The following is a 55,731-nucleotide window of genomic DNA, read 5'->3' as shown; positions in this document are numbered from 1 at the left end:
CCGCACTCGAAGCCCGTGGCCACTTCCTTGACGTCGTCCTTATTGCGGCGCAGGGAGTCGAGGTCGCCCTCGTAGACCTTTTCCTTGCCCCGGAAGACGCGCACCTTGCAGTTGCGCTGCAGTTTGCCACTGGTGACATAACAGCCAGCCACGGCGCTTTTGCCGATCGTGAACACAGCGCGCACTTCGGCTTCGCCCAGGCTTTCTTCCACCAACTCTGGCTCCAGCAGACCTTCCATGGCCATCTGGATGTCTTCCAGCAGTTTGTAAATCACCTCGTAGTCGCGCACATCGACGCCGGTGGCATCGGCGGCCCGCTTGGCCCCTGGGGCCATGGAGGTGTTGAAGCCCACGATCACGGCGCCAGAGGCTGCCGCTAGGTCTACATCGGTTTCGGTGATTTCGCCCGGCGCCGAAAGCAGTACCCGCACCTGCACCTCGCCCTGGGGCAGCTGCTCGAGGGAGCCAAGGATGGCCTCCACGGAACCCTGCACGTCGGCCTTGAGGATCAGGTTCAGTTCCTTGAGGTCGCCTTCGCTTGCCTGACCAGACATCGAGGCGAGTGAAACCCGACGGGAGGCCATTTGCTGGGCCAGGCGGGTGGCGCGGGCTTCGTTGGCCCGGTCTCCGACCACGGCCCGAGCTGTTTTCTCATCGGGATAGACCTCGAACTCATCACCGGCGGTGGGCACTTCGCTGAAGCCCAGGGCCTCCACCGCGTAGGAGGGCCCAGCCTCCTTGACCCGTTTGCCGGTGTCGTCGACCATGGCGCGCACCTTGCCCAGCACGGGGCCTGCCGCCAGCACATTGCCGGCCCGCAGGGTGCCGTTTTGGATCAGCAGAGTTGCAACCGGGCCCTTTGCCTTGTCGAGGTGGGCTTCGATCACAGTGCCCTTGGCCATCCGCTCGGGGTTGGCCTGCAGGTCTTCCACTTCGGTGACCAGCAGGATCATCTCCAGCAACTTGTCGACGTTTTCGCCCTTGATGGCACTGACGGGCACCATCACGGTGTTGCCGCCCCAGTCTTCCGCCACCAATTCGAGGGCAGAAAGTTCCTGTTTGACCCGATCTGGCGAAGCCCCCTCCTTGTCGATCTTGTTGATCGCCACCACGATCGGCACCTCGGCGGCCCGAGCGTGGCTGATCGCCTCCAGGGTCTGGGGGCGAACGCCGTCGTCGGCTGCCACCACCAGCACGGCCACGTCTGTGACCTTGGTGCCGCGGGCACGCATGGCCGTAAAGGCTTCGTGGCCAGGGGTGTCGAGGAAGGTGATCTTGCGCTCTTCTCCACCGTGGGGAACGGTCACCTGGTAAGCACCGATGTGCTGGGTAATGCCTCCGGCTTCGCCGGCGGCCACCCTGGTTTTGCGGATCGCATCCAGCAGGCTGGTTTTGCCGTGGTCCACGTGGCCCATCACGGTGACCACGGGCGGGCGACGGATCAGGTAGGCGAGGTCGCTCTCCTCGATCATCTCCACCGTCTTCTTGGCCGCCTCTTGGACGTCGTCCTCGAGGACAGGCACACCAAATTCTTCGGCTACCGCCTCGATTGTGGAGAGGTCGAGGGTCTGGGTGACCGTGGCAATTACGCCACGGAAGAAGAGGCTCTTGATGATTTCAGAGCTCTCGACGCTGAGTTTGTCGGCCAGCTCCTGCACCGTGAGGTTCCCCTCCGGCACGATCAGCATTTCTGGCCGCACCTGCTTGGCCTCGCGGGAGGCGCGCAGCTCCATGGCCCGGCGACGCTGGCGCTGGCGGGTGGTTTCCTTCTTGCGCTTGCGCATCGCCGCCATCGGTTTGGCGGCAGCTCCACCGGCGCTGCGGGGCTTGGCGGGCCTGGCCAGGCTGGCTTGCAGCACCACTGCTTCCTGTTCGCCGGCAAATCCGCCGGTCTCAGCAGTCAGGGCATCATCGTTTTCACCAATGATGTGCACCTTGGTGCGCTGTTTTTGCGGCGTACGGCTGCGCAGTGCCTCCAGCTTGGCGCTGTCATCCCAGTCGGGCCTGCGGGGGCGGCCGGCAGCTCCCGCAGGGGTGGCCGCGCGGAAACCGGGGCGCCTGGGGGCCGAAGGGGGAGTGGCCGCGGGGCGCACCAGATCGGGAGTGCCAGTACCACCGCCAGGACCCGCCGCACCAGCTTCGCTGCGCTCACCGGCGCGGCGCGGCGGTGGTGCTATTGACCTGCCTGGGCCTGGTTTCTGCAGCTGCATCAGCTCGCCAGGGGCCACCGGCTTGCGCATTCCCGTGGGCATGCCAGGCCTGCCTGGAGCGGCAGGGCGATTGCCGCCGGCTCCACCAGGGCCTTCGCTGTCGCGGCGAATTGGTTTGCCCACCAGCTCAAGGGGGCTGGGGGCGGGGCGGCCAGGGGCACTGCCGGCGGCCCGACCTTCCTGGCCTGGGCGGATGGGGGCTGGGGCCCCCGAGCGCTGGGGGGCCGGGGGGCGCTGGCTCAGGGGTGCCCTGCCCGCCGGTGGCGCCGGGCGACTGCTGGTGGGGCCTGCGCCTTTAGGTCCGCCGGGGGGGGTGCTTATGGGTCTGCCAACGAGCTGGGGTTTGGCTGCCACGGGCCGTGCGGGGGCGTCGCCCTTGCGGGCCTGGGCAGGTGCTGGTGCAGAAGGACGGGCTGGCGGTTTAGAGGCGATCACCACCGGTTTATTGGGCACCGGCGGCTTGCCGGTGAGGGGCGGCTTGCCAGCTAGGGGGGGCTTTCCCGGGAGGGGAGGTTTCCCAGCTAGGGGGTGCTTGCTGGCAATTATGACCGGAGGCTTTGCGGCTGGCGCAGCTGGTTTGGCTGCCGGAGCAGCAGGCTTTGCGGCTGGCGCAGCAGGCTGGCCAGGGGCTGCGGCGCTTGGCCGGGCAGGTGGTTGCTGGGGGGCCGGTTGTTTGGGGGCCGGTTGTTTGGGGGCTGGGGGTTTAACGGCAGCCGGGGGTTTGGCAGTGGCTGGTTGGGCAGCGGGGGGCCGGGCCGGGGCTGCTGCGGCCATCGAGGGAGTTGCGGGCTTCGCCGCAGGAGCGGCCAGTGCTGCGGGCTTTGCGGCTGGCGCTGCGGGCTTCGCAGCTGCAGGCGCAGGGGCCACTACCGCAGGGGCGGCTTTTTTCACCGAGAGAATGGCCTTGCCTGGAGCGGCGGCAGCTGCGCTGCTTTGGGCGCCCTTGTTGATCAGCGAGCGGATTTTTGTTGCCTCGTCGTCGCTAATCGAGCTGCTGTGGCTTTTTGCAGCAACACCCAGCGAAATGGCGGCGTCGAGCACGTCCTTGTTGTCCAGGCCCATGTCCTTAGACAACTCATAAATTCTGACTTTGCCGCTGCTGGTCATTCAGGTCTCCAGTGGACGGTTCCCAGGGGCCGCCGAATCGGGGGCCAACGGGATCCAGGCCGCTTGCACGGGGCGGCCAATGTTCATATTGCCTTAGAGGCGCGATCAACGCTGGTATTCAGTCGTTGTTCGAGGGTTTCGACGATTGTTTCTGCAACTTGGCAGCGCAAGGCCCGTTGCAAACGTTTTCGTCGTTTCGCCTCCTCAAAACACTCCTGGTTGGGACAGAGGTAAGCCGATCGGCCCATGCCCTGATCCAACCCGATTCCCCCTTCGGCGAGCCTGATGATCCGCCACAACTGCTGACGATCCAGCAATTCGCGACAGCTCACACAGCGCCGAAGCACAGGCCGAGAACTCACCGGGCTCCTTCCTCTTCGGGTGCTTCTTCTTCTGGAGCTGCCTCTTCTGGAGCTGCCTCCTGGGGTGCTTCTTCGTAGTCGTACTCGGCCTCGGCGTATTCCTCGTCGTCTTCGGGTAGGGGATAGAGCTCCCGCAGACGGGCATCTTCTTCAGCCCGCAGAGCTTGTTCCGCCTCAAGTCGGGCCTCCACCTCGGCCTGCTGGGCCTCCTCTTCCTGGCGTTGGGCGATCAGTTCGGAGACCACCGAGTCTTCGGTGGCCTGGTCGTACTCCGAGGCATTTTTGATGTCGATTTTCCAGCCGGTCAGGCGGGCCGCCAGGCGCACGTTCTGGCCTTCCCGGCCTATGGCCAGGCTGAGCTGATCGGGGGGAACCAGCACGTGGGCGTGCTGACCTTGGGGATCAACCAAGCGCACCATCTCAACCCGGGCCGGGCTCAGGGAATTGGCGATGTATTGGCCAGGATCTGGAGACCAGCGAATTACGTCAATTTTTTCGCCCCGCAGCTCGTTGACCACCTGTTGGATTCGGGAACCGCGGGCGCCGATGCAGGCCCCCACCGGATCCACCTCCCGTTCGACGCTGTCTACAGCCACCTTGGTGCGGGGGCCCACTGACCGGCTTGGCGGATTTGCTTCCCTGGCCACGGCCACGATGCGCACGGAACCCTCCTGGATTTCAGGCACCTCGTTTTCAAACAAATACACAACGAGGCCGGCGTTGGAGCGGCTCACGAACAGCTGGGGGCCGCGCCGGGCAATCTCACTGACTTCCTTCAGGAACACCTTGAAGGTGGCGTTGGCCCGGTAGTTGTCGTTGGGCAATTGGTCGCGGCGCGGTAATTCCGCTTCCACCTCTGGCCTGCCAAGGCCAGAACTGACGGCCATGATTATGGATTGGCGCTCAAAGCGAATGACCCTGGCGGTCAGCACAGGATCTTCCAGGTCCGCAAATTCCTCTTGGATCATGCGGCGCTGCTGATCGCGCAGCTTCTGGGCCAACACCTGCTTGGTGGTGGAGGCCGCCATGCGGCCAAAGTCATCCTTCTCGGGAGTTACGTCCAAGACGACCGTGTCGCCGATTTGGGCGTCTTCGGCCACCTGCTGGACTTCGGCAAGGGATATCTGGTGGTCTTCGCTTTCCACCTCTTCCACAATGATTTTTGAGGCCAGCACCCGATAGCCCTCCTCGTCCAGTTCGAGGCCAACATCGAAGTTGGAGAAGTAGTCCTCCTCGAAGGGGTCTTCGCTGATGCCCAGGTAAAGGGTGCGTCGGTAGCGCTCATAGCCCTTCAGCAGCGCTTCGCGCAGGGCGGCCTCCACCACGGCTGGAGCCAGTTTCTTCTCTTCGCTGATGTCCTCGATCAGGTTGTTGAGACCGGGGAGCAGAACCAGGGCCATGGATCAGGGGTGGGGAATGGTCTTGGGTTGGGAGATCAGGTGGTTGGAGTTACCAAACGCACACTGATCACATCTGGACGCGGAATGCGCTTGATGCGGCCCCGCAGGTTTAAGTGCAAGGCATCGGCGTCACGCTCGAGCAGGAGCCCTTCGCTGCAGACCGTTTCGCCTTTGGCATCGCGGAATTCCACTTCGATTGGGAAGCCGCGAAAACTGCGAAAATCCCGATCGTCCTGAAGTTCGTCGCTGACGCCAGGGCTGCTGATCTCCAAAACATAGGGCTCGAGCAGCAAGCTCGCCGCTTCGATGGCTTCACCAAGGGGGGCACTCATGGAGGCGCATTCGTCGAGACTGATGTCGCCGCCATCGGCTCGCTGCACCAGTACCTGCACTGTCATCGGAATGCGATGGCTGAGCACCTGGATGCCGCGCAGCACGAATCCCGATGCAGCCATGGCCTCCAGGGCCAGCTTTTCGAGCTCTGTGGTGGGCGGGGTGGTCAAAGCTGCAGGTGGGCAGGGATTGGGCACCCGCCGGCATCTGCAGTTTTTGAAACTGCCCTAGGAAAGTGACCCGGTAATCAAACCAGGATTTCTTAGGGATGCCCGCCGGGCACCAATTCACCTTAGTGGATGGGTTATTCGGGCCCACAGGGCTGGGCCGCTTAATCCTCAGGGCCGCCGGGAGTGGGGGGCAGGTTGATCATTGGCGCCTCGGCGAAATAATCGCTTTTTTGCACGGTTCCCCTCAAGCTGGCATCAAGGTTGATGCATTGGGATTTCTGCTCAGGAGTGCTCAGGTACTGGCAAACCCTCGCCCATAGCTTGGCGCGGCTGCCCGGTCCCCCCTGGCTGAAGTGCACTAAGTCGTTGCCACCTGCCATGCCCTGGATCTCAACTTGGCAGAGGCTGCAGCGCTGCCGGCTACCGGGAGGTATCTCTGCCATGGGTATCTCGCTAAAAGTTGGTTGTTGCGCATGTGCGCTGATTTCCGCCCAACTTAAGGGGGCCTAGCCCCCTAGCCTTGGCTGATGGCAGTTGTCCACTGGTTGTGTGTGGTCCTGGCGCTCTGCTGGGGTCTGGTTGGTTTGGCGCCGGTGCCAGCGGCTTGGGCCGATCCGATTCCGGAGGCAAGCCACAGTTTCGTGGCCGATGCGGCCCGATTGGTGGGCCCCGCTGTTGTCCGAATTGACACCGAACGGGACGTGGCTCGCCAGCCATTTGATCCGGCCATGCTCGATCCCTTCCTGCGCGATTTGCTTGGTGATCCTGCCGGCAGCATGCGCGAACGGGGCCAGGGATCGGGAGTGGTGATTGATGCTGCTGGGGGTTTGGTCCTAACCAACGCCCACGTGGTCGACAAGGTCGACACCGTGGAGATCACCCTCTCCGATGGGGCCCAGCTGGATGGGGCCGTGGTGGGAGCAGATCCTGTGACCGATCTGGCGGTGGTGCGCATTGAGAAGGGCCACCCATTGCAGTCGGCCACCCTGGGCGATTCAGAGGCCCTCGAGGTGGGGGATTGGGCAATCGCCCTTGGCAGCCCCTATGGCCTCGAGCGCACGGTCACCCTGGGCATCATCAGCAGCCTGCATCGCGACATTCACAGCCTCGGTTTTGCAGATAAACGCTTGGATTTGATCCAAACCGATGCGGCGATCAATCCGGGCAACTCCGGCGGCCCCCTGATCAATGCAGCCGGCGAGGTGGTGGGTATCAACACCCTGGTGCGCTCCGGTCCAGGGGCCGGTTTGGGCTTTGCAATTCCGATCAACTTGGCCAAGGGCGTAGCTGACCAACTCAGCCGCGGCGACCAGGTGCTCCATCCCTATCTCGGCCTCCAGTTGGTGCCCCTCACGGCCCGTCGTGCCCGTGACAACAACAGCGACCCCGGAGCGCTTCTGCAATTGCCGGAGCAGGACGGAGCCCTGGTGCAAAGGGTGCTCCCCGATAGCCCGGCGGAGCGGGCCGGCCTGCGGCGCGGCGATTTGGTGGTGGCCGTAGCCAACAAGCAGGTGGCCGATCCCGGTGCGCTGCTGCAGGTGGTGGAGCGATCTGCTTTGGATGAGCCTTTGCCCCTGAAGGTGATTAGGGGCCAGCAGGAAATCCAACTCTCGATCAAGCCCGCGGCCATGCCCTTGGCGGGCTGACTCACCTTGGCTGAGCTACGGTCGCGGCCCCGAGCACATGGACATGTCGGATCTGCAGGACCGGATGAAGCAGGCAGTCGCTGAAGCTGCCATCGAACAGATCCGTGACGGCATGGTTTTGGGATTGGGGTCCGGTTCCACTGCCGCCCTAATGATCCGGGCCCTTGGGGCCAAGTTGCAGCGCGGCGAGCTCAAGGACATCGTTGGGGTAACGACGTCTTTTCAAGGGGAGGTGTTGGCGGCGGAGCTGGGCATCCCCCTCCAGAGCCTCAATGCTGTCAACAGGATTGACCTGGCCATTGATGGTGCCGATGAGGTGGATCCCTCTCTCCAGCTGATCAAGGGTGGCGGCGCTTGCCACGTGCAGGAGAAGTTGGTGGCCCGCCGGGCGGAGCGCTTCGTGGTGGTGGTTGATTCCACCAAGCTGGTGGATACCCTCAACCTGGGCTTCCTGCTGCCCGTAGAAGTGCTGCCCGGTGCCTGGCGCCAGGTGCAGGCCGAGCTGCAGGAATTGGGCGGCGTGGCTGAATTACGGATGGCCGTGCGTAAGGCAGGCCCGGTGGTTACCGACCAGGGCAACCTGGTGCTGGATGTGAAATTTGGCGGGGGGATCGGCGATCCCGAAAGCCTGGAGAAGGAAATTAACAACCTCCCCGGAGTCTTGGAGAACGGCCTGTTCGTAAATCTCACCGACCAGGTGCTCGTCGGCGAGATCGTCGATGGGGTGCCGGGCGTCCGCGAGCTCGCCTAAGCCCCCAGCATCCTTAACCGAGCCGGCGCCGCACTGATTCGGCATGGCTGTGGAGCCCCTCGCTTTCGGCCAGGGTGATCACGGCAGGGCCCGTGGCCTCCAGGGCCTCGCGGTTGAACTGGATCAGGCTGGTGTGGCGCAGGAAGGTCTCCACGCTCAAGGCCCCCGCAAAACGGGCCGTGCCCGAGGTGGGCAGGGTGTGGTTTGGTCCGGCCAGGTAATCCCCCACGGCTTCAGGGCTATGGGGGCCCATGAAGATCGCCCCGGCGTGCTTGATGCGATCGGCCAGGGATTCGGGATCCTCCACCAGCAGCTCCAGGTGTTCGGGGGCAAAGCAATCGCTGAGCTGGGCTGCCTGGTCGAGGTCGCGGCAGACCACGATTAGGCCCCAGTCGCCCAGGGCTTGGCGGGTGATTTCAGCCCTGGGGTGCCCGGCCAACTGGGCCTCCAGGGCCGCCGGCAGGGCCGCCGCCAACTCGGGGCTGGTGGTCAACAGAATGGCCGCGGCTAGGGGGTCGTGTTCGGCTTGGGCCAGCAGATCGGCCGCCACCTGGTCGGCCTTGGCGGTGTGATCTGCGATCACCAGCACCTCGCTGGGGCCGGCCAGGGAATCTATGGCAACCCTGCCATAGACAGCCTTTTTCGCCAGGGTTACGTATAGGTTGCCCGGTCCGCTGACCACATCCACCCGGGGAATCGTTTCGGTGCCATAGGCCAGGGCGGCCACGGCCTGGGCACCACCCACCCGATAGACCTCCTCAACTCCCGCCAGGTGCGCAGCGGCCAAGACGGTGGCATTGGGTTCCCCCTGGGGGCCAGGCGGCGTGACCATCACCAGGCGCTGGACGCCAGCCACCGTGGCCGGCACCGCATTCATCAACACGGTGCTGGGATAGGAGGCCCGGCCCCCGGGCACGTATAAACCCGCCTTTTCCACGGGGCGCCAGCGCCGGCCGAGCCGTTCCCCATGGGGGCCGGTCACGGCCAGGTCCTGGGGGATCTGCTGCTGGTGAAAGGCCAGGATCCGCTGGTGGGCCAGCTCCAGGGCTGCCTGCAAAGGGGCCGGGCATTGCTGCCAGGCCTGGGCCAACCGTTCTTGGGGAATCCGCAGCGGTTCGGGTCGAACGCCATCGAAGCGTTGGGTCAATTCGATCAGGGCCCGATCCCCCTGACCGCGCACCTGGTCAATTATTTGCTCCACCTTGGCCATTGCCTCAGCCATCTGGGAGCCACTGGTGCGCTCCGCAATTGCGCCCAATCGCTCCGCCGCATGGTCACCATCCCGCAGGCAGGTGATCGTGAGGGGAGGCGGGGAGGAGACCACGGGCTTTGCAGCGCTGGCAGGGAATCTCAAGTTAGTGCGCCAAAGCTCTGGTCCTTTGCTTGGCCCCCAGGGGGGCGTGAAGGTAAGATCAGAGATTGCTGAACGCGCCTACGACCGCCTGTGGCCAATAACAAGTCTTCGAAAAAGCGCATTGAAGTTGCCGAGCGCAACCGCCTGCGTAACCGCACCTATAAGTCGGGTCTGCGCACCCTTATGAAGCGCTGCTTTGCCGCCGTAACGGCCTACGGGCAAGAGCCGGTTGAGGCCAAGAAGGAGGCTGTGCAAGCCACCATGAATGCTGCCTTCAGCAAGATCGACAAAGCGATCAAGGTAGGTGTGCTGCACCGCAACACCGGTGCCAACCAAAAGTCGCGCCTGAGTTCGGCCGTCAAAAAAGCAATTGAACCCCAAGCCCCAACAGCCCAGGCCAGCGCCGCCCAGGCCTGAGATCCTGGAAGCCCCCCAGGATGGCTGTCCACCGGTTGCAATTCAGCTGGTAGATAGCCATTGCCACATTGTTTTTCGCCAGTTCGATGACGACATCGATCAGGTGGCTGAGCGCTGGCGCCAGGCCGGGGTCCAATCCCTGGTGCATGCCTGTGTGGAGCCGGCGGAAATCCCCGCCATCAGGGCCCTGGCTGACCGCTTCCCCGAGATGCGCTATTCGGTGGGAGTTCACCCGCTGGACACCGAGCATTGGCGCAGTGATACGGCAACGGTGCTCAAGGAGGCCGCCCAGGCCGATGGGCGGGTTGTGGCGATAGGCGAGCTGGGCCTGGACCTATTTCGCGACAAAAACCTCGAAGCCCAACTCGCCATCCTTCGCCCCCAGCTCGATTTGGCGGTGGAGCTTGATCTGCCCGTGATCGTGCACTGCCGCGATGCGGCTGAACCGATGCTGGTGGAGTTGCGGGAGCGGGCCCAGCGCGGAGCCTGCCCCAGGGGGGTGATGCATTGCTGGGGCGGCACCCCGGCGGAAATGGCCGACTTCCTCGAGCTGGGATTTTTTATCAGCTTCAGCGGTTCGGTCACCTTCCCGAAGGCAGAGGCCACCCATGCCTGCGCCCGCCAGGTCCCAGTGGATCGATTCCTGGTGGAAACCGACTGTCCTTTTTTGGCGCCGGTGCCCCGCCGGGGCAAGCGCAACGAACCGGCCTACGTGGCGGCCGTGGCGGCCAAGGTGGCGGAGCTGCGTGGGGAAACTCTCACAAACGTGGCCAATAGCAGTAGTGCCAACGCCTCAAGCCTGTTTGGCCTGACACTTCACAATGTATGATCTTTGACTGGCCCGGATGCGGTAGCGCTTCTTGTTGTCGACGCCTGAAATCTTGAAGTAAATCCGCTGGGTGAGCCCGCAAAGGGCAGCCGTTCCCGCTGGGGGATAGCTGTCTGCGTGGCTTGCCTTCGGGGCTTCAAGGTCCAGGGCCGACCGGTCAATTGTTAACCAGTTCCTGCAGGTTCACCGCATGAGCAGCGCGATCAAGGTCTCCAAGACCGTTACCTACCTACCCGACTTGGTGGAGGTACAGCGCGCCAGTTTCAAATGGTTCCTGGAAAAGGGTCTGATCGAGGAGCTTGAGAGCTTTTCCCCGATCACCGACTACACCGGCAAGTTGGAGCTGCACTTCATCGGTAGTGAGTACCGACTGAAGCGTCCCCGCCACGACGTGGAAGAGGCCAAGCGGCGCGATGCGACCTTCGCCTCCCAGATGTATGTGACCTGCCGCCTGGTCAACAAGGAGACCGGCGAGATCAAGGAGCAGGAGGTTTTCATCGGCGAGCTGCCCCTGATGACCGAGCGCGGCACCTTCATCATCAACGGCGCTGAGCGGGTGATCGTTAACCAGATCGTGCGCTCACCTGGGGTCTATTTCAAAGACGAGCAGGACAAAAACGGCCGTAAGACCTTCAACGCCAGCATGATCCCCAACCGGGGCGCCTGGCTCAAGTTCGAAACCGACAAGAACGACCTGCTGCACGTGCGGGTCGACAAAACCCGCAAGATCAATGCCCACGTCTTGATGCGGGCGATAGGTCTGTCAGACAATGACGTGCTCGACAAGCTGCGTCACCCGGAGTACTACCAAAAGTCGATCGAAGCGGCCAACGACGAGGGCATTTCCTCGGAAGACCAGGCCCTGCTTGAGCTCTACAAAAAACTGCGTCCCGGCGAGCCCCCCTCGGTCAGCGGTGGCCAGAGCCTGCTCCACAGCCGTTTCTTCGATCCCAAGCGCTACGACCTAGGTCGGGTGGGTCGCTACAAGATCAATAAAAAACTGCGTCTGACGATCCCAGATGCGGTGCGCATCCTTACCCCCGAGGACGTGCTCAGCACCATTGATTACCTGATCAACCTGGAGCTCGATGTGGGCGGCGCCAGCCTTGATGACATCGACCACCTGGGCAATCGCCGGGTTCGCTCCGTGGGCGAATTGCTGCAAAACCAGGTGCGGGTCGGTCTTAACCGGCTTGAGCGCATCATCAAAGAGCGCATGACCGTGGGCGAGACCGAATCCCTCACCCCCGCCCAGCTGGTGAACCCCAAGCCCCTGGTGGCTGCCATCAAGGAGTTCTTTGGCTCCAGCCAGTTGAGCCAGTTCATGGACCAGACCAACCCCCTGGCGGAGCTGACCCACAAGCGCCGCATCAGCGCCCTCGGCCCTGGCGGCTTAACCCGGGAGCGGGCTGGCTTTGCCGTGCGCGACATTCACCCTTCCCATTACGGCCGGATCTGTCCGATCGAAACTCCGGAAGGTCCCAATGCTGGCCTGATCGGCTCGCTTGCCACCCACGCCCGGGTGAACGAGTACGGCTTCATCGAAACCCCGTTCTGGAAAGTAGAAAACGGCATTGTTCACAAATCCGGAGACCCCCTCTACCTCGCGGCAGACCTCGAGGACGAGTGTCGGGTGGCCCCTGGCGATGTGCCCACCGACGCCGATGGCCGCATCACCGCTGAGCTGGTGCCCGTGCGCTACCGCCAGGACTTCGAGAAAGTGCCCCCCGAGCAGGTGGACTACGTCCAGCTGTCGCCGGTGCAGGTGATTTCAGTGGCCACTTCGCTGATTCCCTTCCTTGAGCACGACGACGCCAACCGCGCCCTGATGGGTTCAAACATGCAGCGCCAGGCCGTGCCCCTGCTGCGTCCCGAGCGCCCCTTGGTGGGTACGGGCCTGGAAACCCAGGTTGCCCGCGACTCCGGCATGGTGCCAATCACCCGGGTGAACGGCACTGTCACCTTTGTGGATGCCACCGCCATCGTTATCCGCGATGAGCAGGGAACCGACCATGTGCACCACCTGCAGAAGTATCAGCGCTCCAACCAGGACACCTGCCTGAACCAGCGCCCGATCGTCCGCCAGGGCGATCCAGTGATCGCCGGCCAAGTGCTGGCCGATGGCTCAGCCTGCGAGGGCGGTGAGATTGCCCTGGGTCAGAACGTTCTGATCGCCTACATGCCTTGGGAGGGTTACAACTACGAGGACGCAATCCTGCTGAGTGACCGTCTTGTACACGACGATCTCTACACCTCGGTGCATATCGAAAAGTACGAGATTGAAGCGCGCCAGACCAAGCTTGGGCCCGAGGAAATCACCCGCGAGATTCCCAACATCGCAGAGGAAAGCCTTGGCAACCTCGATGAGATGGGCATCATCCGCATCGGCGCCTATGTCGAGAGCGGCGACATCCTCGTTGGCAAGGTGACCCCTAAGGGTGAATCCGACCAGCCCCCTGAGGAGAAACTACTGCGGGCCATCTTCGGTGAGAAAGCCCGCGACGTGCGCGACAACTCCCTGAGGGTGCCAAGCACCGAGCGGGGCCGCGTTGTTGACGTGCGGATCTATACCCGGGAGCAGGGCGATGAGCTACCGCCCGGCGCAAACATGGTGGTGAGGGTTTATGTGGCCCAGCGCCGCAAGATCCAGGTAGGCGACAAAATGGCCGGCCGCCACGGCAACAAGGGAATCATCAGCCGCATCCTGCCCCAGCAGGACATGCCCTACCTCCCCGATGGCACCCCCATCGACATCGTGCTCAACCCCCTGGGTGTGCCGAGCCGGATGAACGTGGGCCAGGTCTTCGAATGCCTGATGGGCTGGGCCTCTTCCCACCTGGGCTGCCGGGTCAAGGTTGTGCCCTTTGATGAAATGCACGGGGCTGAGAAATCGAAGCAAACCGTGCAGGCCTACCTCGAAGAAGCAGCCAAGCAGCCTGGTAAAGATTGGGTTTATGACCCCGGGAACCCCGGCAAGATCCAACTGATCGACGGTCGCAGTGGCGAGCCCTTCGACCAACCGGTCACGGTTGGCTATGCCCACATCCTCAAACTCGTCCACCTGGTGGACGACAAGATCCACGCCCGCTCCACGGGCCCCTACTCCCTTGTTACCCAGCAGCCGCTTGGTGGTAAGGCCCAGCAGGGCGGCCAGCGTTTGGGTGAGATGGAAGTGTGGGCCCTGGAGGCCTACGGCGCCGCCTACACCCTGCAGGAATTGCTCACCGTCAAGTCCGACGACATGCAAGGCCGCAACGAAGCGCTCAACGCCATCGTCAAGGGCAAGCCCATTCCCCGCCCCGGTACTCCCGAGTCGTTCAAGGTGCTGATGCGTGAGCTGCAGTCCCTCGGACTAGACATCGCTGTTTACACCGATGCAGGTGAGGAAGTCGATCTGATGCAGGACGTTAATCCCCGTCGCAGCACCCCCAGTCGGCCCACCTATGAATCCCTCGGCGTCGCGGATTACGACGACGACTGATCGCTGAATAAGTCCCCCATCTCTCGATTTCCGCGCGCCTAACTACCGATGTCCAACAGCAACCTCCGCACCGAAAACCACTTCGACTACGTCAAGATCACGCTCGCTTCGCCCGATCGGATCATGCAGTGGGGGCAGCGCACGCTGCCTAACGGCCAGGTGGTGGGTGAGGTAACGAAGCCCGAAACCATCAACTACCGCACGCTCAAGCCAGAAATGGATGGGCTGTTCTGCGAGAAGATCTTTGGCCCCTCCAAGGATTGGGAGTGCCACTGCGGTAAGTACAAGCGGGTGCGGCACCGCGGCATCGTCTGCGAGCGCTGCGGGGTGGAGGTCACCGAGAGCCGGGTTCGCCGGCACCGCATGGGGTTCATCAAGCTGGCGGCCCCCGTGTCCCACGTTTGGTATCTGAAGGGCATCCCCAGCTATGTGGCGATCCTGCTCGACATGCCCCTTAGGGATGTGGAGCAGATCGTCTATTTCAACTGCTACGTGGTGCTTGATCCTGGCGACCACAAGGACCTCACCTACAAGCAGCTGCTAACGGAAGACGAGTGGCTTGAAATTGAGGACCAGATCTACGCCGAAGACTCGGAGATCGAAAACGAGCCAGTAGTAGGTATTGGTGCTGAGGCCCTCAAGCAGCTGCTTGAGGACATCGAGCTCAACGAAACCGCCGAGCAGCTGCGGGCAGACATTGCCGCCAGTAAGGGTCAAAAGCGGGCCAAGCTGATCAAGCGTTTGCGCGTGATCGACAACTTCATCGCCACCGGCGCCCGCCCCGATTGGATGGTGCTGGATGTGATCCCGGTGATTCCCCCCGACCTGCGCCCGATGGTGCAGCTAGATGGCGGTCGTTTCGCCACCAGCGACCTCAACGACCTCTACCGCCGGGTGATCAACCGGAACAACCGCCTGGGGCGCCTCCAGGAAATCCTGGCTCCTGAAATCATCGTTCGCAACGAAAAGCGGATGCTCCAGGAGGCTGTCGATGCCCTAATCGACAACGGCCGCCGGGGACGCACCGTGGTGGGAGCCAACAACCGGGCCCTCAAATCCCTGAGCGACATCATCGAAGGTAAGCAGGGCCGCTTCCGCCAAAACCTGCTTGGTAAGCGGGTCGACTACTCCGGTCGTTCCGTGATCGTGGTGGGTCCGAAGCTAAAGATGCACCAGTGCGGTCTTCCCAAGGAGATGGCGATTGAGCTGTTCCAGCCCTTCGTGATTCATCGCCTAATTCGCCAAAACATTGTCAACAACATCAAGGCCGCCAAGAAGCTGATTCAGCGGGCAGATGATGAGGTGATGCAGGTGCTGCAAGAGGTGATCGAAGGTCACCCCATCCTGCTCAACCGTGCTCCAACCCTGCACCGTTTGGGCATTCAGGCCTTTGAGCCCAAGTTGGTGGACGGCCGGGCCATCCAGCTCCACCCCCTGGTCTGTCCTGCCTTCAACGCCGACTTTGACGGTGACCAGATGGCCGTGCACGTGCCCCTGGCGATCGAGGCCCAAACGGAGGCCCGGATGTTGATGCTGGCCAGTAACAACATCCTTTCGCCCGCCACTGGCGAGCCGATCATCACCCCGTCCCAGGACATGGTGCTTGGCGCCTACTACCTCACCGCCGAACAGCCCGGGGCCACAAAGCCCGCATTTGGCGACCGCTCCAGGACCTTCGCCAGCCTCGACGACGTGATCGACGCCTTCGAGGACAAGCACATCACCCTCCACGACTGGGTTTGGGTGCGTTTTAGTGGCGAAGTCGAAAGCGACGAAGAGGAGAAGCAGCCCCAGAAGGAGGAAACCCTTAGCGATGGCACCCGGATCGAGCAGTGGCTGTTCCGCCGCGACCGTCTCGATGAGGAGGGTGGCTTGATCAGCCGTTACCTGCTCACCACGGTGGGTCGGGTGGTGATCAACCACACGATCATTGGCGCCGTGGCTGCGTCCTGACGACCAAAGCCGGAGCAAACCCTCCGGCAGACCTTTTATTGCATCTCTTTCCGTCTTTCACCCGCGCGCAGCCATGACAGCTACCCCCGCCAAGAAAACCAAAAAGGTCTCTAAGAAGGCCGCTGAACTGGCCGCTGCCGAAGCCAAGGCCAAGCTGCAGGTCAATGAACCGCTGAGTAAGCAGGCTCCGCCCTTCCGGAACCGGGTGATCGATAAGAAGGCCCTGCGCAATCTGGTGGCCTGGGCCTACAAGCACCACGGCACCGCCGCAACGGCCTCGATGGCCGATGAGCTGAAGGATCTCGGCTTCCACTACGCCACCCAGGCCGCAGTTTCGATTTCCGTCGACGACCTGCGCATCCCTGGAGATAAGGCTTCCCTGCTGGCGGAAGCGGAAGAGCAAATCACCGAAACCGAAGAGCGCTATCGGCTTGGTGAAATCACCGAGGTGGAGCGCCACACCAAGGTGATCGACACCTGGACCGAAACTAACGAACGTCTCGTGGCGGCCGTGCGCCGCAACTTCAACGAGAACGATCCGCTCAACTCGGTTTGGATGATGGCCAACTCCGGGGCCAGGGGCAACATGTCCCAGGTGCGCCAGCTGGTGGGTATGCGGGGCCTGATGGCCAACCCCCAGGGGGAAATCATCGACCTGCCGATCCGCACCAATTTCCGCGAGGGTCTGACGGTTACCGAGTACGTGATCTCCTCCTATGGAGCCCGTAAGGGCCTGGTGGATACGGCCCTGCGTACGGCCGACTCTGGATACCTCACCCGCCGTTTGGTGGACGTAGCCCAGGACGTCATCGTGCGTGAGGACGACTGCGGCACCACCCGCAGCATTCCCATCGATGCCGATGAAAAGGGCAAATTTGCCAGCAAGTTGATCGGTCGCTTGGCGGCTGAACCGGTGCTCGACGGGGAGGGAGAGCTCCTGGTCGACCGCGACGGTGAGATGGACGGTCCCCTTTCCCGTCGGATTGAGGCCGCTGGCGTCAAAACGGTGAAGGTGCGATCGCCGCTTACCTGCGAGGCCTCCCGCTCGGTCTGCCGTAAGTGCTACGGCTGGGCCCTGGCCCACAACCAATTGGTGGATCTCGGCGAAGCAGTCGGCATCGTGGCTGCCCAGTCGATCGGAGAGCCTGGAACCCAGCTCACCATGCGTACCTTCCACACCGGTGGTGTGTCCACGGCTGAAACCGGCGTGGTGCGCTCCCTGCTCGATGGCGTTGTCGAATTTGGCGCCAAGGCCCGGGTGCGTCCTTTCCGGACACCCCACGGCGTGGAGGCCCAGATTGCTGAAACCGACTTCACCCTCACCCTCACCCCCTCAGGTAAGGGCAAGGTTCAGAAGCTGGATATCGTCAACGGCTCAATTCTGTTTGTCGCCGATGGCGACACCGCTCCCGGTGACACGATCCTTGCCCAGATCGCCGCTGGCGTGACGGTCAAGAAGAGCGTGGAAAAGGCCACCAAGGACGTGATCTGCGACCTGGCTGGTCAGGTGCGCTACGAAGATGCCATCCAGCCCAAGGAGGTCACGGACCGCCAGGGCAACATCACCCTCAAGGCCCAGCGTTTGGGCCGGATGTGGGTGTTCAGCGGCGACGTTTACAACCTCCCCCCCAATGCCCTGCCCGTGGTGCATGGCAATAAGGAAGTCACCGTTGGCGAAGTGCTGGCCGAAAGCCGCCTCGTCAGTGAGTACGGCGGTGCCGTGCGGCTGAGGGAATCGGCGGGAGACTCCCGCGAGGTTCAGATCGTGACCGCCAGCCTCACCCTCAAGGATTGCAAGCTGGTGGGTGAATCCACCCACTCCGGTGAGCTCTGGCACCTCGAGGGCAAGGACAACATCCGCTATCGCCTCAACACCATCCCCGGCAGCAAGATTGGCAACGGGGAAGTGATCGCCGAACTGAACGACGACCGCTTCCGCACCCAAACCGGCGGCACGGTCAAATTTGCCCCGGGCCTATCGATCAAGAAGGCCCGTAGTGCCAAAAATGGCTACGAGGTGAGTAATGGCGGCACCCTGCTCTGGATTCCCCAGGAAACCCACGAGATCAACAAGGACATCTCCCTGTTGATGATCGAGGACGGCCAGTGGATTGAGGCTGGTACGGAGGTTGTCAAGGACATCTTCAGCCAAACCGCCGGCATCGTCACCGTTACCCAGAAGAACGACATCCTGCGCGAAATTATTGTTCGCTCCGGCAAACTTCACCTGGTTGCCGATAGCAAAACCATTGCCCGTTTTGCCGACGGCAAGATGGTCAATCCCGGTGAAGAGCTTGCCAAGGGCCTCAAGGCTGAGGCGATGCTCTTTGTCGAATCAGTTGACACTCCCGAAGGCGGGGCCCTGTTGCTGCGCCCGGTGGAGGAGTACTCCATTCCTGACGCCGCCCACCTGCCCGAATTGGGCAGCGTTAAGCAGAGCGGTGGCCCTTTCCTGGGCCTAAAGGCAACCCAGCGACTCGCCTTCAAGGACGGCGAATTGATCAAGTCGGTGGAGGGCGTGGAGCTGCTGCGCACCCAATTGATCCTGGACACCTTCGATACCACTCCCCAGATGACGGTGGATGTGGAGGCTGTTGCAGACAAGCGCGCCAAGACGATCGAGCGCCTGCAACTCACCATCCTGGAAACCCTGCTGGTGAGGCGTGACACTCTCTCCGATGCCAGCCACGGTTCGACCCACACCGACCTCCAGGTTCAAGATGGGATTGCGGTGAAAAAAGGCGATGTGGTGGCCACCACCCAGATCCTTTGCAAGGGCAATGGGGTAATGCAGTTGCCTGACCTGGTGGATGGCGAGCCGATTCGCCGCCTGATCGTTGAGCGCTCAGACGACACCCGTCAAATTGATCTGGGCTCCGCCAAGCCCCTGGTGGGTGTTGACCAGCGGATCGTCGACGGCGATGAACTGGCCCAAGGAGTGGCAGCCCCCTGCTGCGGCCAAGTTGAAGCGATTCAGGGCAACACCCTCACGATTCGCCTGGGCCGTCCCTACATGGTTTCCCCGGATTCCGTTCTGCACGTTCGCGATGGTGAGCTGGTGCAACGCGGCGACAGCCTGGCCCTGCTGGTGTTTGAGCGCCAGAAGACCGGCGACATCGTGCAGGGTCTACCCCGTATTGAGGAACTACTGGAGGCCCGCCGCCCCCGGGAATCGACGATCCTTTGCCGCAAGAGCGGCACCGTCCAGATCAAGCAGGGTGACGACGACGACTCACCCACCGTTTCGGTGATTGAGCACGACGACGCGATCACCGAGTACCCAATCCTCCTGGGTCGCAACGTGATGGTCAGCGATTCCCAGCAGGTCAGTGCCGGTGAATCCCTTACCGATGGTCCGATCAACCCCCACGAGCTGCTCGAGTGCTACTTCGAGGATCTGCGCAGCCGTAAGCCAACGATGGAAGCAGCCCAGGAGGCCATCTCCAAGCTGCAGTTCCGGATGGTGACGGAGGTGCAAAACGTCTACAAATCCCAGGGCGTTTCGATCGACGACAAGCACATCGAAGTGATCGTGCGTCAGATGACCAGCAAGGTGCGGATCGAAGATGCCGGTGACACCACCCTGCTACCGGGCGAATTGATTGAGTTGCGCCAGGTGGAGCAGGTCAATTCCGCCATGGCGATCACCGGTGGCGCCCCGGCCGAATTCACCCCCGTGCTGCTGGGTATCACCAAGGCCTCCCTCAACACCGACAGCTTCATCTCGGCGGCATCCTTCCAGGAGACCACCAGGGTGCTGACCGAGGCGGCGATTGAGGGCAAGAGCGACTGGCTGCGCGGTCTCAAGGAGAACGTGATCATTGGTCGTTTGATCCCTGCCGGTACGGGCTTCAGCGGCTTCGAAGAGGAATTGCGGGCTGAGGCTGGTCCCCACCCCGACATCCTTGAAGAGGACGGCATGGGCTATCGCCGCATGCAGAACCTGCGCCCCGACTACACGGTCGAGATGCCGGCCCCCTCGGCGTCAATGGCGGTGCTGGATGACCCTTCCGATGAGGACCTGTCGGCAACCCGCAGCCGCCATGGCATCGAAGCCAGCGCCAGCAGCGTGGCCGCCTTCACCCGCCCCACGGTGGAGGAGGGCCTTGAGGAGGAGTTGATCGCCGATCCTGCTGCCCTTGAGGGTCTCCAGGACGAGGGCCTGCTGACTGATGACTAAAACACCCCTGACCAGCCTGGGCACTCCCGTGCCCCAGCGCCGCCTGCCCCGCTACGGCTTCCACACCCACACCGAAAACTTCAATGGCCGCATGGCCATGCTCGGTTTCATTGCCCTCTTGGCTGTGGAGTGGAAGCTGGGCCACGGGCTCCTGATTTGGTGAATCCACCTTCTGATTTGGTTAATCCAGCCGATTTAGATCTGCCCAGCATCGAGGCCCTTCCCCTTTTGGGGATGGGCCTTTCGGCTTTGGAGCGGTGGGCCCAGGACCAGGGCCAATCTGCCTTTCGGGGCCGTCAACTGCACGATTGGCTCTACGCCAAGGGGGCCCAAAACCTGGAGGCAATCACCGTGTTGCCCAAGGCCTGGAGACAGGTGCTCCAGGCCAATCCGCCTGCGGGGGCAAACGATTGGCTGGGTCGTTCCCAGGAGCTACATCGCAGCGTGGCCCGGGATGGCACCACCAAGTTGCTGCTTGGCACCGCCGATGGACTCAGCCTGGAAACGGTGGGGATCCCCAGCTCCGACCGACTCACGGTGTGTGTGAGTAGCCAGGTGGGCTGTCCGATGGCCTGTCGTTTTTGCGCCACAGGCAAGGGGGGGCTGCAGCGTTCCCTGGCGCTCCATGAAATTGTCGACCAGGTGCTGAGGGTGCGGGAGGTGATGGAAAAGCGCCCCAGCCACGTGGTTTTCATGGGCATGGGTGAGCCCTTGCTCAATATCGACGCCGTGCTGGCGGCGATCGATTGCCTCTGTACTGATTTAGGCATGGCCCAGCGGCAGATCACGGTGAGCACCGTGGGGGTGCCAAAAACCCTGCCAACCTTGGCCGAGCTGGCCCTTGAGCGCCTGGGGAGGGCCCAATTCACCCTGGCGGTGAGCCTGCATGCCCCAGATCAGCAGCTGCGCGAAAGCTTGATCCCTACGGCCCATGCCTATCCCCTGGAGGCATTGCTGGAGGATTGCCGGCGTTACGTGGCGATCACCGGTCGGCGGGTCAGTTTTGAATACATCCTGCTGGGGGGGCTCAACGACCAACCCCGCCACGCAGAGGCCCTGGCCCAGTTGCTGCGGGGTTTCCAAAGCCACGTCAACCTGATTCCCTATAACCCCATTGAGGAGGAGGAGTTCCAGCGCCCCACCCCCCAGGCGGTGGCAGCCTTTAAGGCCGGATTAATGGCTCGCCATGTGGCGGTGAGTGTGCGCGCCAGCCGGGGTTTGGATGCCGATGCGGCCTGCGGTCAGTTGCGCCGCCGGCTGGCTGTTAGTCCAGTTTCGGGTTAGGTGGGGTCCTTGGCCTGATCGAAGGCGCCGCGGCAGCCGTCCCCGTGCCAGGGGGTAAGCCACACCATCAGGAGGAAGGCTGGCAGGGAGGAGGCCACGGTGAGCAGGAAGAAGTTGCTCCAGCCCACACCCTCGGCCACAAAGCCTGCTTGGCCGGAAAGGAGGGAGCGGCTGAGGGCGTAGACCCCGGAGAGCAGGGCGTATTGGGTGGCGGAGAAGCGTGGGTTGCAGAGGCTCATCAGCAGGGCCACAAAGGCTGCTCCCACCATCCCTCCCCCCAGGTTCTCCAGACCCACCGCCAGCAGTAGGGCAACTGGTCCGCCATCGAAACTGGCAAGGGCCCAGTAGGACAAATTGCCGGCGCTGCCCACCAGGGCGAATACCCATAGGGACCGGTTCATCCCCAACTTGCCAAACAGAATTCCCCCCAGAATCGTGCCAACGATCGTGGCGCCGATGCCCCAGCCGGCCAGCACGGAACCCACCATTTCTGGGCTAAATCCCTGTTGAATCAGGAAGGGCACTGCCATCACGTTGAGCAGGCCGTCAGGCCAGCGGTAGAGCAGCACCAGGGCCAGCAGCATGGCGGCCCGTCCTCGGCCGGTGCGGTGCAGGAATTCCCTGGCTGGGCCCACCACCGCTTGGCGCAGGCTGGTGACCTGGTGCCCAATCGGCAGCAGCTTTGGTGCCGTAAGGGTGAACGGCACCACCAGCAGCATCAGCACCGCAGCGGCAGCAAAGGCCAGGGGCCAGCCGTAGCGCCCGGCCAGGATGAAACCGCCGGCACCTATGGCGAGCATCGCTCCCCGGTAACCGAGATTGGTGGCTGCGGCACCGGCGCCCCGCTCCCCTTCCGGCAGCAGGTCGCTGCGGTATGCATCCACAACGATGTCCTGGGTGGCGCTCACCAGGGCCAGCAGCAGGGCCATTAGGCCAATCGCCGTCAGGCTGGCTGGTTGCTGGCTGGGCCGCAGAAAGGTCATGGCGCCGATCACTGCCACCAGCAGCAACTGCAGCAGCAGTAGCCAACCCCGGCGCCGGTCTGGCCAGGGGATGGGCCAGCGATCCAGGGCAGGTGCCCAGACCATCTTTAGGGTGTAAGGCAACTCGGCGTAGGCGAGCATCCCGATCAAGCCCAGGGGAATGCCGGTGGCGGTGAGCCAGCCCTGTAGCAGCTTTGTTCCCACCACGTAGGGAGTGCCGCTGGCCACACCTTCGGCGGCTACAGCCGTGATGCGTCGCCAGGTGCTTGTAGGCGCAGTCATCAATTGGGCCCTATTTAGAGAACCCTAGGGGCGATGATGGCACCACGCCCAGAGATGCCGTGCAATTTTTCCGCTCCACCCTCCTGCCCGCAGCCATCGTGTTGCTTTTTGGTCTGGCGCTGTTTGCCGTGAGTGCACGCATCTGGCTGCCCAGTGACATGGCGGCTCCTGCACCGATCAGTTGAACCTGTCGCCGTGATCGATCCCCAGCCGCTGCCCAGTGCCCCCTTTGATGGGAGCCCCCAGGAGCTCTATCTCGATCCGGAGGTTCTGGCGCGGGAGCTTGCTGAGGAGCTGTTGGGGGATCCCCTAGACGAACTCGACAACACCGATCCGGCGGCGGCCGATGTGGCCGCAGAATGTGATTTGGGCTTGGTGCTGCTAGCCGGCAGCCATGACGAGCGGATGCAGGGTCTGCGCATCTTTTGTGAACACCGCGATCCGAGGGCCCTGCCGCGGCTTTTGCCTTTGCTTGCCGCCCCCTGTCCAATTGTGCGGATGAGTGCGGTCTATGCCCTGGGCAGAAACCCCAGTCCGATGGCGGTTGAACCCCTGCTTGCCCTGTTGGCGGGCGACCACAACGGCTACGTGCGCAAGGCGGTGGCCTGGAGTTTGGGCAGCTACCCGGATGCACCGGTTTTGAATCCCCTGACCCGCTCGCTGCAGGTGGATATCGCTGCGGTGCGCCTGTGGGCGGCAGGTTCCCTGGCGGAAGCCGGCAGCACCGGGCCCGCCAAGGCCGATCCGGCAGCCGCCCAATTACTGATGTGTCTGCGCATAGACAGTGAGCCAGCCGTGCGTTGCAACAGTGCCTGGGCCCTGGGCCGGCTTTTCAACGACCTGGTGGATCTGCGTCAACAGGATGTGGTCGAAAGCTTGGTCACTGCCATGCTCCAGGACGGCGAATCGAGTGTGCGCGAGGAGGCCCGTCTGGCGCTGGAACAACTGGAGCAGCCTGAAGTTCTCGAGCGGCTGCAGACCTTGGTGGAGGAGGGCCTGCTGGCCTGAGTGAAAAGCGGCTGGCCTGATCTGCCCTGCTGCTAACAAACGCCGCTACGATTGTCCAAACCTCGCAATTTTGGGGATGGCCCTAGAAACCATCCATTTTCGTATTCGGCCAGATGGACGGGTGGAAGAGCAGGTTGAGGGGCTCCAGGGCCTGGCTTGTGAGCAGCTCACCGAGGACATTGAGGCCCGTCTGGGGGTGCTGCAGCGGCGCCAGAGCACCGCAGAGGCCTTCCAATCCCAGGGCCAGGCCCAAATCCAGCCGCTCCAGGTTTCTCCAAGTCCCCAGCTTCTTGATTGATGTCGCACTTCAGCACTGTCAAAACCGAGCTCCGCGACCTTGAGGCCCTGGTTGGGGCCCTCACCGACCTCGGTCACCCACCTCAGCTGGGCGCCCAGCAGGTGCGGGGCTACCGGGGCCAAACCGTTACTGCCGACCTGACGGTCGACCAGGCCAATGGGGCCGATATCGGTTTCCGGCTCAATGAAGCAACTGGCAGCTATGAGCTGGTAACTGATCTGGATCTCTGGAACCAACAGGTGCCTGTGGAGCGCTTCCTAAACCAACTCAGCCAGCGCTACGCCCTGCGCTCCATCCTTTCGGCCACGGCAGATAAGGGTTTCCAGGTGAGTGAACAAACCAACCACGACGATGGCAGCATCGAGTTGGTTGTGACCCGCTGGGCCTAGGGCTTGGATTCAGCTGCCCATTTGGCCTTTTCGGCCAATATCTCCGATCCAGGCCTGCAATGCACTGGAGCTGAGCCCCTGCTCGGTGGTGCCCTGCGCCAGCAGGCGGTTTGGGTTGATGAGGCCGTTTGTATTGGCTGCCGCTACTGCACCCATGTGGCGACAAATACTTTTTTGGTAGAACCCCAATGGGGGCGCTCAAGGGCCCTGCGCCAGGACGGCGACAGCACCGAGTTGATCCAGGAGGCCATAGATACCTGTCCGGTCGACTGCATCCATTGGGTGGCCTACGAGACCTTGCCGGAGCTCGATGCCCAGTTGGCCCAGCAAGATATCCAGCCCCTGGGGCTCCCCCAGTCGGCTAGGCCAAAGCGAATCTTGCCGCGCCGCGCCCCGGAGCTCAGCCCCTAGCAGGAGCGCAAATGCTGCCGATGGCTCCTATCCCCACCCGGCGCTTTGGCCGCACCGAGCTGGAGATGCCGTTGCTCTCCCTGGGCGGGATGCGATTTCAGCAGAGCTGGAGCGACTTGGACGCGGATCAGATCAGCGGAGCAAGCCAGCAAAAGCTCCAGGCCACTTTGGCTAGGGCCGTGGAAGTGGGGCTCCACCACATCGAAACGGCACGCCACTACGGCAGCTCCGAGCGCCAATTGGGGGCGCTGTTGGCCAAGGTGCCCGATCCCAAGCGGATCTTGCAAACCAAGGTGCCTCCCGCTGCTGATCCAGGTGAATTTGAGGCGGAGCTTGAAACCAGCTTTTCCCGGCTGGGCCTGGCCGATGGCGGCAGGATCGATTTGTTGGCGATCCACGGCATCAACCTTGAGGAACACCTGCAGCAGACCCTGGGGCCTGGGGGCTGCATGGAGGTGGTGCGTCGCTGGCAGCGGCAGGGGCGCATCGGCCATGTGGGCTTCTCCACCCACGGTTCCCTCGCCCTAATTGAGCGGGCTATTGCCAGTGACCAATTCGATTACGTGAACCTGCACTGGTACTTCATTCGCCAGGAAAATCGGCCGGCAATTGAGCTGGCCCGCGCCCATGACATGGGGGTATTTGTGATCAGTCCCACCGATAAGGGGGGCCATTTGCACCACCCATCAGCACGCCTGCTGGAGCTTTGCTCCCCCTTGCATCCGATTGTTTTTAACGACCTTTTCTGCCTGACTGCCCCCGGTATCCACACGATCAGCGTGGGCGCCTCAGGCCCCGGTGATTTGGACCTCCACCTGCAGGCGGTCCAACTTTTGCCCCGGGCTTCGGAGCTGCTACCGCCGCTGCTGGAGCGGTTGGAGGAAGCCCGTCAGGTGGCCCTAGGCGAGCCCTGGTTGGCCTCTTGGCAGGAGGGATTGCCGGATTGGCCCGACACGCCGGGCCAGCTCAATTTGCCATTGCTGCTCTGGCTCCACAATCTGCTTGAGGCCTGGGATTTGGAGAGTTTTGCCAAGGCCCGCTACGGCTTGCTGGGGAACGGGGGCCATTGGTTTCCTGGGGCCAATGCCGATGCTTTCGACCAGCAGGTGAGCGAAGCTGAATTACTACTGGTATTGGGCAAAAGCCCCTGGGCCCAGGAGATTCCAGCCATCCTGCGGCAGCTGAAGCGGCGTCTCGGCGGCCAATCCGTGCGGCGGTTGATTGAGGAGGTCTAGCTAAGGGGTTGCTTGCTGGGAATGCCCACGGCCCGGGGGTAGGCCTTGGGGCAGGGGCCGAGGCGGTTCAGGATCAGGGCATGGCGCAGTCCCTTGGCCTGGGGCAGTTCGCGTTGCAGGCAGGCCTCGATGCCGGAGTTGAGGCTGGCCGCGGCTTGCTCCAGGGCCTTTTGGTCTGCCGCTTCCCATTGCCCCCGATACAGCAAGGCCCTGCCCCCCCGGGCGAGGAGGGGCACCAGGTATTCGGCCACCACTGGGGCCTTGGCCACTGCCCTGGCCAGGGCCCAATCGAACTGACCTCGACAGAGCGGTTGGCGACCAGTTTGTTCAATGCGCTCGCAACGGCTTTCCACCCTTTTCTGCATGCCCAGGGCTTCGGCCATGGCGGCCACGGCCTCCACCTTGCGTCCCACCGAGTCCACCAGGGTGAGCTTTGCCTGGGGCATGGCGATGGCTATCGCCAGCCCGGGGAAGCCGCCGCCCGTGCCCACATCGACAATCCGCAGGGGGGCATTGGCATCGGCCTTTAGCACCGGCACCAGGGGCCAGATGCTGTCGAATACCTGGGATATCCAGTAGTCATCGCCCTCCACCAGGCGGGTCAGGTTCAGTCGGCTGTTCCAATGGCGCAACAGCCCTTGGAGCTCCTCTAGCTGTTGCTGTTGTTCAGGGGTGGGGGTCCAGCCCAGTTCCTGCCATATATCTGCCTGGTCCAGGGCCATCCACTTGGGTTACGGAGACGACCTACCTAGGATCCCCCAGCACGGTTCGGCAGTTTTGCTAGGCCCGCCCCCTTTTCGGCCCAATTACTACGCCCTGCTGGAGGTGTCGCCGCAGGCCAGTGCCGATCAGCTGCACCAGGCATTTCGGGCCCTGAGCAAGCGCTACCACCCCGACACCACGGCCTTGCCGGCAGATAGGGCCGCCCGGGCCTTTCAAAATCTGCAGGAGGCCTATGGGGTATTGGGGGATCCGGGGGCGCGCCAGCTTTATGACAGCCAGCTGCAGACCCAGATGGGGGTCCAGCTGCCGCCGCCTAATGGATCTGGCCCAGCTCCGGTCGTGTTTGCGGATCAGCGCCGCCCCCTTTCGGGCGGCGAGTGGCTGGCACTTCTACTGTTGGGCTTGACGTTGCTTTTCAGCTTGGCATTGGGAATTGGCTTGGCCTGGTTGCGGGGAGAGCGCTGAGATGGAAGATTCCAGGCCCTTGGTTCAACTTGCCGATATCCCCAGGGGCGATACCCCCCTCTACCACCACCCCTTGCCTTCCCTGGAGGCTTGGTTGAGGGAGATGGGGGCCAAGCAGCAGCCCGGTAACCGCTGTATTTGGGATTTGCATTGCCCCCAGTGGAGTGCCCAAATCGAGTTGGAGGTCGATGAACTGAAGGTGAGCTGGCACCAGGAGGCCCAGGTGTGTGTGCGGCATTTCCCCTATGGCCTTTCCCGCCACGATGCCGAGCAGGCGATTCTCGCTGGCCCCTGAAGGCCCCGATTTGAGGCCTAAAAAATCAGTTGCAGAGCTCGCTCTTGTCTTCCTGGGCGGTGGATAGGGGGCCGCAGCTAACCCAGCGCACTGCCCTCACCTCGATGTCGGTGAAGGCCACTAGAACGCCCCCGCAGAGCAATACCAACACACCACTGATTAGCCAGTTCTTGGAGGTCAAAGGGGTTGCGCCAGGGCAGCAAAAGCTTGATCGAGTTTATGGCCCATGGCCTGTTGCTGCCATTGCAGCGCCAGGGCTTCTCGGGTTAGGGGCTCCAAGGGGGGGAGCTGCCCCAAAATCGTCACGCCGCCCAGTTCGCTCAAGGTGCGTGGATTGTCAGGATGGGGAGGGCCATTGAGAATTAGCCCCAGCAATGGGATCTGGCGACTTCGCAGCGCCTCGATCGAGAGCAAGCTGTGGTTCAGGGTGCCCAGGCCACTGCGGGCCACCAGCAGCACCGGCAGCTGCCAGTTGGCGATTTGATCAATCTGTAGCCAATGGCGAGTCAAGGGCACCAGCAGTCCCCCGGCGGTCTCCACCACTAAGGGCCCAGCCAAATCTGGCAGCTCCAGCCTTTGCCGATCAATGCTCACCCCATCGATCTCAGCTGCCCAGTGCGGCGAAACCGGCTGGCTGAGCCGGTAGGCCTCTGGCAGCAGCCGCGACGGGGGTAACTGCAGCAAGGAGCTGAGCCGGCCACTGTCGCCCAGGCCCTCCTTAGCGCTGTTGCCTGGCTCGTAGCCGCTTTGCACGGGCTTCCAGTAGTGGGCCACCAGCCCCTGCACCAGCCAGGCACTTACTACGGTTTTCCCCACGTCGGTGTCGGTGCCACAGACGATCAATTGCCTGGCGGACATCTTCACTGCTCCTTTCTCTGGCCCAGCAGTAGCAGCACCTGCCAATGGATGGTTCCATCCCTTGGCCAGTGGCGCAGCAGGCGGCGCATCGCTTCTGCCCCAAGCCCTGGCTGACGGCTGGCGCTGGCCCCCAGCTGTTGGAGTTGACTAAGGAATTGGCTGCCGGAACCATGGCGGCGGCCTAGCCAGAGCTGCTGGCAGGTTTTTAGCTCCAGGTGATTTGCCGCGGCCTGGATCAGCCCCTCTGCCGCCGGTAGCTCCAGGGCCGTACAGGCGACCCCGGCCTGGTCTGCAGCCTGGCGCCATTCAGGGAAGCTGCCGGCTGTGGGTACGGCAAGGGCCAGCCAGCCAGCCGGTTGCAGCCGGCCACACCAATGGTCGAGTTGGGATCTTGGATCCTCCAGCCATTGCAGGGCGAAGCTGGAGGTGAGCAGGGCCGCTTGGGGCAGCTGGGGCGGCAGGCCGTTGTTTAGGTCCCAGATCAGGTGGTTGGGGGGGGTGGCCAGGGGGTTGCGGGCCAGCAATTCAGGGCAAAGATCGATCTGCAGTAGGGGGCTGTAGGGGTCTGAGATCCCTTGGGCGGCCATGGCTTGGCCCACCAGGCCCGTGCCCGCCCCCAGGTCTGCCCGAGCGCCCTGGGGAATTTGCAGTCTGCGGCAGTGGTGTGCCAGGCGCCAGGCAATGGCCTGTTGCAGAAGGGCGTGTTGGTTGTAGCTAGGAGCCTGGCCGCCAAAACGGCGGCGCACCTGCTCGCCAAAGCTTTTGCCGGCCAAGGTGGGGGAGCTCATGCCAATGCCTCCAGCCAACCCATCACCATCGCCAGCACGGGGGTCTCCAGCAGACAGTGGCCAGCGTTTTGAAATAGCAGCCAGTCGGCATGGGGCAGGCTTTCGCGCAGGGCCTGCCGGCTTTCTTGGGCCACGATTTGATCCTGGCCGGCTTCCACAATCAGCACCCGGGCGCCCTTGGGAAATCCAGTGGGCAGGCCGCCGGTGGCGCCTAACAAGGCCAGATCGGCCTGCAGCTTTTCCCGGCCGCGGGCGCCCAGGGGCTGTTCGAGCAGGGTGTGGGGCAGTAGGCCCGGATCGGCTGGAAATGCGGCCTTGGCCAAGAAGGCCTGCAGCATGGCTTCGGCCCCCTGGCCCCTGAGTTGATCGGCCATCACCGCCAGGGCACTTTCCAGCCGCCGCCCCGGCCGCCCCTCGGGCACAAAGCGGCCAAAGCTGGCCAGGAGCACCACGGCATCGGCCTGTGCCAATAGTTCAGCTGGCAGGGCATGGGGGCCAAAGGAATGGCCGATCACCACCTTGGCTGGCCCCTCGCTGGCCCACTGGGGTTTAACCGGCTCTAGGGCGCCATAGCCCCTTTCCCCGCTTTGCCAGCCCCAGCCCCGCTGCATAACGGCCCGGCTCCAGGGGCCCCAGGCGCCGCTGTCGCCCGCCCATCCGTGCATGGCAATTACTTGCATGGCGCTGGGGCTGGTGCGGCTGGCCTTGGACCAAGGGCCGCCAAAAGACGGCCGAGGCTGCCCTTGGGTAAATCGTGGCGCAGCACCAGCCGCAGGCGGGCCGTGCCCTCCGGCACCGTGGGCGGCCGAATCGCAACCGTCAGTAGCCCCGCAGCTTCCAATTGCCGTTGCAGGGCAAGGCAGGCGTAATCACTGCCCACCAGCAGGGGCAGGATTGGACCCGCCCCCGCCGGCCGCGGCCAGCCAGAGGCTTCTAGGGCGCTACGCCAGCGCTGGGCCCGTTCCAGCAATTGCCTTGGGGCGCCAGCGTCGGCCTGGATCAGCTCCAGCGCAGCCAGGGCGGCGGCAGCCAGGGCAGGTGCCAGGGCCGTGGTGTAGCGAAAGGCGCCGGCATCTTGGAGTAACCACTCCCCCACCAGCCCATCGGTGGCAAGGAAGGCTCCGCCACTGCCCAGGGCTTTGCCAAAGGTGCCGCTGATGACGGCAATGCTCTCCAGGCCGTAACCCAAGCCGCGACCGCCGGGGCCCAATACTCCGAGGGCGTGGGCTTCATCCAGCAGGAGGGCGGCCCCATATTTTTGGCAGATGGTCGCCAGCTCAGGCACGGCTGGGCTGGTGCCCTCCATGCTGAACAGGCTCTCGCTGAGCACCAAAATTCGCTGCTGGGGCTTGCTTTGGCGTGCCGCCACCAGGAGCCGCTCCAGGTCCTGGAGGTTGTTGTGGCCAAAGCGTTGCAGCTTGGCCCCGCTGGCCCGCACTCCCACCAGCAGGGAGTGGTGGATCAGGCGGTCTGCGAGCACCAGGCTGTGGCGATCGGCCAGGGCGCAAACGGCGGCCAGGTTTGCCTGGAAGCCACTGGGAAACAGCAGCACCCGCTGGCGATCAAGCCATTGGGCCAGGGCCCCTTCCAGTTGGCCATGCACGGCCCTGGTGCCACTGATCAGCCGCGAAGCGCCACTGCCGGTGCCGTCGCGGGCAAGGCTGGCCTGGGCCGCGGCGATGGTGCGGGGATGGCGGCTGAGCCCCAGATAGTCGTTGCTGGCCAGGTCCAAGAGGGCTGCAGCTGGCCCGAGGTGGCTTGCCTCATCGTCCTGCAGCAGGCCAGGGCCCAGGGGCTGGAAGCAGCGCAGCGACCTTTGCCGTTCTGGCGCCATGGCCTCCAGGTTTTGGCGCAGCTGTTGGCGCCAGTGGGGGCTTTCAGCCGTTGCCACAGGGGGCCCGGGGATCAACAGATTGGCTTCAGTGTGATCGGCCGTGGGCACCCCCGCTTCAGAGGGTCGCCATAGAATTGTTAAATCTGTAAAACCGGCTCCCAGTGCCAGATTCGGCCGGTAATCGCTCCGACCTAGCCCTCGAAAGGCTTTTCCCTTTTCCGCTTGATCCCTTCCAGTTGGAGGCGATCGATGCCCTCAACCGGGGCCATTCAGTGGTGGTAAGCGCTCCCACCGGTTCGGGTAAAACCCTGGTGGGGGAATACGCCATTCACCGCGCCCTGGCCCATGGCCAGAAGGTGTTCTACACAACGCCGCTTAAGGCCCTCTCTAACCAAAAACTGCGCGATTTCCGCGAGCAATTTGGCCACGAAAAAGTGGGCCTGCTCACCGGTGATCTCAGCTTCAACCGGGAAGCCCAGATCGTGGTGATGACCACCGAGATCTTCCGCAACATGCTTTACGCGGAAGCCGATGGCGGAGATGACCCGCTCGAGGGCGTGGAGGCGGTGGTGCTCGACGAGTGCCACTACATGAACGATTCCCAGCGCGGCACCGTCTGGGAAGAATCAATCATTCACTGTCCACCGGTCATCCAGTTGGTGGCCCTATCGGCCACTGTGGCCAATGCAGGGCAGCTGACCGACTGGATCGAGAGGGTGCATGGCCCCACCCAGCTGGTGTTGAGCGATTTCCGGCCCGTGCCCCTGGAATTCAGTTTTTGTAGCGCCAAGGGCCTCCATCCCCTGCTCAATGAGGAGGGCACTGGGCTTCACCCCAACTGCAAGGTTTGGCGCGCACCGAAGGGGGCCCGCCGCAAGGGGCCGAAAGTGCCGAAGCCGCCCCAGCCGGAGGCCCCGCCCCTGGGGTTTGTGGTGGCCCAGATGGCAGAGCGGGACATGCTTCCGGCCATCTATTTCATCTTTAGTCGTCGCAGTTGTGATCGGGGAGTTAAGGAGCTGGGCAAGATCTGCCTGGTAAATTCAGCCGAGCAGGCCCGCATTAAGGCGCGGCTTGATGCCTACATCGCCGCCACCCCAGAAGCGGTGCGAGATGGGGGCCATGCCGATGCCCTGCTGCGGGGCATTGCGGCCCACCACGCCGGCGTATTGCCGGCCTGGAAGGAGTTGATCGAGGAGTTGTTCCAGCAGGGCCTGATCAAGGTGGTGTTTGCCACGGAAACCTTGGCTGCGGGCATCAACATGCCTGCGCGCACCACGGTGATCTCAGCCCTCTCCAAACGTACCGAGCGGGGCCACCGCCCCCTGATGGGCAGTGAATTTCTGCAAATGGCCGGTCGGGCCGGCAGGCGAGGGCTCGATACCCAGGGTTATGTGGTCACGGTGCAAAGCCGCTTTGAGGGGGTGCGTGAGGCCGGCCAGTTGGCCACCAGCCCCGCCGATCCCCTGGTTAGCCAGTTCACCCCCTCCTACGGGATGGTGCTCAACCTGCTGCAGCGCTACGACCTGGCCAAGGCCCAGGAGCTGGTGGAGCGCAGTTTTGGGCGCTATCTGGCCACCTTGGACCTGGTGGAAGACGAGGCCCGCATTGCCGATTTGATGGGCCAACTGGATCGCCTGGAGGACGGTTCCGGGGATGTGCCCTGGGAGGACTTCGAGGACTACGAAAAGCAGCGAAACCGCCTGCGGGAGGAAAGGCGCATCCTGCGGATTCTTCAGCAGCAGGCAGAAGAAACCCTGGCCCACGAGCTCACCTTGGCCCTGCAATTCGCCAGCGAAGGTACCCTCGTGAGCCTCAAGGCGCCCCAACTCAAGGGGCGGGTGACTCCGGCTGTGATTGTGGAAAAGGTCAAGGGATCGGGCCAGTTCCCCCTCCTGCTTTGTCTCACCGACGAAAACCTGTGGGTGTTGCTGCCCTGCAATGCGGTGGTGAGTCTGCATGCGGAGCTCAGTTGTCTGCAGGTAGGCCAGGTGGAGACGCCCCTGCTGCGCCACGCCGGTGAATTGCGCCACGGCGACCAGGCCAGTGGGGGCTTGGCCCTGGCGGTGGGCCACATGGCCCGTCGCCATGACATGGCCACCCCCCAGTACGACCTGGCGGGCGAGGTGCAGGTCCATGCCCAGTTGGTGCACCAGCTGGAGGAGGAGTTGGAGCTCCATCCCGCCCATCGCTGGGGGGATCGCAGGCAGCTCAAGAAGCACCGCCACCGGATGGAGGAGCTCCAGCTGGAGATCGAAGAACGCCAGCGATTGCTCCATTTCCGCTCTAACCGCCACTGGGAAACCTTTCTCTCCCTGATCGAGATCCTGCGCTTTTTCGGTGCCCTGGCTGGCGAGGATGGCCTGGAGCCCACCGAGGTGGGCCGCACCGTGGCAGCTTTGCGCGGCGATAACGAACTCTGGCTGGGCCTGGCCTTGATGAGCGGCCATCTCGATGAGCTCGATCCAGCCCAGTTGGCGGCTGTATTTGAGGCGATTTCCACCGAGGTGAACCGGCCTGATCTCTGGAGTGGCTATCCGCCGCCGGCGGCGGCAGAGGAGGCTCTCCATGATCTGCGGGGGCTGCGACGGGAGCTGGAGCGGCAGCAGGAACGGGGCAAGGTGAGCTTCCCGCTCTGGTGGGAGCCCGAATTGACGGGGCTGGTGCAGGCCTGGGCCAAGGGCACCAGCTGGAGTGATGTGATCGCCAATACTTCCCTAGACGAGGGGGATGTGGTGCGGATCATGCGCCGCACCGTGGATCTGCTCGCCCAGGTGCCCTATTGCGAGGCAATCAGCCAGCAGCTGCGCGACAACGCCCGCGCCTCCCTCAAGGCGATCAACCGCTTCCCGGTCTGCGAGATCGAGGATTTGGTGGCCGGTCAGCTGGATCCCGCCACCGAGCGGCCCCTGCCCACTGCCGCTACAACGTCTAATTAGCTCCCGATTAAATCCCCAGCCGCTGCCAGATCACGGCCAGGTTCTCCTGGTGCAGGTCGGTGGAGAAGCAGTAGGCCAGCTGCTCGGGGTTGAGGCGGCTGGTGACATCGCCATCGGCCTCGAGATTGGCCCGGAAGTTGCCACCGGCCCTATTCCAGGCGCTGTGGGCATGGCGCTGCACGATCCGATAGGCGTCTTCTCGGGCTAGGCCCGTGTCGACCAGGGCCAGCAGCACCCGCTGGCTGAAAACAACGCCGCCATACACATTCATGTTGTTGGCCATGTTTTCGGGATAAACCCCCAGGCCCTTCACCACCTCGGTCATCTCCCGCAGCATGAAGTGCAGGGTCACAGAGCAATCGGGCAGCATCATCCGCTCCACCGAGCTGTGGCTGATGTCACGCTCGTGCCAGAGGGCGCAATTCTCCAGGGCCGCCACCACGTAGCTGCGCAGCACCCTGGCCAGGCCACTAATCCGCTCGGAGCGGATCGGGTTGCGTTTGTGGGGCATGGCCGAACTGCCCTTTTGGCCCTTGGCAAAGTTTTCCTCCACCTCGAGCACATCGGTGCGCTGCAGGTTGCGGATTTCGGTGGAGAAGCGCTCCAGGGCCGCACCCACCAGGGCCAGGGTTTGGATGTATTCGGCATGGCGATCGCGGGAGATCACCTGGGTGCTTGCCGTATCGGGCACCAGGCCCAATTTGGCGCAGGTGAGGGCCTCCACCTGGGGATCGGTGTTGGCGTAGGTGCCCATGGCGCCTGAGATTTGGCCCACGCTCACCACCTGCTCGAGCCGCTCTAGCCGTTCCTGGTTGCGCACCACCTCTGCTAGCCAGCCGGCCACCTTGAAGCCAAAGGTGATCGGCTCGCCATGGATGGCATGGGAGCGACCGATCATCACGGTGCCCTTGTGTTCGCGGGCAAGGGCCCTCAGGGCGTTGGCCAGTTTGTCTAGTTCGCAGCGCAATACGGCCACAGAGGCCTTCATCTGCAGGGCCAGGCCCGTATCCAGCACATCCGAGCTGGTCATACCCACGTGGATGTGGCGGCCCGCATCGCCCACGTATTCGTTCACGTTGGTGAGGAAGGCGATCACGTCGTGACGCACCTCCGCTTCTATTTCGAGGATGCGCTCAACCTTGAAGGCCGCCTTGGCCTTGATGGTGGCGAGCGCTTCAGTCGGCACCCGGCCCAGATCACACTGGGCTTCGGTGGCGGCAATTTCCACATCCAACCAGCTCTGGAATTTGGCCTCCTCAGTCCAGAGGTTGCCCATTTCGGGCAGGGTGTAACGCTCGATCAAGGGCCAGCGCGTGGCAACAGCCCAACCAATGTATGGGGTGGCGTAATAGCCAGCGCCTGGGCAGCCCCTAGGCGGCGGTGGTGAGTTGTTGGTGGGCCACTTCCCAGTGCACCAGGGATCCCCAGCTTTGCTGGCGCACCCAGCAGCGGCCGCCGCGGCAATGGATCAACTGGAAGGGGGGTAGGTCGCCGGGCTGGTTGCGCAGCCGCACAAAACTGCCGGGCCTAAGTAGCTCCACCACATTGTTGGCCCCATTTTTGGCCCCCACCAGGCGAAGACGCCTGCCAGCTCGGGAGCGACTGGGTTGGGAGGAGGTCATGGAGGCCACCTTGCGATTTGGCAATCCTCCGCTGGTTTTTGCTGCAGGGCCCCCATGTTTGGAATGTGTTCGGTTTCTAGTGTGCGTTGAGCACAAAACGCCCATGGCTCCAAAGCAACGCCTGGATCTAGAGCTGGTGGCCCGGGGTTTGGTGAGCTCCCGCCAGCAGGCCCAGCAACTGATCCGGGCCGGCAAGGTGCGCTGTGGCGACCAGATTTTAGATAAGCCTGGCACCGAGGTTCAGCCGGAAGCAGAATTGCTGGTGCAGCAGCCACCGCGCTTTGTATCCCGTGGCGGGGAGAAGCTCCTGGCGGCCCTCGAGGCCTTCCCCATCAAGATTGGCGGCAGGGTTTGCATCGATGGCGGCATCTCCACGGGGGGCTTCACGGATTGCCTCCTGCAGCACGGTGCCACGCGTGTCTATGGCATTGATGTGGGCTATGGCCAAACGGCCTGGAGCCTGCGCAGTGACCCCCGGGTGGTGCTCAGGGAGCGCACAAACCTGCGCCACCTCACCGCGGCCGATCTCTATGGCTGTGCAGATGCTCTGGGCAGTGCCGAATCCTGGCCGGATTTGGCCGTGGCCGATCTGTCTTTCATTTCCCTCGGACTGGTGCTGCCGGCCCTCTGTGCCCTGATGATGCCTGGCGCCCCGGCGGACTTACTGCTCCTGGTGAAACCCCAATTTGAAGTGGGTAAGGCGCGGGTAGGCAAGGGCGGGGTGGTGCGGGATCCGGCCGCCCATGTCGATGCGATTTCAGGGGTGATTGCCTCAGCCCAAGGCCATAAACTCGTGCCCCACGGCTTGGTCGCTTCTCCGATTACGGGCCCGGCCGGCAACCACGAGTACGTGCTCTGGCTTCGGCCCCAGGGGCATCCACCAGGGGAAAATTGGGAAGAGCAGCCAGCCGTTAATCCCGAAAGCATTGCTGCCTTGGTGGAGCGCACCCTGGCCAGTTAGGTGCCTAGATGGCGGTGCTGTCGCGGTCGCCGGTGCGGATGCGAATCACCGAATCGATTGTGCTGACAAAAATCTTGCCATCGCCGATCTCGCCGGTGCGGGCCGCGTCTTGAACGGCGCTCACCACGGTGTCGACCTTGTCGTCGTCGACAACGATCTCCAGCTTGAGCTTTTGCAGAAACTCCACGGTGAATTCCGAGCCACGATAGCGCTCCACCTGGCCCTTTTGGCGGCCAAAGCCGCGCACTTCGCTCACGGTCATGCCCACGATGCCTGCATTGACCAGCGCAATCTTGACGTCCTCCAACTTGAAGGGACGGATGATGGCCTCGACTTTTTTCATGGCGGCTGCTGGGACCTGCGGTGAGTCTCTCAGGCCCCCTCCATTAATGGAAGGGGGTAGGGACCCTTGGACCCATTAGGCCCGAGCCTGGCGGCGGTCGCCGTAACAACCGCTACTGGTTTGCCTGGCGTGCTGCCTAGGATCCAGGCTTGATTTCAGGTCAGCGATGGATTTAGGGCAAACCCAAACCCCGCTCTATGGCGAACGGGCCATCGCCGATGCCCAACTGATCTGCTTTGAGAATCCCAGGCCTGGCAGGCCCTATGAGGTGTCGATTGAACTGCCTGAATTCACCTGCAGATGCCCCTTTTCGGGCTACCCCGACTTTGCGGTGCTGCGCCTGCTCTATCAGCCGGGGCCCCGGGTGTTGGAGCTCAAGGCGATCAAGCTCTATGTGAACAGCTACCGGGAGCGCTCCATCTCCCACGAGGAGGTGGCCAACCGCATCCTCGACGACTGTGTGGCGGTGGCCGCACCCCAATGGATGCAGCTGGAGGCCGATTTCCATCCCAGGGGCAATGTCCACACCGTGGTGCGGGTCTGCCATGGCACCCGCCTAGACCTGGGCGATCAGCTCCGGTAGCTCCCGGGCAAAGGCCGTCAGGTTACGGTTGCAGAGGCCAGCCACATGCAGCCGTCCCCCTGATCCAACCCCCTCGCCAATGGCCCAGAGTTGGCGGGTGGCCAGCAGACTCAAACCACCGCCGGTCAGGGCGATCGCGAAACCTGCGTAGACCAGGGGTACGCCAGGATCCTTTTTGAGCAGGATGCCGCTGGCGGGCAGCACTCTTTCGACCCGAATCGGTAGGCCCTTGATCTCCACCGGATCTCCCCCGGGCACCAGTTGGCTAATCAAATTGCCATCGGGGCCATAGACATCTACAGGGCCTGCTTCGTTGTTGAGGCTCAGCAGCACAGGCTCGCTGCCGTCTGGCCTGGTGGGCAGCACCAGCCCCCATATTTGCTCACCCAGCTGGGGAAAGGGTTGGAGGGGCAGCTGCAAAAGGGGGCTTTTACCCAGTTGCACGGTGATGGCCGCCAGGGCCCAGTCGGCTTGGTAAAGGGTGATGCCCTGGAAGCGCAGGGGGTGGTTGACGCTGATCTGCGCCTGCTTGAGCTCCGGGCCATCCTCCCCCTTTAGGAGCCGCAGTTGGGAGGTGAATTGCTCTGGCCGGCCGGCCGGGTCCCTTTGCACCGAGAAGCCATCCACGGCGATTACCAGCTGGCTTTGGCCGCGGCTATCGAGCAGATCCAGGGTGCGACCCGGGGCTAAAAATTGCTCCGAGCGTTGACCGCCTAGGGAACCCCAGGCGGCACCCAGCATGAAAACCACCAGGCCCGCATGCACCAGCATCGGCCCCACTCGGCCCAAAACCCCTTTGCGGGCTGCGAATCTTCCCTCCTGCCTCTGGATCTGCCAGCCCTGGCTTTGCAGCAAGTTTTCCAGCTTCTCGAGGCTGACGTTTGGTTCGCTGGAGGGAACCGTTTCAGCCACGCTTAGTTTGCTCAGTTGGCGCGGAGATTTGTAATCAATCCAGCGCAACGCTGCCTGCAGGGCGGGCCATTGCCGCTTCCAGCTGCAGAGCAACAGGGATAGGGCCAGCCAGGCCAAAAGCCCTAAAAACCAGTTGCTGGAATAGATGTGGTCGAGCTGGAAGGCCAGCACCCCATCCCCATGGAGCACCCCCAGCCAGGGCTTGGGGTCGTAGAGCTGGTGGTAGAAGGCTTCACTTTCCTTCTGGGGGATGGCCGTGCCGACGCCGCTGGCAATGGCAATTACCAACAGCAGGCCAATGGCCAGGCGCAGATCGGAGATCAGGCCCGCAATTTTTTGGAAAATCCTCATAGCCAGCGGGCTAGCAGGGTTAGGGCGCCGGTGGCCACCAGCACTACCCCACTGATCGGCGGCACCCACTGGCCGAGCCGCCTAAGGCTGAGCAGGTTGGGAAGGCTGGCCGCGGCGGTGCCGGCCAATAGCAGCGGCAGCACCTGGCCTGCGGCAAAGCTGGTGAGCATCACCATGCCCACCAGGGGCTTGCCGTTTTGGGCCATCCAGCCCAGCAATACGGCCAATACGGGCGTGGTGCAGGGTGTGGCCGCCAAACCAAAGGCGAGGCCAGCGGCCAGGGGGGCCAGGGGGGCCGGCACCTTGCGGCGCCATATTTCCGGATCTGGGCCGGCCGGTAGGGGAATTTTCAGCAGCCCCAGCAGGTTGAAGCCCATCACCAGGGCCAATACGGCCACGATCGTGGGGATTAGGCCGGGGATCTGGCCATAAATCCTGCCCAGTAGGCCACTTACTAGTCCGAGCAAAACCAGGGAGGCAACAATCCCTGCCGCGAAGCTGAGGCTGCGCTGCCAGGGCTTTGGCGCAGCTGCGCCAAAGCCCGCCAGGTAGGCGAGGGTTACGGGCAGTAGGGAAAGGGAGCAGGGCCCAAGGCTGGTCAACAACCCGCCGGCAAACACCAGGGCGACCGTAAAAGGCGTGGGGGAGGCCAGGGACTGTTGCAGCAGCAACTCGCTGCTGCGAGCCCATTCAGCCAGTAGGGGCCCAAGGCTGATCATTGCAAAAGCCTATCGGGCAGCTGCCGGCCGCTGGCGCCTGGGCGCGGTTGTGAGCCCACTTCCCTCCAAGGAGCAGCGCAGCAGGAGGCCGCAGATCAACAGGCTGGCCATCAGGGAATTTCCGCCGTAACTGATCAGGGGCAGGGGCAAGCCGGTGGTTGGCATGGCGCCACTGGCCACGGCGATATTGAGGATCGATTGGCCCACCAGGATCGTGGTGCAGCCCATGGCGATCAACCGCTGCTGGTTGGTGCGGCACTGCAGGGCGATGCGCAGACCAATAAAGCTAAACAGCAGCAGAAATAGCAGCAGCACCACCGAGCCCAGCAAGCCGAATTCTTCAGCAAACACCGCAAAGATGAAGTCGGTGGATTGGATGGGCAGGTACTGGAGTTTTTGGGTGGAGAGGCCAAAGCCAGATCCAAACAACCCGCCTGAGCCAATGGCCAGCAGGCTTTGGACCAGTTGGTAACCGTCGCCCTGGGCATCGCGCCAGGGGTCGAGGAAGGAGATCACCCTGACCCTTTGGTAGGAGTTGATCAGGATGCTGCCCACCCCCAGCAGGGCGCCGCCGCCAGCCGAACCGAGCAGCAGGATTTTTGGCAGACCGGCGGCCAGGGCCATCAGCCAGAGGAGCAGGCCCGTTAGGGCGGCCGTGCTGAGATTTGGCTGCTTGAGGATCAGCAGGACTAGGCCCCCCAGGATCCCTAGCCAGAGCAGTTTTTGATCGATGCCAATCCGTTTCCAGTGGGCAAAGATCGAGGCGCCTTGGAGCACCACAAAGGGTTTTACCAGCTCCGATGGCTGGATTTGAATCGGGCCAATCACCAGCCAGCGGCTGGCCCCGTTGACCGTGCTGCCCATGACCAGGGTGGCGGCCACCAGCACAAGACAGATCAGCAGGGCCAAAGGTGCCAGGTGTAACCAGCGCCGCAGGCTGGTACGCAATCCCAACCAGAGCAATCCCCAGCTGGCCACCATCCAGATGACCTGTCGCTTGAGGTAGTAGGCCGCATCACCCATTTCCCGCTCCGCCACCCACCAACTGGCGGAGGTGAGCACCAGCAGGCCCACCAGACTCCAAATGGCCACCATGCCCAGCAGCAGCCGGGCTTCGGCTGGCCATAGCTGCCAGGGCAGGGGCAGCCAGCTGGTTGGGGTGCGGGAGGTGTTGGCCACAAAAAAGCCCGGCAAAAGCCGGGCATTAGGGATTCAAGAAGACAGGCCCAAACTTAAGCGGTTCAAAGGCTCAGTTGCCAACGTTTTGCTGGCGGCGTCCGGCGACTAGCTCCACCTTGAGGATTTTGCCCCCCTGCTTCATGATTCGCTGCTGCTCGGCAAACCAACTCTCGTAGGGCACCCACTTGGTGAAGAAGGTGTTTTGCAGTTCACGCTGGGTGCGTGATTTTTCCGGGCAGGGAATGCAGGCAGTGATCTTGAACAGGCGCATGGGAAGGATCCTCAGGGTTGAAGCTCGAGGGATCAGTTACCCAGGCCGGAGCTGATGTAATCGAAGTAGACGCCCATCTCTTTGCCGGCATCGGGGCCCACTAGGGAAGCGGTGGTCTCCTTCATGGCCTGGATCGACTGCACAGTTGCGCCGATGGGCACGCCCAGGGAGTTGTAGGTCTCCTTGAGGCCGTTAAGTACGCGCTCGTCGAGGATCGAGGTGTCCCCAGCCAGCATCGCGTAGGTGGCGTAGCGGAGGTAGTAGTCGAGGTCGCGAATGCAGGCCGCATAGCGACGGGTGGTGTACATGTTGCCGCCGGGACGTGTGATGTCCGAGTACAGCAGTGATTTGGCTACGGCTTCCTTGATGATGGCCGAGGCGTTGGCACTGATGGTGGCTGCGGCGCGAACACGCAGCTCACCGCTGGCGTAGTACTGCTCAAGGCGACCCATGGACGAACCGTCCAGGTAAAGGCCTTGAACGTCGGCCTGGTTGATGACGTTGGTAATGGCGTCTTGCATGAATCCTGCTAGGGGCGAAAGGACGGTCGAAAAGACTGTCGAATAGAGGGGGGCTGGAGGGTGTTCGGCTGTCTTAGGAGAGGGCGCCAACCACGTAGTCGAAATAGAAGCCAGCTTCTTCGGCATCGGCACCTGTCAGTAGACCCAGTGCGGCGGACTTCATCTCGCGCACGGACTCGGCCATGGCGTCGAGGGGAACACCCAGGGAGCGGTACATCTCGCGGGCTCCAATCACGCCGATCTCTTCGATCGGGGTGACATCGCCTGCCACAACTCCGTAGGTCACCAGACGGAGGTAGTAGTCCATGTCGCGCAAGCACGAAGCAGTCATCTCTTCGCCGTAGGCGTTGCCGCCAGGGGAGATGACATCGGGACGCCGCTGGAACAGGGCGCCGCCGGCCTGCTTGACGATGCGTTCGCGGCTCTCGCTGAGAACCTGGGCGACGCGGAGGCGACGCTGCCCGGCCGTGACGAACGACTTGATTTGATCAAGTTCGCCAGGGCTTAGGTAGCGGGCTTCGGCGTCCGCGTTGATGATCGAGTTGGAGACGATGCTCATGCAGTTCTGCCTCGAAACAAGCGGCCGCCTTGACGGTGACCGTATCCGGGTGAGTAAGGGGGGACGTGATCGACTCGCGCCGATCGCCCAATCATTCTGTGGCAAGGCCCTTCACTGCTCCGGGCACCGGTAACAGTTCTTCACGGCCGTTCCAATCTGCAAATCCCTTGGCCCGCAACGACTTTCGCAGATGTTGCTGACAGTAACTGTGCGCGCCAAATATTAAGCATCTATTTGCGATATTTTGTGTAGTTAGCCATTAAAAAGCCCCCCGATAGTGAAATCGGAAGGCCTCTCAGGTTCGGGGGTGGTTTTGTTTAGATAGCTGCCTGGTTTTAGATAGCAGCCTTGGGGCCCGGGTTCAGTCCGGCGTTGCCGCTGTAGAGCGAGGCCGTTCTATTGACGGTGCTCAAGGGCAGGCCATCGGCGGTGGCCATGCCACGGATATAAGGCACGGTGTTTTCGCCAAAGGCTTCGGCATATTCTTTGCCCGAGAGCAGTTCTTCGATTGCCGCCCGTTGGCCGGAGTTGGCCCGGGTTGCCAAGAAGACACTCACTTCCTTGGGCTGGGCTGCCCGCCCAAGTAGGGCCAAATATGCCGCCGATGCGGCCCGCAGGGGCGCCATCCGATTGAGGCGCTCTTGGAACAGTTCGCTGCCAGTCAGTTGGTCGACCAGCTGGGCAACGGTCAGTTGGTTGTTGCGGAATTTGGACTCCAGTTCGACAGGACGCTCGGCGTCAAAAGGCACTCTATTAAGCAGCTGCTTGTAGCTGGCTTCGAGGGCTTCCTGCAGCTCGCTTTCGCTGGCGTTGTTCACCAGTGTCAACGGGGGCGCAAGGCTTTGACGCCTGCCAAAGCCCTGGGGCAGGCCCTTCTGCAGGGCCTTGGCCATCGATGCCCCGGGCTCATTGGGGCTGGCAGATCGATTGAAAGAACTAGTGGCTCTACCGAGACTCTGGGCTGGTTGCCAGGCCCCACCAATGGAGGGAAGGGTGGCTGGGTTCCAGCGACGGGTGGGCTCAGGGGCCGAAAGCACGCTGCCCGGACCCCTGGGGATGGCAGGCCTGCTTGGAGCCATGGTTTGCCCCCCCGAGATTTGGGCGCTCCATGTGCCGAAGACCTCGGCCTGGCTTTCCACCAGGTTGCGGGGCACCAGATCACCACTGACCGTGCGCAGGGCCTGGGACTGCAGGGCGTTGGGGCGCTGGGCCGGGGGCTCCACATAGCCAGAGGCGTTGATGGCCTGCTTAAAGCTGGGCACTTGCCGGGCGTTGCGATCGCTGGCGGTGATGAAACGCTCGAAGGGAACGGTGTCTTCGCCGAAGCTTTCGTTGTATTCGGCGCTATTCAGCATTGCGTCGACGACGCCGTAGAAGCCCTTGCGGGCAGCGGTGTCGAAGTAGGCGTTGATTTCCCAGCGGCCAAAGGTCGGCCTGCCAATCAGGCGACGATGCATCACCTCAATCGCCTTGGTGATGTACAGACCGCTCCAATAGCGGCGGCGGAAGGCCTCCGAGCGGGCCACCTGGCGCACAAATTCCCTCAGGCTGATGTCGCCATTTTCCAGCTTGATTTCCTCAACCTTGCTCTGCTCGCCGGCGTAGCCGGTGTTGCCAAGAACTTGGTTGTAAACCGCGCGAATTACGGCCTGGGTGCTGGCTTCGGTGCCCCGGATGCTGGGTTGGCCGCCGCGGCGGGGAACGGATGCTCCACCGGTGGAAATTTGCTGCAGCCGCACCACCTTTGGTCCAAGGCGGCGGGGGCTGGCCTTGCGGAATTGGGCTGAGTTCATTTGGCCGGGCTGGACCAGGCCATTGCCGATCAGGATGCGTCGGGCGTCATAGCCGTACGGTGCGGGCCTGGTGGCTACAGAGGCAGTACCCGAGGGGAAAATGGCCCCGTAGTTAAGGGCCAGGGGATCGTTGCCGCCTCCGTAGACGTGCTGGTCAGCAAAGGGTTGGCGGTAGGCGGCGTAAAGGGTGACGTACTGGGGGGCTCCCTCAAAGGGCGCACTAAAGCGGAACAACTTGCGGTTGGATCCCCAGCCGGCACTTTCCTGGGCTTCCTCGCCGAGGTCCCGCAGATAGGGCACTGTCTCTTCGCCAAACACCTGGGCGTATTCGCTGGAGTTGATCAGGGAATCCACCAGGCCCCATAGGCCCTGGGCGCTGACGATGTCGAAGTAGCGGGTGAACTCTTCCCTGGAGCTGATCCCCCGGCCTAGGAAGTGGCGGAAGGCCAGCTCGACGGCGCGGCTGTTGGAGAAACGGCCATAAAACTGCTGCCGATATTCCTTGCTATGGCCCAGGGCGCGGATGAATTCGCGCATCGAGATGTCGCCTTGGCGCACCTGGGTTGCTTCCACAGGGCTGACGACCTGGGAATAGGCCTTGGCGATGTCGCGTTCGAACACCTGGCGGTAGGCGGCCCTGATCACCTCGGCCTTTTGGGCTCCGCTCATGCCGGGCTTCATGTTGAAGCGCTGGGCTCCTTCCGCCGCCATGGCATAGCTGGCGGGCAGCTGGAGACCCTGGTTTTCGGCGCTACCCAGGCGCTGCTTTGCCGAGGGGGTTGGGATGGCCAGTTCGCCAATCAATACGTTGAAGTATTGGATTACCAGCTGCCGGGCGGGAGGATTGTCCTTGAGCAGGCCCGCCGCAGCTGCGCGCATTTCCTGCAGGGCCACGTTCGTGGCTGCAAGGGAGCAGGCCTGGTCGAGCACATCGGCCAACCCGCGGGTATTCACCTTGAGGATGCTGGGATCGCCTGCCACGAGGGCATAGCCCACGTAGCGCAGGAACCAGGCCAGGTCGCGGATTGATTTCTTCATCCGCTCGGTGCCATAGCGCCCCACGGCGATTGGGCTGAACCCCGCCGGCAGCTCTACGCGCACATCACCATCGCCACCAGCTCCCTCGAGCAGGCGACTAAAAACATTGCCGCCACTGCGGGCTGCGGTGCCCTGGGCAAAGGTCTGGACCGATTGCTGGAAGGCTGCCTGGTCAGCGGCTAGGGCCTGGGCAGAGGCCGGGGTGGCTGGGGCGACCCCAATCGGGTTGTCGAGGTAGGAAAGGGGGGTGCCGCCGGCAAAAATCCGGTTGGCTGCCTTGGCCACAATGAACTCGGCGTTTTCCGAGAGGGATCGGGCAGCGGCGAGCCTCAGCTGGCCGCTCAGGAAAAAGTTGCTCAGCCCATCCAGCTCCCCGCCATCGGGAAAGCGATCCTGCTGCTCCGCCTGACGGACTCTGGAGAGCGGCAGGGTGTCGTAGCGCTGGGGGGTGACCCTAGTGCTGCCGCTGCTGGCGGTCACGGTCATTTACGGGAGCGAACCGGGCTGGGTCACGTTACGGCCGCCCCTCTTGGGGTTCACGGCGGCATGAACAAATGTTTGCAGCAGGGCTGGCTTTGGGGCCGCAAATTGCCTGGGGCCATGAAAAGCTCCCCTGGTCAGTGCCTGATTTGCCGTGCCGACCAGCGATGCAGCCACACCGGTGGTTAGCGCCTTCTACGACCGCTTCCCCTACCCGGGCGATCCCCTCCAGGACGGGCCGCCACCTGGATACAACTGGCGCTGGTGCATCGACAGTGCCAGTGCATTTGTGGTGGGTTCCCTTGTCCCCAGGCTGGAGGCGAAGCCGCGTCCCTGGCGGATCTTGGACGCGGGCTGTGGCACCGGGGTGAGTACCGATTACCTCGCCCATCTCAACCCTGGCGCCGAGATCCTGGCCGTAGATATCAGTGCTGGGGCCTTGGATCTGGCCAGGGAGCGCTGCCGCCGTTCCGAAGCCTCGGCCCAGGTGTCTGAGCTGCGAATCGAGCAACGCAGTTTGTTGGATCTGGAGGGGGAGGGTCCCTTCGACTACATCAATTCGGTGGGGGTTCTGCACCATTTGCGTGAACCGGCCGCGGGCCTGCGGGCTCTGGCGGCCCTGCTTAAGCCAGGCGGGCTCCTGCACCTCTTCCTCTATGCCGATGGGGGCCGCTGGGAAATCCACCGCAGCCAAAGGGTGCTGACGGAGCTGGGGGTGGGCAGCGGTGCCGAGGGCCTGCGCCTGGGGCGGGAGCTCTTCAGCAGCCTTCCCCCCAGCAATCGGCTGAGGCGCCACCACGAGCAGCGCTGGGCGATTGATACGGCCGCCGATGCCAATTTCGCCGACATGTATCTGCACCCGCAGGAAACCAGTTACAACCTGCAGCGTCTGATGGCCTTTGTGGCCTCAGCAGACCTGCAATTTGCTGGTTTTTCAAACCCTGAGGTTTGGAACCCGGCCCGCCTGCTCAGCGGTGAGTTGCTTGAGCGGGCCCAGGCCTTGCCCCTGGAGCGCCAATGGGCCTTGATCGAGGATTTAGATCCCGATATCAGCCATTTCGAGTTTTTCCTGAGCAAGGGGCCCCTGGGTTGCACTAGCTGGCAATCCGATGCCGACCTTCTGGCCGCTGCCGGGGAGCGCAACCGTTGTCTGTGGGGTTGGCCCGGAGTGGCCTTGCTGGATGCCGACATGGCTCCTCTGGACTTGGGCGCGGATGGCTTGGCCCTGATGAAGGGCCTGGAGGCGGCCCCAGCCGGGACTGCCCTGGGGGCTTTGGACCTGGGCTGGTCCGCCGGGCACCAGGCTGCGGTGGCCCGGCGCCTGGTGGAGCAGAGGGTTCTGCTGCCGGTACTGCCCGCAGCTGCGTGATAGATTCCGCCCGCCTTTTCAGGGGTAATGACGTTTGTCGGTTTCCCTCCCCTGCCCTGCGGATGCCGCTTTGCCGGCAGCCAATCCCCCCGGGGATCAGGAGCTAGGAATCGGGACCACTGACGCCTTGCCCTTGCCGGTTTCGCCGGATTTTCCAGATCCAGCTGCAGATCGTGCCTCGGCCGATCCCAGCAATGGCATGGATGATTTTTATAGGCTTCAACGACGACTACTGCTGTTCACCCTGCTGCTTTCCGCAGTGGCCGTGATCTTCACTGCCATCGTTTTTAGCCCGATCACGGCCCTAAGCCTGCTGATTGGTGCGTCCGCTGGAGTCCTTTATCTGTGGCTGCTCAGCCGCAGTGTGAGTCGGCTGGGGGAAAACTCCCGCCGGATCAGTAAGGCCCAGTTACTGGTGCCTGCGGCCCTAGTGCTGCTGGGCGCCAAGGTCCCCCAAATCTCGATCCTGCCGGCCCTGTTGGGCTTTCTTCTCTACAAACCGGCAGTGATTCTTCAGGCAGTTTTTGATCAGAAGGTTTTCGATCAGAAAATCTCCGACGCCTAATTCCCTTTCCCGGCTCCCATGCCTCTCATCCTTCCCTTTGCCGAACTGGAGGTTGGTAAACACCTCTATTGGCAGCTTGGCAACCTCAAAATCCACGGACAGGTCTTTATTAGTTCCTGGGTGGTAATTGGGGCCCTTCTGGCCTTGGTGGTGGTAGGCACCCGCAAGTTGGAGCGCGATCCCCGCGGAGCCCAAAACCTGCTCGAGTTTCTCTGGGACTACATCCGTGATTTGTCGCGGGAGCAGATTGGCGAAAAGGCTTACCGAGATTGGATGCCCTTCATTGGCACCCTGTTCCTGTTCATATTTGTGAGCAACTGGGGCGGCGCCCTGGTGCCCTGGAAGTTGATCCATCTGCCCAGCGGTGAGCTGGGTGCTCCCACGGCCGACATCAACACCACCATTGCCCTGGCGCTGTTGGTTTCCCTGGCTTACTTCTATGCGGGCTTGAGCCGTAAGGGTCTGCGGTACTTCGAGTACTACGTGGAACCGACTCCGATCATGCTCCCTTTCAAGATCGTCGAGGACTTCACCAAGCCCCTCTCGCTCTCTTTCCGTCTATTCGGAAACATCCTGGCTGACGAGCTGGTGGTGGCAGTGCTGGCATTTCTTGTGCCCCTACTTGTGCCCCTGCCAGCGATGTTCCTCGGGCTGTTCACCAGTGCCATTCAGGCCCTGATTTTTGCCACCCTCGCCGCCTATTACATCGGCGAAGCGGTGCACGAAGAACACCACTAGGACCCCTTCGTCTCGGCGGAGCGGTCCCCGCGCTCTGCTAAATCTCCTGCGCGCAGGTCCGGTTGCACCCCGGGCCCATTCCTCCGGGAATGTCCCAGGCGCAGGGTTTATTTCCCGGTCCCCTAAGCGCTGTTTTGCGCCAACCATCACCCACTCCACCATGGATTCCCTTACTTCCGCTGCGTCTGTTGTTGCCGCTGGCCTGGCTGTCGGCCTCGGTGCCATCGGCCCCGGCATCGGTCAGGGCACCGCAGCTGGCGGCGCCGTTGAAGGCATTGCCCGTCAGCCCGAAGCCGAAGGCAAGATCCGCGGCACCCTGCTGCTGTCCCTGGCCTTCATGGAAGCACTCACCATTTACGGCCTAGTGGTCGCACTGGTGCTGCTGTTCGCCAACCCCTTCGCCTGATTGATCGAGTTGTGAGTGGTCGGAAGGCAGGGGCTTGAGTCCCTGCCTCACCTGTTCCCACCACAACCGATTTGCCCGCCCGTTCCAGCGCCTTCGCCCCAATGTCCAGCTGGCTTCTGCTCGCCGAAGCAGGTGCACCGGAGGGAGGTCTATTCGACCTCGATGCCACCCTGCCCTTGATGGCAGTTCAGGTGGTGCTCCTCACCCTGATCCTAAATTCGCTGTTTTTCCGCCCCGTTGGACGGGCCGTGGAAGAGCGCGAAAGCTTTATCACCACAAGCCGCGCCGAAGCCAAGCAAAAGCTGGCCCAGGCTGAGCGCTTGGAGGCTGACCTCAAGGAACAACTCAAGGACGCGCGTCAGCAGTCCCAAAAGTTGATTCAGGAGGCAGAGCAGGAGATGGATAGCCTCTACCGCGATGCCCTGGCTGCGGCCACCGCCGATGCCAACGCCTCCCGCGAGCAAGCCCGCCGTGAGATCGATGCCCAGCGCGATCAAGCGATGGCCCAGCTGACAACCGACTCCGCCAAGCTCGGCGACCTGATTGTCTCCCGCTTGCTGGCTACCTCATGACCATTCTTTTCCCCACCCTGCTGGCGACCCACGGCGGTTTTGGTCTCAATCTCAACGTGTTTGAGACCAACATCATCAACCTGGCCATCGTCATCTTTGGCCTCTGGAAATTTCTGCCGGGATTCCTTGGCGGCATTCTTGAGCGCCGCCGCAACGCCATTCTTGCTGATCTGAAGGATGCGGAAGAGCGTCTGACGAACGCCGGAACTTCCCTCGCCCAGGCCCAGCAGGACCTGGCAGCAGCCCAGCAAAAGGCTGAGCAAATTCGCGCCGATGGCCACGCCCGTGCCGCAGCTCTCCGCCTGGAGAGTGAGAAGCGCACCATCGAGGAGATGGCCCGGGTCAAGCAGGGGGCCATGGCCGACCTCAGTGCTGAGGCCGCCCGGGTCACCGACCAGCTGCGCCGCGAAGCCGCCAATAAAGCCATTGAGCTCGCCCTGGCGGCCCTGCCCGGCAAGCTCGATGGGGCCACCCAGGTCCGCCTGATTGAGCAGTCCATAAAAACCCTGGGGAAAGCCTGATGCCTCTCCTTAACAGCATTGCCACCCCCTACGCAGAAGCCTTGCTGCAGGTGGCCGAATCCCGCAAGGAAACAGACATCGTTGCCGAACAGGCCAAGGGCCTTTTGGCTGTCTGGAACAGCAGTCCCGAGCTGCGTCAAGCCCTGGCTTCGCCGGTGCTGGAGCCGGAGTCAAAAAAGATGGCCTTGGCCAAGCTTTTTGATGACCAGCTCACCCCCTCTTTCCAGAACCTGCTGAAGCTGCTGGCCGATCGCCAGCGCATTTCAGTGCTGGATGCGGTGTTGAGGCGCTTCCTGGAGCTCTATCGGGACCTTCGCAACATCACCCTTGCCAAGGTCACCTCTGCTACTGAGCTCTCTGAAGAGCAAAAGGAGCAGCTCAACAAAAAAGTTCAGTTGATTGCTGGCACCAAGGCTGTGGAGTTCGACCTCGTGGTCGATCCCAGCCTGATTGGCGGCTTCATCGTCAGCATGGGCTCCCAGGTGATCGATGCCAGCCTCTCTGGCCAGGTGCGCCGCCTTGGACTGGCGCTGGCCAAGGTGAGCTAGCCACCCCTTCCCTCCTTCCCCGTTCAACGCCTTCCCCCTTAATCAGCTCCCCTAGCGGGGACTTCCTCCCATGGTTTCCATCCGCCCCGACGAGATCAGCGCCATCCTCAAGCAGCAAATTGAGGACTACGACAAGTCGGTTTCGGTCAGCAATGTCGGAACCGTGCTGCAAATTGGCGACGGCATCGCCCGCGTCTACGGCCTGCAGCAGGTGATGGCCGGCGAGCTGGTGCAGTTTGAAGACGGCACTGAAGGCATCGCCCTCAACCTCGAAGACGACAACGTCGGCGTGGTGCTGATGGGAGAGGGTCGGGGGATCCAGGAAGGCAGTACGGTCAATGCCACCGGCAAGATCGCTTCCGTTCCAGTGGGCGACGCGATGCTCGGTCGCGTTGTTAACTCCCTTGGCCAGCCGATTGACGGCAAGGGCGACGTTGCCACCACCGAGAGCCGCCTGATCGAATCGATGGCGCCTGGCATCATCCAGCGCAAGTCGGTGCATGAGCCCATGCAAACGGGCATCACCGCCATCGACGCGATGATCCCCATCGGCCGTGGCCAACGGGAATTGATCATTGGCGACCGCCAGACCGGCAAAACCGCCATTGCGATCGACACGATCATCAACCAGAAGGGTGAGGACGTGGTCTGCGTCTACGTGGCGGTTGGCCAGAAGGCCGCCTCAGTTGCAAACGTGGTCGAAGTGCTGCGGGAAAAGGGCGCCCTTGACTACACCATCGTGGTGGCAGCAAGTGCTTCCGAGTCGGCAGCCCTCCAGTACCTGGCTCCTTACACCGGCGCGGCCCTGGCCGAATCGTTTATGTACAAGGGCAAGGCCACCCTGGTGATCTACGACGACCTCACCAAGCAGGCCCAGGCCTATCGCCAGATGTCCCTGTTGCTGCGCCGTCCCCCCGGCCGTGAGGCCTACCCCGGCGACGTTTTCTATTGCCACAGCCGTCTCCTGGAGCGGGCAGCCAAGCTTTCCGATGCCATGGGCAAGGGTTCGATGACTGCCCTGCCCATCATCGAAACCCAGGCGGGCGACGTGTCTGCCTACATCCCCACCAACGTGATCTCGATCACCGACGGCCAGGTGTTCCTCAGCTCCGACTTGTTCAACTCCGGCCTGCGTCCCGCCATCAACGTGGGTATCTCCGTGAGCCGGGTGGGTGGTGCCGCCCAGACCAAGGCGATCAAGAAGATTGCGGGCACCCTGAAGCTGGAGCTGGCCCAATTCGACGAGCTGGCGGCCTTCTCCCAGTTCGCCTCCGATCTCGATGCCGCCACCCAGCAGCAGCTGGGCCGGGGCAAGCGCCTGCGCGAAATCCTCAAGCAGCCCCAGTTCAGCCCCCTGATCCTGGCCGAGCAGGTTGCCGTTGTGTATGCCGGCGTTAAGGGTCTGATCGACGAAGTTCCCGTGGATTCCGTGGTTGATTTCTGCCGCGAACTGCGCGACTACCTCAAGAGCAACAAGGCCGATTTCATCTCCAAGGTGCAAACCGAGAAGCAACTCAGCGACGAAGCTGAGGCCATGCTCAAGGATGCCATCAACGAGGTGAAGTCGACCATGCTCGCCTCCGTTTGAGGAGGGGCATAACCGATGGCAAACCTTAAGGACATCCGCGACCGAATTGGTTCGGTCAAGAACACCCGCAAGATCACTGAGGCCATGCGCCTGGTCGCAGCCGCCAAGGTGCGCCGCGCCCAGGAGCAGGTGCTCCGCAGCCGGCCCTTTGCCGATCGCCTGGCGCGCGTGCTGGAGAACCTCCAGTCACGGATGCGTTTTGAAGATGCGGAAGCTCCTTTGCTGGAGCAACGTGAGGTTGCCACGATCACCCTTCTGTCCGTAACCGGCGACCGGGGCCTCTGTGGTGGCTACAACGCCAACATCATCAAACGCACCGAGCAGCGCTACGCAGAGCTCAAGGGCCAGGGTTACGCGGTGGATCTGGTACTGATTGGCCGCAAGGCGATCACCTATTTCCAGAACCGCGCCAAACTCTATAAAATTCGCGCCACTTTTACTGGCTTGGAGCAGGTCCCCAATGCCAGTGAGGCGATGGGTATTGCCAATGAAGTGTTGGCCCAGTTCCTTTCTGGTTCAACTGATCGGGTGGAAATCATCTTTACCAAGTTCATCAACTTGGTGAGTTCCAAGCCCGTGCTGCAAACCCTGTTGCCCCTAGATCCCCAGGGGATTGCCACTCCTGAAGATGAGATCTTCCGTCTCACCACCCGCGAGGGCAAGTTGGGGGTTGAGGTGGGCAGTGCTGCCAACGTGGAGGCCAAGCTCCCATCCGACATCGTGTTTGATCAGAGCCCTGATCAACTGCTGAATGCCCTTTTGCCGCTGTATCTGGAAAACCAGTTGCTGCGCTCCCTGCAGGAAGCTGCCGCCTCCGAGTTGGCCAGCCGGATGACGGCGATGAATAACGCCAGCGATAACGCTAAGGCCCTCGCCAAGACCCTCACCCTCGACTACAACAAGGCCCGCCAGGCTGCCATTACCCAGGAGATCCTGGAAGTGGTTGGTGGCGCGGCTGCCATGGCCTAGGGCTTTGGCGATTGAGCCCCTGTTCCCCGTCGCCCTTGGACGGGTGCAGTTGGCTCCTGATCCGATCGAGATAGCCCTGCAGCTACGGGCGATTTCCCAACTGCAGGGCGATGCGAGCTCTAACCCCGATCCCGGTTGCGCCTGGACTGGCGACCTAAATGGTGTTTGGCAGTTGCAGCGCCATCCGGTTTTTTCAGGCCTGGTTGACCAGCTGCTGGCCCATGGGCGCAGCTATCTCCAGGAACTGGGTTTTGACCTGGGCCAGCTGGCAATCCATATCCAGCGCTGTTGGCCCGTGGTCAGTGGCTATGGCCAGGTGGTTGGTCGACATCACCACCCCAATGCCCACCTGAGCGCGGTCTATTACCTCAGTGGGGATGGCTCGGGCCGTCAGGGTTGTCTGCGCCTTTTCCCCCAGCGCCAGCTGAATGAATTGGTGCCCGGCATGGCCGTGGGCCATGGGGGCCCGCTCCCTGCCCTAACTGCTTCACATCCATCTCCAAATGCAGCTCCCTGGACTACCCCTTGGGTTGATGTGGCGCCCCGGGCGGGCCTGCTGCTGCTCTTCCCTTCAGGCCTCGATCACGCGGTGCTGGCCAATCAAGACCCAGATGACACCCGTTTTTCGATCAGCCTGGATCTGGTCCTAACGGCTCCTCCCGTTGGCGATGGCCAGGCCCCACCGGAGTATTTGGCGCCCCACCCAAGCCAGTGGCAGCAGGCCTAGCCCTTGCAACCTGAGAGAATTGGAGCCAGAGCTGCCTGCCTTTAACCCCCTCCCCGTGACCGAATCCAGTTTTTCCAGCACAGCCGAAATTTCGGGCGAAGGCCAAATCTCGAACCAGGTCCAGGATTTCAGGGTCGTGGCTGAGCTAGATGGCAGCAGCCATAGCTTTTCCTGCCGTAGCGATCAAACCGTGTTGGCGGCGGCAGAAGCGGCGGGGGTACCGCTGCCGAGCTCCTGCTGCTCCGGGGTTTGCACCACCTGTGCGGCCCTGATTAGCCAGGGTCAGGTGCATCAACCCGATGCAATGGGTGTGAAGAAAGAGCTGCAGGAGCAGGGCTTTGCCCTGTTATGTGTTTCGTTGCCCCGCTCCGATCTCCAGCTCAAGGCCGGCCAGGAGGATGCGCTCTACGAGGCGCAATTCGGCAAGTATCAAAAGTGAGGCTTGAGCCGCGGCAGCTGCGGTTGGTCCGCCAGGAAGGTCCGCTGCTGCCCCAAATCGAGGCCGCCTTGGCAACGGTCGAAGGCAAGCCCCTGCGTTGGGCCATTACTTCTGTGTCGCCGGCCGAGATTACTGGGCCCGAGGCTGCCAGCTGGGGCCGGGAACTGGTGCTGGAGGCCGTCTTCTGCCTGGCCGATTCGCCGTGACCACGGTCGCCGGACCCGGGGCACCCCTGCCCACCCTGCTGGTTATTCCCACCGGGATTGGCTGCGAGCTAGGCGGTTATGCCGGCGATGGATTGCCGGCGGCACGGCTGCTGGCTGCTGCAAGTGGTTGCCTAATCACCCATCCCAATGTGATGAACGGGGCCTCGCTCTATTGGAGTGATCCCCGCATCCACTACGTGGAGGGCTCTGCCCTGAATCGCTTCGCGCGGGGCGAGCTGGCCCTGGAGCCGGTTAGGCGCCAGCGGATTGGCCTGTTGCTTGATGCGGGAATCGAAACCGAGCTACGCCAGCGCCACCTGCAGGTTGCCGATGCCTGCCGGGCGACTTTGGGCCTCGAGATTGGCCCGGTTGTTATCACTGAAGCCCCGCTGGAGGTGAGCCTTAGCCATGGCGCCAGTGGTGCTAGCTGGGGAAGCCTGGGCCGGCCGCATGAGTTGCTAAGAGCTGGTGAGCGGCTAAGGGCCGCCGGGGCAACGGCAATCGCCGTGGTGGCCCGCTTCCCGGAGGATCCCCATGGGGAGGCCCTGGCCGCCTATCGCCAGGGGAGCGGAGTGGATGGTTTGGCGGGGGCGGAGGCGGTGATTAGTCACCTGTTGAGTGCCCATTTGGGCTTGCCCTGCGCCCATGCCCCAGCCCTGAACCCCCTGCCCTTGGATCCAGATCTAGATCCCCGGGCCGCCGGGGAAGAGCTGGGTTACACCTTTTTGGCCTGTGTTTTGGTGGGCTTGAGTAGGGCCCCCAACCTGGTGGAGTTGGCGCCGCTGGATCACTCAGCGCATGGTCACTCAGGGCTGGGTCATCCAGCTGGCGGCCGCCACTTGGCTTTGGGGGCAGCAATTTTCCCCCAGCAGCTTGGTGCGGTCGTGGCGCCGGCTGGAGCCCTGGGGGGAGAGGCGGTGCTGGCCTGCGCCGAGCGGGGTGTGCCCCTAATTGCGGTTCACAACCCCTGCGTGCTCGATGTGGGCGCTGCCGCCCTTGGCTTGGAGGCCCTGGAGGCCAGTAGCTATGGCGAAGCTGCGGGCCTGCTGTTGGCATTGCGGGAAGGCATTTGGCCCGGGTCCCTGGGCAGGCCCTTGCGTTAGCGAGCAGCGATCGGCATCCGCCAGCCACTGCCAAATGCCCGACCACTCACCTTGAGGAGGGGGGCGGCTTGGCGGCGTTTGAATTCGGCCCTGGCCATCAACTGCCCCACCCTCTGGGCCAGCTCGGGGGGCGCCCCCGCAGCGATTAGTTCCTCTGGGCTGCACAGTTCCTCAACCATGGCTTTCAGCAGCGGATCTAGGACCGCGTAATCCGGGAGCGAATCGCTATCAAGTTGCTCGGGCCTGAGTTCGGCGCTGGGGGGCTTGGTGCGAATGGCCGCACCAATTAATTCACCATTGGCCGCTAGGCCTAAATCTTTTCTGCAGCTGGCGGAGGCCGGGCCATCTAGCCAATCGCAAAGCTCAAAAACACTGGTTTTGTAGAGATCGCCAATTACGGCCAGGCCACCGTTCATGTCGCCGTAGAGGGTGCAGTAGCCAACGGCAAGCTCGGATTTATTGCCGGTGGAAAGCAGCAACTGGCCCTGCTGGTTTGCCACGGCCATCAGCAGGGTGCCGCGGATCCGTGATTGCAGGTTTTCGGCGGTGATCCCGGCGGGCGGGCCGGCCAATGGCTTGGCCAGGCTGCTATCAAAGCAATCCATCAAGGCTTCAATTGCCACCTCGGAGGTATGGATCCCCAGGCGCCCTGCAAGCTCTTGGGCA

General features: G+C 62.8%; 57 protein-coding genes (2 of these 57 cut by a window edge). 33 read left to right on the top strand and 24 right to left on the bottom strand.

All coding sequences use genetic code 11. The annotated features are described in order from the left end of the window. The 5 genes from infB to KBY49_RS06720 all read right to left on the bottom strand — a co-directional run. Window positions 1-3,317, bottom strand: partial view of a translation initiation factor IF-2 gene (gene infB / locus KBY49_RS06740; protein WP_254933945.1) — the 5' portion only. The gene continues 91 nt to the left of window position 1, outside the view; 3,317 of the gene's 3,408 nt are visible here — the first part of the coding sequence; it begins with the start codon at window positions 3,315-3,317; its stop codon lies off the left edge, out of view. 83 nt (window positions 3,318-3,400) lie between these two features. Further along, complete coding sequence (locus KBY49_RS06735) at window positions 3,401-3,679, bottom strand: YlxR family protein (protein ID WP_254933944.1); 279 nt, start codon at window positions 3,677-3,679, stop codon at window positions 3,401-3,403. Further along, window positions 3,676-5,079, bottom strand: coding sequence for a transcription termination factor NusA (gene nusA, locus KBY49_RS06730; RefSeq protein WP_254933943.1), 1,404 nt, complete (start codon window positions 5,077-5,079; stop codon window positions 3,676-3,678). Before nusA ends, KBY49_RS06735 begins: the two co-directional genes overlap by 4 nt. Before the next feature lie 35 nt (window positions 5,080-5,114). Then, window positions 5,115-5,582 (bottom strand): ribosome assembly cofactor RimP, encoded by a 468-nt coding sequence (locus KBY49_RS06725; RefSeq protein ID WP_315857001.1) that lies wholly within the window; start codon window positions 5,580-5,582, stop codon window positions 5,115-5,117. A 161-nt stretch (window positions 5,583-5,743) separates the two neighbouring features. Continuing rightward, window positions 5,744-6,025 (bottom strand): hypothetical protein, encoded by a 282-nt coding sequence (locus KBY49_RS06720; protein ID WP_254933942.1) that lies wholly within the window; start codon window positions 6,023-6,025, stop codon window positions 5,744-5,746. Window positions 6,026-6,109: 84 nt separating this feature from the next. Here KBY49_RS06720 and KBY49_RS06715 point away from each other — a divergent pair, with 84 nt between their 5' ends. Both KBY49_RS06715 and rpiA read left to right on the top strand, forming a co-directional pair. Further along, window positions 6,110-7,228: a trypsin-like peptidase domain-containing protein gene (locus tag KBY49_RS06715; protein WP_254933941.1), complete on the top strand. Its 1,119-nt coding sequence runs from the start codon at window positions 6,110-6,112 to the stop codon at window positions 7,226-7,228. Window positions 7,229-7,271: 43 nt separating this feature from the next. Further along, window positions 7,272-7,979, top strand: a complete 708-nt coding sequence (gene rpiA, locus KBY49_RS06710) for a ribose-5-phosphate isomerase RpiA (protein WP_254933940.1) — start codon at window positions 7,272-7,274, stop codon at window positions 7,977-7,979. 13 nt (window positions 7,980-7,992) lie between these two features. Here rpiA and hisD read toward each other — a convergent pair whose 3' ends face one another. Further along, the gene (gene hisD / locus KBY49_RS06705) at window positions 7,993-9,303 is read right to left on the bottom strand and encodes a histidinol dehydrogenase (RefSeq protein ID WP_396099508.1); all 1,311 of its coding nucleotides are present in this window, start codon (window positions 9,301-9,303) and stop codon (window positions 7,993-7,995) included. A gap of 120 nt (window positions 9,304-9,423) precedes the next feature. Here hisD and rpsT point away from each other — a divergent pair, with 120 nt between their 5' ends. The 7 genes from rpsT to rlmN all read left to right on the top strand — a co-directional run bounded on the left by rpsT (window position 9,424) and on the right by rlmN (window position 21,477). Continuing rightward, the gene (gene rpsT / locus KBY49_RS06700) at window positions 9,424-9,750 is read left to right on the top strand and encodes a 30S ribosomal protein S20 (protein WP_254933939.1); all 327 of its coding nucleotides are present in this window, start codon (window positions 9,424-9,426) and stop codon (window positions 9,748-9,750) included. A 46-nt stretch (window positions 9,751-9,796) separates the two neighbouring features. Next, the gene (locus KBY49_RS06695) at window positions 9,797-10,579 is read left to right on the top strand and encodes a TatD family hydrolase (RefSeq protein ID WP_254934057.1); all 783 of its coding nucleotides are present in this window, start codon (window positions 9,797-9,799) and stop codon (window positions 10,577-10,579) included. A 190-nt stretch (window positions 10,580-10,769) separates the two neighbouring features. Beyond that, window positions 10,770-14,060 (top strand): DNA-directed RNA polymerase subunit beta, encoded by a 3,291-nt coding sequence (rpoB, locus tag KBY49_RS06690; RefSeq protein ID WP_254933938.1) that lies wholly within the window; start codon window positions 10,770-10,772, stop codon window positions 14,058-14,060. A 48-nt stretch (window positions 14,061-14,108) separates the two neighbouring features. Continuing rightward, window positions 14,109-16,013: a DNA-directed RNA polymerase subunit gamma gene (locus tag KBY49_RS06685; RefSeq protein ID WP_254933937.1), complete on the top strand. Its 1,905-nt coding sequence runs from the start codon at window positions 14,109-14,111 to the stop codon at window positions 16,011-16,013. Between the two features lie 73 nt (window positions 16,014-16,086). Beyond that, complete coding sequence (locus KBY49_RS06680) at window positions 16,087-20,193, top strand: DNA-directed RNA polymerase subunit beta' (RefSeq protein WP_254933936.1); 4,107 nt, start codon at window positions 16,087-16,089, stop codon at window positions 20,191-20,193. Next, complete coding sequence (locus tag KBY49_RS06675; RefSeq protein WP_254933935.1) at window positions 20,186-20,356, top strand: high light inducible protein; 171 nt, start codon at window positions 20,186-20,188, stop codon at window positions 20,354-20,356. The genes KBY49_RS06680 and KBY49_RS06675 overlap by 8 nt, the downstream gene beginning before the upstream one ends. A gap of 71 nt (window positions 20,357-20,427) precedes the next feature. After that, a complete protein-coding gene (rlmN, locus tag KBY49_RS06670) occupies window positions 20,428-21,477 on the top strand; it encodes a 23S rRNA (adenine(2503)-C(2))-methyltransferase RlmN (RefSeq protein ID WP_254934056.1) in 1,050 nt (349 codons plus the stop codon). Here the strand turns inward: rlmN and KBY49_RS06665 are convergent. Further along, window positions 21,474-22,742 carry an AmpG family muropeptide MFS transporter gene (locus KBY49_RS06665; protein WP_254933934.1) on the bottom strand — a complete coding sequence of 423 codons (1,269 nt, stop codon included), beginning with the start codon at window positions 22,740-22,742 and terminating at the stop codon, window positions 21,474-21,476. The two genes, rlmN and KBY49_RS06665, sit on opposite strands and share 4 nt — an antisense overlap. A 59-nt stretch (window positions 22,743-22,801) precedes the next feature. On the opposite strand from KBY49_RS06665, the gene KBY49_RS06660 reads away from it, so the two are divergent. The 6 genes from KBY49_RS06660 to KBY49_RS06635 all read left to right on the top strand — a co-directional run bounded on the left by KBY49_RS06660 (window position 22,802) and on the right by KBY49_RS06635 (window position 26,083). Beyond that, entirely contained in the window at window positions 22,802-22,927 is a 126-nt protein-coding gene (locus tag KBY49_RS06660; protein WP_254933933.1) for a hypothetical protein, read from the top strand. A gap of 10 nt (window positions 22,928-22,937) precedes the next feature. Beyond that, a complete protein-coding gene (locus tag KBY49_RS06655; protein ID WP_254933932.1) occupies window positions 22,938-23,750 on the top strand; it encodes a HEAT repeat domain-containing protein in 813 nt (270 codons plus the stop codon). Window positions 23,751-23,826: 76 nt separating this feature from the next. Next, a complete protein-coding gene (locus KBY49_RS06650; protein ID WP_254933931.1) occupies window positions 23,827-24,048 on the top strand; it encodes a DUF2997 domain-containing protein in 222 nt (73 codons plus the stop codon). Further along, on the top strand, window positions 24,048-24,437 hold the full coding sequence (locus tag KBY49_RS06645) for a DUF1257 domain-containing protein (RefSeq protein ID WP_254933930.1): 390 nt from the start codon (window positions 24,048-24,050) through the stop codon (window positions 24,435-24,437). The genes KBY49_RS06650 and KBY49_RS06645 overlap by 1 nt, the downstream gene beginning before the upstream one ends. A 3-nt stretch (window positions 24,438-24,440) precedes the next feature. Then, a complete protein-coding gene (locus KBY49_RS06640; RefSeq protein ID WP_254933929.1) occupies window positions 24,441-24,848 on the top strand; it encodes a ferredoxin in 408 nt (135 codons plus the stop codon). A gap of 20 nt (window positions 24,849-24,868) precedes the next feature. Further along, on the top strand, window positions 24,869-26,083 hold the full coding sequence (locus tag KBY49_RS06635) for an aldo/keto reductase (protein ID WP_254933928.1): 1,215 nt from the start codon (window positions 24,869-24,871) through the stop codon (window positions 26,081-26,083). On the opposite strand, the gene rsmG is transcribed toward KBY49_RS06635, so the two are convergent. Next, window positions 26,080-26,805, bottom strand: a complete 726-nt coding sequence (gene rsmG / locus KBY49_RS06630) for a 16S rRNA (guanine(527)-N(7))-methyltransferase RsmG (protein WP_254933927.1) — start codon at window positions 26,803-26,805, stop codon at window positions 26,080-26,082. The genes KBY49_RS06635 and rsmG overlap by 4 nt on opposite strands. Before the next feature lie 4 nt (window positions 26,806-26,809). Between rsmG and KBY49_RS06625 the strand changes: the two genes are divergently transcribed. Both KBY49_RS06625 and KBY49_RS06620 read left to right on the top strand, forming a co-directional pair. After that, the gene (locus tag KBY49_RS06625; protein WP_254933926.1) at window positions 26,810-27,271 is read left to right on the top strand and encodes a J domain-containing protein; all 462 of its coding nucleotides are present in this window, start codon (window positions 26,810-26,812) and stop codon (window positions 27,269-27,271) included. 1 nt (window position 27,272) lies between these two features. After that, window positions 27,273-27,566: a DUF3143 domain-containing protein gene (locus tag KBY49_RS06620; RefSeq protein ID WP_254933925.1), complete on the top strand. Its 294-nt coding sequence runs from the start codon at window positions 27,273-27,275 to the stop codon at window positions 27,564-27,566. A 25-nt stretch (window positions 27,567-27,591) separates the two neighbouring features. On the opposite strand, the gene KBY49_RS06615 is transcribed toward KBY49_RS06620, so the two are convergent. The 5 genes from KBY49_RS06615 to KBY49_RS06595 are packed head-to-tail and all read right to left on the bottom strand — an operon-like array spanning window position 27,592 to window position 31,055. Further along, entirely contained in the window at window positions 27,592-27,747 is a 156-nt protein-coding gene (locus tag KBY49_RS06615) for a hypothetical protein (RefSeq protein WP_254933924.1), read from the bottom strand. Beyond that, on the bottom strand, window positions 27,744-28,424 hold the full coding sequence (gene bioD, locus KBY49_RS06610; protein WP_254933923.1) for a dethiobiotin synthase: 681 nt from the start codon (window positions 28,422-28,424) through the stop codon (window positions 27,744-27,746). Before bioD ends, KBY49_RS06615 begins: the two co-directional genes overlap by 4 nt. A 2-nt stretch (window positions 28,425-28,426) precedes the next feature. Then, on the bottom strand, window positions 28,427-29,212 hold the full coding sequence (locus KBY49_RS06605) for an SAM-dependent methyltransferase (protein ID WP_254933922.1): 786 nt from the start codon (window positions 29,210-29,212) through the stop codon (window positions 28,427-28,429). Continuing rightward, entirely contained in the window at window positions 29,209-29,892 is a 684-nt protein-coding gene (locus tag KBY49_RS06600; RefSeq protein WP_254933921.1) for an alpha/beta fold hydrolase, read from the bottom strand. The genes KBY49_RS06605 and KBY49_RS06600 overlap by 4 nt, the downstream gene beginning before the upstream one ends. After that, entirely contained in the window at window positions 29,883-31,055 is a 1,173-nt protein-coding gene (locus KBY49_RS06595; protein WP_396099560.1) for an aminotransferase class I/II-fold pyridoxal phosphate-dependent enzyme, read from the bottom strand. The genes KBY49_RS06600 and KBY49_RS06595 overlap by 10 nt, the downstream gene beginning before the upstream one ends. A gap of 152 nt (window positions 31,056-31,207) precedes the next feature. On the opposite strand from KBY49_RS06595, the gene KBY49_RS06590 reads away from it, so the two are divergent. Next, window positions 31,208-33,982, top strand: coding sequence for an RNA helicase (locus tag KBY49_RS06590; protein ID WP_254933920.1), 2,775 nt, complete (start codon window positions 31,208-31,210; stop codon window positions 33,980-33,982). 7 nt (window positions 33,983-33,989) lie between these two features. Here the strand turns inward: KBY49_RS06590 and purB are convergent, their stop codons facing one another. Beyond that, entirely contained in the window at window positions 33,990-35,285 is a 1,296-nt protein-coding gene (gene purB / locus KBY49_RS06585; protein WP_254933919.1) for an adenylosuccinate lyase, read from the bottom strand. A 67-nt stretch (window positions 35,286-35,352) separates the two neighbouring features. Beyond that, window positions 35,353-35,604, bottom strand: a complete 252-nt coding sequence (locus tag KBY49_RS06580; RefSeq protein ID WP_254933918.1) for a hypothetical protein — start codon at window positions 35,602-35,604, stop codon at window positions 35,353-35,355. A 103-nt stretch (window positions 35,605-35,707) separates the two neighbouring features. Between KBY49_RS06580 and KBY49_RS06575 the strand changes: the two genes are divergently transcribed. After that, the gene (locus KBY49_RS06575) at window positions 35,708-36,565 is read left to right on the top strand and encodes a TlyA family RNA methyltransferase (protein WP_254933917.1); all 858 of its coding nucleotides are present in this window, start codon (window positions 35,708-35,710) and stop codon (window positions 36,563-36,565) included. 4 nt (window positions 36,566-36,569) lie between these two features. On the opposite strand, the gene KBY49_RS06570 is transcribed toward KBY49_RS06575, so the two are convergent. Continuing rightward, on the bottom strand, window positions 36,570-36,908 hold the full coding sequence (locus tag KBY49_RS06570; protein WP_254933916.1) for a P-II family nitrogen regulator: 339 nt from the start codon (window positions 36,906-36,908) through the stop codon (window positions 36,570-36,572). A gap of 166 nt (window positions 36,909-37,074) precedes the next feature. Between KBY49_RS06570 and queF the strand changes: the two genes are divergently transcribed. After that, window positions 37,075-37,491 carry a preQ(1) synthase gene (queF, locus tag KBY49_RS06565; protein WP_254933915.1) on the top strand — a complete coding sequence of 139 codons (417 nt, stop codon included), beginning with the start codon at window positions 37,075-37,077 and terminating at the stop codon, window positions 37,489-37,491. Here the strand turns inward: queF and KBY49_RS06560 are convergent. The 7 genes from KBY49_RS06560 to KBY49_RS06530 form a co-directional block, all read right to left on the bottom strand. Continuing rightward, window positions 37,465-38,754, bottom strand: coding sequence for a cytochrome c biogenesis protein ResB (locus KBY49_RS06560; protein ID WP_254933914.1), 1,290 nt, complete (start codon window positions 38,752-38,754; stop codon window positions 37,465-37,467). The two genes, queF and KBY49_RS06560, sit on opposite strands and share 27 nt — an antisense overlap. Next, window positions 38,751-39,473, bottom strand: coding sequence for a cytochrome c biogenesis protein CcdA (locus KBY49_RS06555; RefSeq protein ID WP_254933913.1), 723 nt, complete (start codon window positions 39,471-39,473; stop codon window positions 38,751-38,753). The genes KBY49_RS06560 and KBY49_RS06555 overlap by 4 nt, the downstream gene beginning before the upstream one ends. A 9-nt stretch (window positions 39,474-39,482) precedes the next feature. Next, window positions 39,483-40,652 (bottom strand): FtsW/RodA/SpoVE family cell cycle protein, encoded by a 1,170-nt coding sequence (locus tag KBY49_RS06550; protein ID WP_254933912.1) that lies wholly within the window; start codon window positions 40,650-40,652, stop codon window positions 39,483-39,485. 70 nt (window positions 40,653-40,722) lie between these two features. Next, window positions 40,723-40,923, bottom strand: a complete 201-nt coding sequence (locus KBY49_RS06545) for a phycobilisome linker polypeptide (protein WP_254933911.1) — start codon at window positions 40,921-40,923, stop codon at window positions 40,723-40,725. A gap of 32 nt (window positions 40,924-40,955) precedes the next feature. Beyond that, a complete protein-coding gene (gene apcB / locus KBY49_RS06540; protein WP_254934054.1) occupies window positions 40,956-41,444 on the bottom strand; it encodes an allophycocyanin subunit beta in 489 nt (162 codons plus the stop codon). 73 nt (window positions 41,445-41,517) lie between these two features. Then, window positions 41,518-42,003, bottom strand: coding sequence for an allophycocyanin (locus tag KBY49_RS06535; RefSeq protein WP_254933910.1), 486 nt, complete (start codon window positions 42,001-42,003; stop codon window positions 41,518-41,520). A 335-nt stretch (window positions 42,004-42,338) separates the two neighbouring features. After that, window positions 42,339-45,320, bottom strand: a complete 2,982-nt coding sequence (locus tag KBY49_RS06530) for a phycobilisome rod-core linker polypeptide (RefSeq protein ID WP_254933909.1) — start codon at window positions 45,318-45,320, stop codon at window positions 42,339-42,341. A gap of 148 nt (window positions 45,321-45,468) precedes the next feature. On the opposite strand from KBY49_RS06530, the gene KBY49_RS06525 reads away from it, so the two are divergent. The 13 genes from KBY49_RS06525 to KBY49_RS06465 all read left to right on the top strand — a co-directional run bounded on the left by KBY49_RS06525 (window position 45,469) and on the right by KBY49_RS06465 (window position 55,065). After that, complete coding sequence (locus tag KBY49_RS06525) at window positions 45,469-46,683, top strand: class I SAM-dependent methyltransferase (protein ID WP_254933908.1); 1,215 nt, start codon at window positions 45,469-45,471, stop codon at window positions 46,681-46,683. A gap of 34 nt (window positions 46,684-46,717) precedes the next feature. Further along, entirely contained in the window at window positions 46,718-47,248 is a 531-nt protein-coding gene (locus tag KBY49_RS06520) for an ATP synthase (RefSeq protein WP_254933907.1), read from the top strand. A gap of 18 nt (window positions 47,249-47,266) precedes the next feature. Further along, entirely contained in the window at window positions 47,267-47,986 is a 720-nt protein-coding gene (gene atpB / locus KBY49_RS06515) for a F0F1 ATP synthase subunit A (protein ID WP_254933906.1), read from the top strand. 160 nt (window positions 47,987-48,146) lie between these two features. Then, window positions 48,147-48,392 (top strand): ATP synthase F0 subunit C, encoded by a 246-nt coding sequence (atpE, locus tag KBY49_RS06510; protein WP_254933905.1) that lies wholly within the window; start codon window positions 48,147-48,149, stop codon window positions 48,390-48,392. A 101-nt stretch (window positions 48,393-48,493) separates the two neighbouring features. Beyond that, the gene (locus tag KBY49_RS06505) at window positions 48,494-48,964 is read left to right on the top strand and encodes a F0F1 ATP synthase subunit B' (RefSeq protein ID WP_254933904.1); all 471 of its coding nucleotides are present in this window, start codon (window positions 48,494-48,496) and stop codon (window positions 48,962-48,964) included. Next, window positions 48,961-49,485, top strand: a complete 525-nt coding sequence (locus KBY49_RS06500; protein ID WP_254933903.1) for a F0F1 ATP synthase subunit B — start codon at window positions 48,961-48,963, stop codon at window positions 49,483-49,485. The genes KBY49_RS06505 and KBY49_RS06500 overlap by 4 nt, the downstream gene beginning before the upstream one ends. After that, on the top strand, window positions 49,485-50,033 hold the full coding sequence (atpH, locus tag KBY49_RS06495) for an ATP synthase F1 subunit delta (protein ID WP_254933902.1): 549 nt from the start codon (window positions 49,485-49,487) through the stop codon (window positions 50,031-50,033). The genes KBY49_RS06500 and atpH overlap by 1 nt, the downstream gene beginning before the upstream one ends. A gap of 70 nt (window positions 50,034-50,103) precedes the next feature. Next, window positions 50,104-51,621: a F0F1 ATP synthase subunit alpha gene (gene atpA / locus KBY49_RS06490; RefSeq protein ID WP_254933901.1), complete on the top strand. Its 1,518-nt coding sequence runs from the start codon at window positions 50,104-50,106 to the stop codon at window positions 51,619-51,621. A gap of 15 nt (window positions 51,622-51,636) precedes the next feature. Further along, window positions 51,637-52,590: a F0F1 ATP synthase subunit gamma gene (locus KBY49_RS06485; protein ID WP_254933900.1), complete on the top strand. Its 954-nt coding sequence runs from the start codon at window positions 51,637-51,639 to the stop codon at window positions 52,588-52,590. Window positions 52,591-52,594: 4 nt separating this feature from the next. Continuing rightward, window positions 52,595-53,317 carry a putative 2OG-Fe(II) oxygenase gene (locus KBY49_RS06480; protein ID WP_254933899.1) on the top strand — a complete coding sequence of 241 codons (723 nt, stop codon included), beginning with the start codon at window positions 52,595-52,597 and terminating at the stop codon, window positions 53,315-53,317. A gap of 106 nt (window positions 53,318-53,423) precedes the next feature. Beyond that, a complete protein-coding gene (locus KBY49_RS06475) occupies window positions 53,424-53,756 on the top strand; it encodes a 2Fe-2S iron-sulfur cluster binding domain-containing protein (RefSeq protein WP_315857006.1) in 333 nt (110 codons plus the stop codon). After that, window positions 53,753-53,962, top strand: coding sequence for a hypothetical protein (locus KBY49_RS06470; protein WP_254933898.1), 210 nt, complete (start codon window positions 53,753-53,755; stop codon window positions 53,960-53,962). Before KBY49_RS06475 ends, KBY49_RS06470 begins: the two co-directional genes overlap by 4 nt. Continuing rightward, window positions 53,959-55,065, top strand: a complete 1,107-nt coding sequence (locus KBY49_RS06465) for a DUF3326 domain-containing protein (protein WP_254933897.1) — start codon at window positions 53,959-53,961, stop codon at window positions 55,063-55,065. The genes KBY49_RS06470 and KBY49_RS06465 overlap by 4 nt, the downstream gene beginning before the upstream one ends. Here the strand turns inward: KBY49_RS06465 and KBY49_RS06460 are convergent. Continuing rightward, a protein-coding gene (locus KBY49_RS06460) for an NAD+ synthase (RefSeq protein WP_254933896.1) crosses the window boundary here: on the bottom strand, window positions 55,062-55,731 show its final stretch. Its footprint extends 1,019 nt past the window's final position; the window shows 670 of its 1,689 coding nt (coding positions 1,020-1,689); its start codon lies beyond the right edge, outside the window; the stop codon is at window positions 55,062-55,064. The genes KBY49_RS06465 and KBY49_RS06460 overlap by 4 nt on opposite strands.

The sequence above is a fragment of the Cyanobium sp. WAJ14-Wanaka genome, assembly GCF_024345375.1.
Classification (GTDB): Bacteria; Cyanobacteriota; Cyanobacteriia; order PCC-6307; family Cyanobiaceae; genus Cyanobium_A.
The sequence above is the reverse complement of the archived record's forward strand: the minus strand, read 5'-3'. Positions and strand labels throughout refer to the sequence as shown.

Coding starts and splice junctions, on each gene's coding strand:
- KBY49_RS06545 (WP_254933911.1), bottom strand. CDS start 40,923: ATGCGCCTGTTCAAGATCACTGCCTGCATTCCCTGCCCGGAAAAATCA.
- KBY49_RS06485 (WP_254933900.1), top strand. CDS start 51,637: ATGGCAAACCTTAAGGACATCCGCGACCGAATTGGTTCGGTCAAGAAC.
- atpB (WP_254933906.1), top strand. CDS start 47,267: ATGCCTCTCATCCTTCCCTTTGCCGAACTGGAGGTTGGTAAACACCTC.
- KBY49_RS06685 (WP_254933937.1), top strand. CDS start 14,109: ATGTCCAACAGCAACCTCCGCACCGAAAACCACTTCGACTACGTCAAG.
- KBY49_RS06645 (WP_254933930.1), top strand. CDS start 24,048: ATGTCGCACTTCAGCACTGTCAAAACCGAGCTCCGCGACCTTGAGGCC.
- KBY49_RS06605 (WP_254933922.1), bottom strand. CDS start 29,212: ATGAGCTCCCCCACCTTGGCCGGCAAAAGCTTTGGCGAGCAGGTGCGC.
- atpA (WP_254933901.1), top strand. CDS start 50,104: ATGGTTTCCATCCGCCCCGACGAGATCAGCGCCATCCTCAAGCAGCAA.
- KBY49_RS06675 (WP_254933935.1), top strand. CDS start 20,186: ATGACTAAAACACCCCTGACCAGCCTGGGCACTCCCGTGCCCCAGCGC.
- KBY49_RS06680 (WP_254933936.1), top strand. CDS start 16,087: ATGACAGCTACCCCCGCCAAGAAAACCAAAAAGGTCTCTAAGAAGGCC.
- KBY49_RS06530 (WP_254933909.1), bottom strand. CDS start 45,320: ATGACCGTGACCGCCAGCAGCGGCAGCACTAGGGTCACCCCCCAGCGC.
- atpE (WP_254933905.1), top strand. CDS start 48,147: ATGGATTCCCTTACTTCCGCTGCGTCTGTTGTTGCCGCTGGCCTGGCT.
- rsmG (WP_254933927.1), bottom strand. CDS start 26,805: ATGGCCCTGGACCAGGCAGATATATGGCAGGAACTGGGCTGGACCCCC.
- KBY49_RS06600 (WP_254933921.1), bottom strand. CDS start 29,892: ATGCAAGTAATTGCCATGCACGGATGGGCGGGCGACAGCGGCGCCTGG.
- nusA (WP_254933943.1), bottom strand. CDS start 5,079: ATGGCCCTGGTTCTGCTCCCCGGTCTCAACAACCTGATCGAGGACATC.
- KBY49_RS06580 (WP_254933918.1), bottom strand. CDS start 35,604: ATGACCTCCTCCCAACCCAGTCGCTCCCGAGCTGGCAGGCGTCTTCGC.
- KBY49_RS06575 (WP_254933917.1), top strand. CDS start 35,708: ATGGCTCCAAAGCAACGCCTGGATCTAGAGCTGGTGGCCCGGGGTTTG.
- rpoB (WP_254933938.1), top strand. CDS start 10,770: ATGAGCAGCGCGATCAAGGTCTCCAAGACCGTTACCTACCTACCCGAC.
- bioD (WP_254933923.1), bottom strand. CDS start 28,424: ATGTCCGCCAGGCAATTGATCGTCTGTGGCACCGACACCGACGTGGGG.
- KBY49_RS06620 (WP_254933925.1), top strand. CDS start 27,273: ATGGAAGATTCCAGGCCCTTGGTTCAACTTGCCGATATCCCCAGGGGC.
- apcB (WP_254934054.1), bottom strand. CDS start 41,444: ATGCAAGACGCCATTACCAACGTCATCAACCAGGCCGACGTTCAAGGC.
- KBY49_RS06715 (WP_254933941.1), top strand. CDS start 6,110: ATGGCAGTTGTCCACTGGTTGTGTGTGGTCCTGGCGCTCTGCTGGGGT.
- KBY49_RS06535 (WP_254933910.1), bottom strand. CDS start 42,003: ATGAGCATCGTCTCCAACTCGATCATCAACGCGGACGCCGAAGCCCGC.
- KBY49_RS06570 (WP_254933916.1), bottom strand. CDS start 36,908: ATGAAAAAAGTCGAGGCCATCATCCGTCCCTTCAAGTTGGAGGACGTC.
- KBY49_RS06555 (WP_254933913.1), bottom strand. CDS start 39,473: ATGATCAGCCTTGGGCCCCTACTGGCTGAATGGGCTCGCAGCAGCGAG.
- KBY49_RS06635 (WP_254933928.1), top strand. CDS start 24,869: ATGGCTCCTATCCCCACCCGGCGCTTTGGCCGCACCGAGCTGGAGATG.
- KBY49_RS06720 (WP_254933942.1), bottom strand. CDS start 6,025: ATGGCAGAGATACCTCCCGGTAGCCGGCAGCGCTGCAGCCTCTGCCAA.
- KBY49_RS06560 (WP_254933914.1), bottom strand. CDS start 38,754: ATGAGGATTTTCCAAAAAATTGCGGGCCTGATCTCCGATCTGCGCCTG.
- queF (WP_254933915.1), top strand. CDS start 37,075: ATGGATTTAGGGCAAACCCAAACCCCGCTCTATGGCGAACGGGCCATC.
- atpH (WP_254933902.1), top strand. CDS start 49,485: ATGCCTCTCCTTAACAGCATTGCCACCCCCTACGCAGAAGCCTTGCTG.
- rpiA (WP_254933940.1), top strand. CDS start 7,272: ATGTCGGATCTGCAGGACCGGATGAAGCAGGCAGTCGCTGAAGCTGCC.
- KBY49_RS06665 (WP_254933934.1), bottom strand. CDS start 22,742: ATGACTGCGCCTACAAGCACCTGGCGACGCATCACGGCTGTAGCCGCC.
- KBY49_RS06650 (WP_254933931.1), top strand. CDS start 23,827: ATGGCCCTAGAAACCATCCATTTTCGTATTCGGCCAGATGGACGGGTG.
- KBY49_RS06500 (WP_254933903.1), top strand. CDS start 48,961: ATGACCATTCTTTTCCCCACCCTGCTGGCGACCCACGGCGGTTTTGGT.
- rlmN (WP_254934056.1), top strand. CDS start 20,428: ATGGGCCTTTCGGCTTTGGAGCGGTGGGCCCAGGACCAGGGCCAATCT.
- KBY49_RS06505 (WP_254933904.1), top strand. CDS start 48,494: ATGTCCAGCTGGCTTCTGCTCGCCGAAGCAGGTGCACCGGAGGGAGGT.